Origin of the sequence: Pseudomonas anguilliseptica (assembly GCF_021375795.1) — a bacterium.
In the GTDB taxonomy this organism is placed as follows: domain Bacteria; phylum Pseudomonadota; class Gammaproteobacteria; order Pseudomonadales; family Pseudomonadaceae; genus Aquipseudomonas; species Aquipseudomonas anguilliseptica_A.
In genome coordinates, this window is the sequence record NZ_JAEIOI010000005.1 from 1 (window position 1) to 56410 (window position 56410).

55 protein-coding genes and 1 pseudogene (1 of these 56 cut by a window edge) are annotated in these 56410 nt (G+C 61.0%); 30 read left to right on the top strand and 26 right to left on the bottom strand.

Annotation, left to right across the window (positions count from 1 at the left end; translation table 11 throughout):
* The 5 genes from IOD17_RS15950 to IOD17_RS15970 form a co-directional block, all read left to right on the top strand.
* Window positions 1-157, top strand: a 157-nt coding sequence (locus tag IOD17_RS15950) for an IS3 family transposase (protein ID WP_233686229.1), incomplete at its 5' end; no start/stop codon positions are given.
* 111 nt (window positions 158-268) lie between these two features.
* Window positions 269-601 (top strand): YegP family protein, encoded by a 333-nt coding sequence (locus IOD17_RS15955; protein WP_233686034.1) that lies wholly within the window; start codon window positions 269-271, stop codon window positions 599-601.
* A gap of 115 nt (window positions 602-716) precedes the next feature.
* Window positions 717-1388 (top strand): COG3650 family protein, encoded by a 672-nt coding sequence (locus IOD17_RS15960; RefSeq protein WP_233686035.1) that lies wholly within the window; start codon window positions 717-719, stop codon window positions 1386-1388.
* Window positions 1389-1484: 96 nt separating this feature from the next.
* Entirely contained in the window at window positions 1485-2492 is a 1008-nt protein-coding gene (gene gap / locus IOD17_RS15965) for a type I glyceraldehyde-3-phosphate dehydrogenase (protein WP_233686036.1), read from the top strand.
* A 121-nt stretch (window positions 2493-2613) separates the two neighbouring features.
* Window positions 2614-4230: an NAD(P)/FAD-dependent oxidoreductase gene (locus IOD17_RS15970; protein ID WP_233686037.1), complete on the top strand. Its 1617-nt coding sequence runs from the start codon at window positions 2614-2616 to the stop codon at window positions 4228-4230.
* Between the two features lie 9 nt (window positions 4231-4239).
* Here the strand turns inward: IOD17_RS15970 and IOD17_RS15975 are convergent, their stop codons facing one another.
* The 10 genes from IOD17_RS15975 to IOD17_RS16020 form a co-directional block, all read right to left on the bottom strand.
* Window positions 4240-4635 carry a DUF488 domain-containing protein gene (locus IOD17_RS15975; protein ID WP_233686038.1) on the bottom strand — a complete coding sequence of 132 codons (396 nt, stop codon included), beginning with the start codon at window positions 4633-4635 and terminating at the stop codon, window positions 4240-4242.
* Window positions 4636-4698: 63 nt separating this feature from the next.
* Window positions 4699-5793, bottom strand: coding sequence for a PLP-dependent cysteine synthase family protein (locus tag IOD17_RS15980; RefSeq protein ID WP_233686039.1), 1095 nt, complete (start codon window positions 5791-5793; stop codon window positions 4699-4701).
* A 10-nt stretch (window positions 5794-5803) separates the two neighbouring features.
* Window positions 5804-6709, bottom strand: a complete 906-nt coding sequence (locus IOD17_RS15985) for a DMT family transporter (RefSeq protein ID WP_233686040.1) — start codon at window positions 6707-6709, stop codon at window positions 5804-5806.
* A 151-nt stretch (window positions 6710-6860) separates the two neighbouring features.
* Complete coding sequence (locus tag IOD17_RS15990) at window positions 6861-7193, bottom strand: Na+/H+ antiporter subunit G (RefSeq protein ID WP_233686041.1); 333 nt, start codon at window positions 7191-7193, stop codon at window positions 6861-6863.
* A 162-nt stretch (window positions 7194-7355) separates the two neighbouring features.
* Window positions 7356-7625: a K+/H+ antiporter subunit F gene (locus tag IOD17_RS15995; protein WP_233686042.1), complete on the bottom strand. Its 270-nt coding sequence runs from the start codon at window positions 7623-7625 to the stop codon at window positions 7356-7358.
* Window positions 7610-8113: a Na+/H+ antiporter subunit E gene (locus IOD17_RS16000; protein WP_233686043.1), complete on the bottom strand. Its 504-nt coding sequence runs from the start codon at window positions 8111-8113 to the stop codon at window positions 7610-7612. The genes IOD17_RS15995 and IOD17_RS16000 overlap by 16 nt, the downstream gene beginning before the upstream one ends.
* The gene (locus IOD17_RS16005) at window positions 8110-9615 is read right to left on the bottom strand and encodes a monovalent cation/H+ antiporter subunit D (RefSeq protein ID WP_233686044.1); all 1506 of its coding nucleotides are present in this window, start codon (window positions 9613-9615) and stop codon (window positions 8110-8112) included. Before IOD17_RS16005 ends, IOD17_RS16000 begins: the two co-directional genes overlap by 4 nt.
* Complete coding sequence (locus IOD17_RS16010) at window positions 9612-9941, bottom strand: Na+/H+ antiporter subunit C (RefSeq protein WP_233686045.1); 330 nt, start codon at window positions 9939-9941, stop codon at window positions 9612-9614. The genes IOD17_RS16005 and IOD17_RS16010 overlap by 4 nt, the downstream gene beginning before the upstream one ends.
* A 1-nt stretch (window position 9942) precedes the next feature.
* Entirely contained in the window at window positions 9943-12735 is a 2793-nt protein-coding gene (locus IOD17_RS16015) for a monovalent cation/H+ antiporter subunit A (protein WP_233686046.1), read from the bottom strand.
* A gap of 305 nt (window positions 12736-13040) precedes the next feature.
* Window positions 13041-13502 (bottom strand): glycine zipper domain-containing protein, encoded by a 462-nt coding sequence (locus tag IOD17_RS16020; RefSeq protein WP_233686047.1) that lies wholly within the window; start codon window positions 13500-13502, stop codon window positions 13041-13043.
* Window positions 13503-13677: 175 nt separating this feature from the next.
* Between IOD17_RS16020 and IOD17_RS16025 the strand changes: the two genes are divergently transcribed.
* A complete protein-coding gene (locus IOD17_RS16025; RefSeq protein WP_233686048.1) occupies window positions 13678-13914 on the top strand; it encodes a hypothetical protein in 237 nt (78 codons plus the stop codon).
* A 7-nt stretch (window positions 13915-13921) separates the two neighbouring features.
* On the opposite strand, the gene pdxH is transcribed toward IOD17_RS16025, so the two are convergent.
* From pdxH to dinG, 5 genes are all read right to left on the bottom strand, one after another.
* Complete coding sequence (gene pdxH, locus IOD17_RS16030) at window positions 13922-14569, bottom strand: pyridoxamine 5'-phosphate oxidase (RefSeq protein ID WP_233686049.1); 648 nt, start codon at window positions 14567-14569, stop codon at window positions 13922-13924.
* Between the two features lie 89 nt (window positions 14570-14658).
* The gene (locus tag IOD17_RS16035; RefSeq protein WP_233686050.1) at window positions 14659-15339 is read right to left on the bottom strand and encodes an OmpA family protein; all 681 of its coding nucleotides are present in this window, start codon (window positions 15337-15339) and stop codon (window positions 14659-14661) included.
* Between the two features lie 94 nt (window positions 15340-15433).
* Window positions 15434-16579, bottom strand: a complete 1146-nt coding sequence (locus IOD17_RS16040; protein ID WP_233686230.1) for a serine hydrolase domain-containing protein — start codon at window positions 16577-16579, stop codon at window positions 15434-15436.
* A gap of 114 nt (window positions 16580-16693) precedes the next feature.
* Window positions 16694-18898 (bottom strand): beta-agarase, encoded by a 2205-nt coding sequence (locus IOD17_RS16045; RefSeq protein ID WP_233686051.1) that lies wholly within the window; start codon window positions 18896-18898, stop codon window positions 16694-16696.
* A gap of 136 nt (window positions 18899-19034) precedes the next feature.
* Window positions 19035-21179, bottom strand: coding sequence for an ATP-dependent DNA helicase DinG (gene dinG, locus IOD17_RS16050; RefSeq protein ID WP_233686052.1), 2145 nt, complete (start codon window positions 21177-21179; stop codon window positions 19035-19037).
* A 98-nt stretch (window positions 21180-21277) separates the two neighbouring features.
* Here dinG and IOD17_RS16055 point away from each other — a divergent pair, with 98 nt between their 5' ends.
* The gene (locus IOD17_RS16055; RefSeq protein ID WP_233686053.1) at window positions 21278-21742 is read left to right on the top strand and encodes a CopD family protein; all 465 of its coding nucleotides are present in this window, start codon (window positions 21278-21280) and stop codon (window positions 21740-21742) included.
* Between the two features lie 47 nt (window positions 21743-21789).
* Here IOD17_RS16055 and IOD17_RS16060 read toward each other — a convergent pair whose 3' ends face one another.
* From IOD17_RS16060 to IOD17_RS16075, 4 genes and pseudogenes are all read right to left on the bottom strand, one after another.
* Entirely contained in the window at window positions 21790-22551 is a 762-nt protein-coding gene (locus IOD17_RS16060) for a collagen-like protein (protein WP_233686054.1), read from the bottom strand.
* Window positions 22544-22864, bottom strand: coding sequence for a DUF1145 domain-containing protein (locus IOD17_RS16065; RefSeq protein WP_233686055.1), 321 nt, complete (start codon window positions 22862-22864; stop codon window positions 22544-22546). The genes IOD17_RS16060 and IOD17_RS16065 overlap by 8 nt, the downstream gene beginning before the upstream one ends.
* Before the next feature lie 200 nt (window positions 22865-23064).
* Window positions 23065-23787, bottom strand: coding sequence for an OmpA family protein (locus tag IOD17_RS16070; protein WP_233686056.1), 723 nt, complete (start codon window positions 23785-23787; stop codon window positions 23065-23067).
* Between the two features lie 141 nt (window positions 23788-23928).
* Window positions 23929-24282 (bottom strand): annotated as a pseudogene (locus IOD17_RS16075) (OmpA family protein); the annotation flags it as partial.
* Window positions 24283-24719: 437 nt separating this feature from the next.
* Here IOD17_RS16075 and IOD17_RS16080 point away from each other — a divergent pair.
* Both IOD17_RS16080 and IOD17_RS16085 read left to right on the top strand, forming a co-directional pair.
* On the top strand, window positions 24720-25217 hold the full coding sequence (locus IOD17_RS16080) for a DUF6231 family protein (RefSeq protein ID WP_233686057.1): 498 nt from the start codon (window positions 24720-24722) through the stop codon (window positions 25215-25217).
* A gap of 4 nt (window positions 25218-25221) precedes the next feature.
* Entirely contained in the window at window positions 25222-25692 is a 471-nt protein-coding gene (locus tag IOD17_RS16085) for a YchJ family protein (protein ID WP_233686058.1), read from the top strand.
* 47 nt (window positions 25693-25739) lie between these two features.
* Here the strand turns inward: IOD17_RS16085 and IOD17_RS16090 are convergent, their stop codons facing one another.
* The gene (locus IOD17_RS16090; RefSeq protein WP_233686059.1) at window positions 25740-26306 is read right to left on the bottom strand and encodes a hypothetical protein; all 567 of its coding nucleotides are present in this window, start codon (window positions 26304-26306) and stop codon (window positions 25740-25742) included.
* 112 nt (window positions 26307-26418) lie between these two features.
* Between IOD17_RS16090 and IOD17_RS16095 the strand changes: the two genes are divergently transcribed.
* The 5 genes from IOD17_RS16095 to nadE all read left to right on the top strand — a co-directional run bounded on the left by IOD17_RS16095 (window position 26419) and on the right by nadE (window position 31449).
* Window positions 26419-26910, top strand: a complete 492-nt coding sequence (locus tag IOD17_RS16095; protein ID WP_233686060.1) for an LEA type 2 family protein — start codon at window positions 26419-26421, stop codon at window positions 26908-26910.
* A 5-nt stretch (window positions 26911-26915) separates the two neighbouring features.
* A complete protein-coding gene (locus IOD17_RS16100) occupies window positions 26916-27119 on the top strand; it encodes an SEC-C metal-binding domain-containing protein (RefSeq protein WP_233686061.1) in 204 nt (67 codons plus the stop codon).
* A gap of 7 nt (window positions 27120-27126) precedes the next feature.
* Window positions 27127-27591 carry a DUF2489 domain-containing protein gene (locus tag IOD17_RS16105; protein ID WP_233686062.1) on the top strand — a complete coding sequence of 155 codons (465 nt, stop codon included), beginning with the start codon at window positions 27127-27129 and terminating at the stop codon, window positions 27589-27591.
* Window positions 27592-27741: 150 nt separating this feature from the next.
* Window positions 27742-30255, top strand: a complete 2514-nt coding sequence (locus tag IOD17_RS16110) for a penicillin acylase family protein (protein ID WP_418904288.1) — start codon at window positions 27742-27744, stop codon at window positions 30253-30255.
* 366 nt (window positions 30256-30621) lie between these two features.
* Window positions 30622-31449 carry an ammonia-dependent NAD(+) synthetase gene (gene nadE, locus IOD17_RS16115; protein WP_233686064.1) on the top strand — a complete coding sequence of 276 codons (828 nt, stop codon included), beginning with the start codon at window positions 30622-30624 and terminating at the stop codon, window positions 31447-31449.
* Between the two features lie 58 nt (window positions 31450-31507).
* Here nadE and dcd read toward each other — a convergent pair whose 3' ends face one another.
* Complete coding sequence (dcd, locus tag IOD17_RS16120; RefSeq protein WP_233686065.1) at window positions 31508-32074, bottom strand: dCTP deaminase; 567 nt, start codon at window positions 32072-32074, stop codon at window positions 31508-31510.
* Between the two features lie 327 nt (window positions 32075-32401).
* Here dcd and IOD17_RS16125 point away from each other — a divergent pair, with 327 nt between their 5' ends.
* A complete protein-coding gene (locus IOD17_RS16125; RefSeq protein WP_004423761.1) occupies window positions 32402-32611 on the top strand; it encodes a cold-shock protein in 210 nt (69 codons plus the stop codon).
* 174 nt (window positions 32612-32785) lie between these two features.
* Here IOD17_RS16125 and apbC read toward each other — a convergent pair whose 3' ends face one another.
* Complete coding sequence (gene apbC, locus IOD17_RS16130) at window positions 32786-33877, bottom strand: iron-sulfur cluster carrier protein ApbC (RefSeq protein WP_233686066.1); 1092 nt, start codon at window positions 33875-33877, stop codon at window positions 32786-32788.
* Between the two features lie 156 nt (window positions 33878-34033).
* Here apbC and metG point away from each other — a divergent pair, with 156 nt between their 5' ends.
* From metG to IOD17_RS16175, 9 genes are all read left to right on the top strand, one after another.
* Window positions 34034-36076 carry a methionine--tRNA ligase gene (gene metG, locus IOD17_RS16135; protein ID WP_233686067.1) on the top strand — a complete coding sequence of 681 codons (2043 nt, stop codon included), beginning with the start codon at window positions 34034-34036 and terminating at the stop codon, window positions 36074-36076.
* Between the two features lie 155 nt (window positions 36077-36231).
* Window positions 36232-36816: an electron transport complex subunit RsxA gene (gene rsxA / locus IOD17_RS16140; RefSeq protein ID WP_090252381.1), complete on the top strand. Its 585-nt coding sequence runs from the start codon at window positions 36232-36234 to the stop codon at window positions 36814-36816.
* Window positions 36813-37388: an electron transport complex subunit RsxB gene (gene rsxB, locus IOD17_RS16145; RefSeq protein ID WP_233686068.1), complete on the top strand. Its 576-nt coding sequence runs from the start codon at window positions 36813-36815 to the stop codon at window positions 37386-37388. Before rsxA ends, rsxB begins: the two co-directional genes overlap by 4 nt.
* The gene (gene rsxC, locus IOD17_RS16150) at window positions 37385-39883 is read left to right on the top strand and encodes an electron transport complex subunit RsxC (RefSeq protein WP_233686069.1); all 2499 of its coding nucleotides are present in this window, start codon (window positions 37385-37387) and stop codon (window positions 39881-39883) included. Before rsxB ends, rsxC begins: the two co-directional genes overlap by 4 nt.
* 39 nt (window positions 39884-39922) lie before the next feature.
* Window positions 39923-40954, top strand: a complete 1032-nt coding sequence (locus tag IOD17_RS16155) for an RnfABCDGE type electron transport complex subunit D (RefSeq protein ID WP_233686070.1) — start codon at window positions 39923-39925, stop codon at window positions 40952-40954.
* Window positions 40955-40983: 29 nt separating this feature from the next.
* Window positions 40984-41598, top strand: coding sequence for an electron transport complex subunit RsxG (gene rsxG / locus IOD17_RS16160; protein WP_233686231.1), 615 nt, complete (start codon window positions 40984-40986; stop codon window positions 41596-41598).
* Window positions 41591-42298 (top strand): electron transport complex subunit E, encoded by a 708-nt coding sequence (locus tag IOD17_RS16165; RefSeq protein WP_418904280.1) that lies wholly within the window; start codon window positions 41591-41593, stop codon window positions 42296-42298. Before rsxG ends, IOD17_RS16165 begins: the two co-directional genes overlap by 8 nt.
* A complete protein-coding gene (gene nth, locus IOD17_RS16170; protein ID WP_108486091.1) occupies window positions 42295-42933 on the top strand; it encodes an endonuclease III in 639 nt (212 codons plus the stop codon). Before IOD17_RS16165 ends, nth begins: the two co-directional genes overlap by 4 nt.
* 107 nt (window positions 42934-43040) lie before the next feature.
* Complete coding sequence (locus IOD17_RS16175) at window positions 43041-43220, top strand: PA3496 family putative envelope integrity protein (protein WP_233686071.1); 180 nt, start codon at window positions 43041-43043, stop codon at window positions 43218-43220.
* Between the two features lie 83 nt (window positions 43221-43303).
* On the opposite strand, the gene gloA is transcribed toward IOD17_RS16175, so the two are convergent.
* The 3 genes from gloA to IOD17_RS16190 form a co-directional block, all read right to left on the bottom strand.
* Window positions 43304-43696, bottom strand: a complete 393-nt coding sequence (gene gloA, locus IOD17_RS16180; RefSeq protein WP_233686072.1) for a lactoylglutathione lyase — start codon at window positions 43694-43696, stop codon at window positions 43304-43306.
* Between the two features lie 94 nt (window positions 43697-43790).
* Window positions 43791-45008: an argininosuccinate synthase gene (locus tag IOD17_RS16185; RefSeq protein ID WP_108486094.1), complete on the bottom strand. Its 1218-nt coding sequence runs from the start codon at window positions 45006-45008 to the stop codon at window positions 43791-43793.
* A gap of 131 nt (window positions 45009-45139) precedes the next feature.
* Window positions 45140-46057, bottom strand: coding sequence for a flagellar protein MotY (locus tag IOD17_RS16190; RefSeq protein WP_233686073.1), 918 nt, complete (start codon window positions 46055-46057; stop codon window positions 45140-45142).
* 216 nt (window positions 46058-46273) lie between these two features.
* Here IOD17_RS16190 and pyrC point away from each other — a divergent pair, with 216 nt between their 5' ends.
* Window positions 46274-47320, top strand: a complete 1047-nt coding sequence (pyrC, locus tag IOD17_RS16195) for a dihydroorotase (RefSeq protein WP_233686074.1) — start codon at window positions 46274-46276, stop codon at window positions 47318-47320.
* The gene (rnt, locus tag IOD17_RS16200) at window positions 47317-47991 is read left to right on the top strand and encodes a ribonuclease T (protein ID WP_233686075.1); all 675 of its coding nucleotides are present in this window, start codon (window positions 47317-47319) and stop codon (window positions 47989-47991) included. Before pyrC ends, rnt begins: the two co-directional genes overlap by 4 nt.
* Window positions 47992-48093: 102 nt before the next feature.
* Here rnt and IOD17_RS16205 read toward each other — a convergent pair whose 3' ends face one another.
* The gene (locus tag IOD17_RS16205) at window positions 48094-52938 is read right to left on the bottom strand and encodes an NAD-glutamate dehydrogenase (RefSeq protein ID WP_233686076.1); all 4845 of its coding nucleotides are present in this window, start codon (window positions 52936-52938) and stop codon (window positions 48094-48096) included.
* Between the two features lie 184 nt (window positions 52939-53122).
* On the opposite strand from IOD17_RS16205, the gene IOD17_RS16210 reads away from it, so the two are divergent.
* The 4 genes in view from IOD17_RS16210 to IOD17_RS16225 are tightly spaced (at most 5 nt apart) and all read left to right on the top strand, a layout consistent with a single transcriptional unit that may run on beyond the window.
* Window positions 53123-54082, top strand: a complete 960-nt coding sequence (locus IOD17_RS16210) for an AAA family ATPase (protein WP_233686077.1) — start codon at window positions 53123-53125, stop codon at window positions 54080-54082.
* Window positions 54083-54087: 5 nt separating this feature from the next.
* Complete coding sequence (locus tag IOD17_RS16215; protein ID WP_233686078.1) at window positions 54088-55029, top strand: DUF58 domain-containing protein; 942 nt, start codon at window positions 54088-54090, stop codon at window positions 55027-55029.
* On the top strand, window positions 55026-55520 hold the full coding sequence (locus tag IOD17_RS16220; RefSeq protein WP_233686079.1) for a DUF4381 domain-containing protein: 495 nt from the start codon (window positions 55026-55028) through the stop codon (window positions 55518-55520). Before IOD17_RS16215 ends, IOD17_RS16220 begins: the two co-directional genes overlap by 4 nt.
* Window positions 55513-56410, top strand: the 5' portion of a protein-coding gene (locus tag IOD17_RS16225) for a vWA domain-containing protein (RefSeq protein ID WP_233686080.1). 134 nt of this gene lie beyond the right edge of the window; 898 of the gene's 1032 nt are visible here — the first part of the coding sequence; its start codon is at window positions 55513-55515; the stop codon falls past the right edge of the window. Before IOD17_RS16220 ends, IOD17_RS16225 begins: the two co-directional genes overlap by 8 nt.

The following is a 56410-nucleotide window of genomic DNA, read 5'->3' on the forward strand; positions in this document are numbered from 1 at the left end:
CAAGCGCAAAATCTACGGGAGCCGCGACGAAGCGCGGAGCGATGTATTCGATTACATCGAGATGTTTTACAACCCCAAGCGACGACATGGTTTCGCTGAGAAGCTGTCACCGATAGAGTTCGAACGTCGTTATTTTCTGAGGCAGGATGGTCTCTAGAAAACCGGGGCCTATTCATATGCCCTTGCTATGCTTTGCCTCGTCGCTCACCGCCGGTGGGCGTGTTTGATCGTTGTTCTGCCCCTTCCTTACTACTTGTTGGAGGCCGCCATGGCTGGTTGGTATGAACTGACAAAAAACGATAAAGGCCAGTTCTTTTTCGTGTTGAAAGCGGGTAACGCCGAGATAATTTTGCGCAGTGAACAGTATGAGAGCCGCGCCGCCGCCGAGGGTGGGATTGCCTCGGTGCAGAAGAATGCTGCGGCCGATGAACGTTATGAACGCAAGGATGCCAGCGATGGGCGTTTTTACTTCAACCTCAAGGCGGCCAACCATCAAGTGATCGGCACCAGCCAGATGTACAAGGCGGCGGCCAGCCGCGAGGTCGGCATCGAGTCGGTCAAGAGCAACGGCCCGACCACCAGCATCAAGAGTGACCTGTAAGCCCAGGTGCACGCTGGCTCAGGCTGGCGTGCACCGGCTGCTCAAGCTGATGGGCATGCCCTTGTGATCGATCAGGGGCCTAGGTAACGTGAGCGCACTTTTCAGGAGTGCCACGATGCGTTTCATCCGCCCGTTCTGCTTTGCCTTGCTGCCACTGCTTGCCAGTTGCCAGGTGTTTACCGACAAACCTACTGAAACCGCGCCCACGCAGAGCCGCCTGCAGGGTGAACTCAGCTTGAACGCGGGACAACTGCGCTTTCGCCCCTGCCAGGAGCAGCGCCAGTTTGTGGTTGAGGATGCCGGCGCAAACGGACTGAGCCGCGATGCAGCCGGCCTTCTGGCTGATGGCCATGGCAGCCTGTATGTCGATATGCGTGGGCAGTTGCAAGCCAGCCCCCAGAAGGATGTCGATGGCAAATTTATCCCCAGCCAGGTGTATCGCCTACAAGCCGAAGGGCCTGGCTGTGGTGACATCAACTTCGCCCGTACGCTGCTAAGGGCCAGCGGCCACGAACCGGACTGGAACATTGCTGTAAGCAACCAGGGGCTGGTCCTGCATCGTCCGGGGCAAGAGCCACAGGCACTGCCCTATCTGGAAGAACAACTGCCGGAAGGCCGTCTCAACCTGAGCAGCGAGGCCAATGGCCAGCGGCTTGAGCTCTGGGTGGCCAAGCAACGCTGTGTCGACAGCATGAGTGGTGCCGTCCAGCACCTGAGTGCCGAGTTGCGTCTTAACGATCAGGTCCTGCGCGGCTGCGGTTACCTCGGCGGCGCGCGCAACGACTAACTGAGTCGCAGCAATGCGCAGTGAGCTGAGATAGATCAGCGACCTGCCTGGTGATTGACCTAAACTGACAACGAAGTCAGCCAAAGGAATATCACTATGCTGCGCATTGCCATCAATGGATATGGACGTATTGGCCGCTGCCTGGTGCGTGCCCTGTTCGAACGCGAACTGCACCAGCAGATCCACATCACCGCCATCAACGACCTGGGCGAACAAAGCACCCTCGCCCACCTCACCCGCTTCGACTCGACCTTCGGCCGCTTTCCCGGGCAGATCAACCTGCAAGGCGATGTGCTGCAGGTCAACGGCCAATCCATCCAGCTGCTGCGCGAGCCGGAGGTCAGCAATCTGCCGTGGCGCGCGCACGCATTGGACCTGGTGCTGGAATGCTCAGGCAAGATGAAAAAACGCGCCCAGGTCGAACAGCACCTGAGTGCCGGCGCGCCGCGCGTACTGCTCTCGCACCCGCTGGATAGCGCCGATCTGACGGTGGTTTACGGGGTCAATCATCAGCTGTTGGGTGACCAGCAGATCGTGTCCAATGCCTCCTGCACCACCAACTGCCTGGCGCCGATGGCCAAGGTGTTGCACGAGGCCGTGGGCATTCGTCAGGGCCTGGTCAACACCATCCACTCCTATACCAATGACCAAAACCTGCTGGACAAGACCCACAGCGACCTCTACCGCGCCCGCGCCGCCGCGCTGTCGATGATCCCCACCAGCACCGGTGCGGCCAAAGCCATCGGCCTGGTGATGCCGGAGCTGATCGGCCGTCTGGATGGGTTGTCGATACGCGTACCGACGCCCAACGTGTCGCTGGTCGATCTGACCTTTACCAGCGAACGCCCGACCAGCCGCGAAGCGATCAATGCCGCGCTAAAGGCCGGCGCCTTGCAGTTGCCGCCTGGGGTGATGGAGTGCAACGAGCTAGCACTGGTGTCCAGCGACTTCAACGGCTACCCGGTTTCCTGTGTGGTCGACCTCAGCCACACCCGCGTGCAGGGCGATCTGGTCAAGGTCTTGGCCTGGTATGACAACGAGTGGGCCTTCGCCAACCGCATGCTCGAGGTGATGCTTGCCTGGGTAAAGCCTGAAACACGCTAACACTCAGCATGTCAGGCCGCTGCCCGTGATCGGCGGCGGCCTTTAAGCACCGATCAGGCGTATAATCGCCGCCTTTTAAAAGCAGCCGGGTTGCCTCCGGCCCTGAAAGTGGATCGCCTTCATGCTCCGTATCACTGAACTCAAGCTGCCCCTCGACCATCCCGAAGAAGCCCTGCGCCCGGCCATCGTCCAGCGCTTGGGCATCACCGACAGCGAGCTGCTCGATTTCACCCTGTTCAAGCGCAGCTACGATGCGCGCAAGAAATCCACCGAGCTGCACTTTATCTACACCATCGATTGCCAGGTCAGCGATGAAGCGGCGCTGCTGCACAAGCTCGCCGATGACCGGCATATCAGCATTGCCCCTGACACATCCTACAAGCCGGTTGGCTACGCTCCGCACGACCTCACCGAACGCCCGCTGGTGGTCGGCTTTGGCCCCTGCGGGATTTTCGCCGCGCTGATTCTCGCCCAGGCGGGCCTGAAACCCATCGTGCTGGAGCGCGGCACCGAAGTGCGCCAGCGCACCAAGGACACCTGGGGCCTGTGGCGCAAGAAGGTGCTCAACCCCGAATCCAACGTGCAGTTTGGTGAAGGCGGTGCCGGCACTTTCTCCGACGGCAAGCTGTACAGCCAGATCAAAGACCCCAAGCATTACGGACGCAAGGTGCTGCATGAGTTCGTCAAAGCCGGCGCGCCGGACGAGATTCTCTATGTCAGCAAGCCGCATATCGGCACCTTCCGCCTCACCGGCGTGGTTGCCACGATGCGCGAGGAAATCAAGGCCCTGGGCGGCGAAGTGCGCTTCCAGCAGCGCGTCACTGATGTGCTGATCGAAGACGGCCAGCTCAAGGGCGTGGTGCTCGACAGCGGCGAGCAGATTCTCAGCCGTCAGGTAATCCTGGCCCTGGGCCACAGCTCGCGTGACACCTTCCGCATGCTGCACAAGCGTGAAGTATTTATGGAAGCCAAGCCGTTCTCGGTGGGCTTCCGCATCGAGCACCCGCAGGGCCTGATCGACCGCGCGCGCCTGGGTAAATACGCCGGCCACCCCAAGCTCGGTGCTGCCGATTACAAACTGGTGCACCACGCCAAGAACGGCCGCTCGGTCTACAGCTTCTGCATGTGCCCGGGCGGCACCGTGGTCGCGGCCACCTCGGAGCCGAACCGCGTGGTGACCAACGGCATGAGCCAGTATTCGCGCAACGAGCGTAACGCCAACTCGGGCATCGTCGTTGGCATCACTCCAGAGCAGGATTACCCCGGCGGCCCGCTGGCCGGTGTTGAACTGCAGGAACGTCTGGAGTCTCAGGCCTATCTGCTCGGCGGCAGCAGCTACGAAGCACCGGGGCAACTGGTTGGCGACTTTATCGCCGGCAAGCCGTCTACTGAGCTGGGTAGTGTCGAGCCGTCGTACAAACCAGGCATCAAACTGGGCGACCTGGCCCTGGCATTGCCGGACTTCGCCATCGAGGCGATCCGCGAAGCGCTTCCGGCCTTCGGCAAGCAGATCAAAGGCTTCGATCTGCATGACGCGGTGCTGACCGGCATCGAGACCCGCACCTCTTCGCCACTGCGCATCACTCGTGGCGCGGATATGCAAAGCCTCAACGTGCGCGGCCTGTACCCCGCCGGTGAAGGTGCTGGTTACGCCGGCGGCATTCTCTCCGCCGGGGTGGACGGCATTCGTGTGGCCGAAGCGCTGATTCGCGACATGCTCGGCATTGCTGAAAGCTAATCCAGCACATTACATCCTGTCGGCGTAGCAAACCGGCGAGCTGGGCGGTCCACGTCGCGCCAGCTCGTCCTCGAGAAACTCGGCCAACACCTGGGCATTGTTCAACTGCGTATCACGGGCAGCGAACAGCAGAGTTAATACGCCCTGTTCGGCCAGTTCCAGCAGCCCTTGCCAATATTCAGGGTGGGCCGCCAACTCGATACGATACTGAGCACGGAATGCCTCAAACGCTTGCGGCTCGTGGGCAAACTGCCGGCGTAATTGCGTGGACGGCGCCACCTCCGGCAACCAGGCCTCCAGCTGCAACTTCGTTTTACTTATCCCACGCGGCCAGAGGCGATCAACCAACACTCGCCGACCATCCGTTGCCGAGCTGGCTTCATATACTCGCTTGCACTGGATCATCAGCCCGCCCTCCTTACATGCCCAGGCGCCAGCGTCCCATGGCCACGTCGTTCACCAGCCGCTCTACAGTCCAGCCGTAGCCACTTCAGCTGACAGAACGAGCCCTTGTTCGGCGCAACCGGCCACGGCTGCGATCAGCGGCGCGAGATCAAAGCCCTGTGCCTGCAGCCAGTTCTCGTCGTAATAGGTGGTGGCATAGCGTTCGCCACCATCACAGAGAATTGCCACCACCGAACCGGATTCCCCCGCCGCGACCATGCGTTGCGCCACCAGCAACGCGCCGATCAGATTGGTGCCGCTGGAGCCACCCACCTTACGCCCCAGGCGCTGCGCCAGGTAATGCATGGCCGCCAGCGACAGGGCATCCGGCACCTTGCACATCGCGTCGATCACCGACGGCAGAAAGGACGCCTCGACCCGTGGCCGGCCGATGCCTTCGATCCGCGAGCCACAGTCCAGGCTCAGGCTGGCATCGCCGGTGCGGTAGTAATCGAAAAACACCGAACGCTCAGCATCAGCGCAGAACACCTGAGTGTTGTGGCGGCGATAACGCACATAACGCCCCAGGGTTGCCAGGGTGCCGCCGGTGCCAGGGCTGGACACCAGCCAGCTCGGCTCAGGGAAACGCTCGCTGCGCAGCTGCTGGAAGATCGACTCGGCGATGTTGTTGTTGGCGCGCCAGTCGGTGGCGCGTTCGGCGTAAGTGAACTGATCCATAAAATGCCCGCCGCTCTCACGGGCCAGGCGTTCGGACTCGGCATAGATCTGCGTGGGATCCTGCACCAGATGGCTCTGGCCGCCGTAGAAGGCGATCTGCGCGATCTTCTCCTTCGAAGTGCTGGCCGGCATCACCGCGATAAACGGCAGCCCCAGTAAGCGGGCGAAATAAGCCTCGGAAATCGCCGTGGAGCCGCTGGAGGCCTCAATCACCGGGGCGCCGGGTTTGAGCCAGCCGTTGCATAGCGCATAAAGAAACAGCGAGCGCGCCAGGCGGTGTTTGAGGCTGCCGGTGGGGTGACTGGACTCGTCCTTGAAATACAGCTCGACGCCCGGAAAACCCGGTAGCGCCAGGGGGATCAGGTGGGTGTCGGCGCTGCGCTGAAAATCCGCCTCGATAATACGGATCGCCTCGCGCGCCCAGGTTCTTGAATCACTCATCGCATGCTCCTCAATCCAACACCCCAGCCGGCAGCACAGGTGCCGTACGCCACTGACTCAACAGCACGCCGGTAAACACCAGCGCAGCGGCCAATACCTGCATGCCATTAAGGCTCTCCCCCAATAACAGAATGGCAAACAGCAGCGTGAACACCGGGATCAGGTTGGTAAAACCCGACGCCCGGCTGGCCGGCAAGCGGCTGACACCGAAGTTGTACAACCCATAAGCGCCCACCGTGACCAGAATACCGAGGTAAGCCACAGCGCCCAGGCCCATGGGGCTGATACGGGTGGGCAACGGCTCGGTAACCAGGGCCAGCGGCAGAAAAAACAAGGTGCCGACAAAGGCCACCATGGCGGTCAGTAGAAAGGGCGAATAACGCGCGGACAGGTGCTTGAGCAGCAAGGTGTAACCCATGGCGCAGAGCATCGCCAGCAGCTCGTAGAAGTTGCCGAGAATCGGGTTGCTGGCGTGTTCATCGGCACTGCCGGCCAGGCTCAGCCATACCGCACCAATCACCGCGAGCAGAAAGCCGGCCAACGTCGTGCGGCTGATCCGTTCACCCAGAAAGATAAACGCCCCCACCGCGACCAGCAGCGGCAGCAAGGCCGTCACCATGCCCGCTTGCGCGGCGCTGGTGTGCTGCAGGGCCAGGGCTTCGAAGAGGAAATACAGACAGGGTTCGCAGGCGGCCAGGCCCAGCAGATACTTCCAGTCACCCGCGCGGTAGTGCATCTGCCCACGCCAGCGCCAGGCCAGCAGAAACACCAGGCTGCCAAGGGCCATGCGGCCGAAGATCACCCACAGCGGCGGCAGCTCGGCAAAGGCCAGTTTCAGCGCAATAAAGGAACTGCCCCACAGCGCCATGGCGATCACCAGGCAGATCACCGCGATGCCCCTTCCCTGCTCACGCATACCCAAGCCCCTGACTAAAGGCTGCAGTGTAGAGAGGCTGGCGCGGCGCCGACAGATACAGTCAGCGCCGCGAACTGTGCGGGGTAGTTCGAGACGAGACAACCGTCGCGGCTAAAGTCCCTCCCACAGGAAGCGCGACGCAAGCGGCACCTTATTGTTCCCAGGGTTTACCGCGCGTTTGCTCGTTGATCCGCAACTTCTGCTGCAACGCGGCCTTGGCCAGCATATGGGCGCTGACCGGTGCGGTGATAAACAGAAACAGGGCGATCAGCAGCTCATGCAAGCTGACGCCCTCACCGCGAAAGCTGAAGTAGATCAGCGAGGCGATCACCATGCCGCCCACACCCAGGGTGCTGGCCTTAGTCGGGCCGTGCAGGCGCATAAAAAAGTCCGGCAGGCGGTACAGGCCGATTGCGCCGATCAGTGCGAACAGGCTGCCGATCAGCAGAAACAGCGCCACCAGCCCTTCGATCCAGGTATCCATTCAGCAGTCTCCGTAGAACGTTGAACGTTTTTACGATCTCGCGAGCTAGAGCCATGCAAGGCAAGAACAGGCGAGGATGCGGAGTTTACGAGCTGTAAATGAGCAATCCGAGCCTGTTCTTAACGCAGCAGGGCCGATGCGCAGCAGATCGTAAACTCGTTCTCATTCGATGATGTCGCCGCGCAGCAGGTACTTGGCCACTGCCACCGTGCCGATAAACCCCATCACCGCAATCAGCAGGGCCGCTTCAAAATACAGGTCCGAACTCAGCCAGATGCCGAACAACACCAGCATGGCGATCGCGTTGATATACAGGGTATCCAGGGCGAGGATGCGGTCGGGCAGATCCGGGCCGATGATCAGACGCGCCATGGTCAGTACCAGGGCCGCGCCGATGATCACCAGGCACAGCGGGATCACGTAGGCGAGCATGTGAACACCTCCAGCAGTGGGGCTTCGTAACGCTGTTTGATTTCCGCGACCAAGGCGTCGGCGTCCGGCACGTCCAGGCCGTGCACCAGGAGCATCTTGCGGTCATCGCTGAGGTCAGCAGACACCGTGCCGGGGGTCAGGGAGATGATGCTGGTGAGCATGGTCAGGGCCAGTTCATCTTCCAGCAGCATGGGGATTTCCACGAACGCCGGACGCAGCTTGGTGGTCGGCCCGAGGATCAGCTTGGCCACCTGCAGGTTGGCGGTGACGATATCGCCGAGGATCCGCAGCAGAAACAGGCACAGCTTGAACGGTTTGTGCACCCGTGGCGGGTTGATCCAGAACACCTGGGTCAACAGCGGAATCGCCCAGCCGAGCAGCGCTCCGAGCAGCCAGTGGCCCAGACTCAGATCATTCATCAACAACAGCCAGACCAGCAGCAGGCACAAGCTCAGCAGCGGATGGGGTAACCAGCGACGTGCTTTCATCGTTCAGCTCCCGATTCGATGATTTGCCGGTACAACGCCAGGTCATGCAGCTGGCTGGCGGTGGCCTCGACGTAACTGAGCAGCGGCGCGGCGCCAACCATCAGCAGCAGGCTGAGCAGCAGCAAGCCGGCGCAGGCCAGCAACCGAACGTAATCCAGTTCGGCGCTGTCCAGCTGGCTCAAGCCGACACGCCAGAACAGCATGCTGCCGGCACGGCTCAGGGCCACCAGAGTCAGCAGGCCGCCGCCCAGCACCACGGGCCACAGCATAAGCGCCTGCACACCCGGCTCCACCGAGCGCAGCAGCAACAGTTTGCCGATAAACCCAGACAGCGGCGGCAGGCCGGCCACAGCAATCGCGCCGAAGAAGAACAAACCGCCGAGCAGATGCGGGTTCTGCAACGCCGGGCCTTGCACCAGCAGCCCTTGCTTGTCGCCGCGCTGACGGGCAATCAGATCAGCAAGCAGGAACAGCCCACCGGCCACCCATGTGCTGTGCACCAGGTAATAGAGCGCACCAGCCAAGGCTTGCTCAGTGCCAATGGCAATACCGGCGAGCAAGGTGCCGACCGACACCACCACCAGATAGGCCAACAGCCCCTGCAGGCTGACCGCCGCCAAGGCGCCGATCACACCCAGTGCCAGGGTCAGCAAGGCAATCGGCCAGAGCCAGTCATTGGCCATATTGGCCAGGCTGCCAGCATCGTCACCGAAGATCAGCGTGTATACGCGGATGATCGAATACAGGCCGACCTTGGTCATGATCGCAAACAGCGCAGCGACCGGCGCAGTGGCCGAGGCATAGGCCTTGGGCAGCCAGAAATACAGCGGCAGAAACGCCGCCTTGAGGCCGAACACCACCAGTAGCAACAACCCGGCAGCACCGAGCAGCGCTGCATCATCCGGCCCGGCTGCGGCCACCCGACTGGCCATATCCGCCATGTTCAGGGTACCGGTGATGCCATACAGCACGCCGACCGCAAGCAGGAAGAACGCCGAGCCCACCAGGTTCAGCACCACGTAATGCAAGCCTGCGCGCACCCGCTCTGCCCCGCCGCCATGCACCAGCAGCGCATAGGAGGCGATCAGCAGGATTTCGAAGAACACAAACAGGTTGAACAGGTCCCCGGTGAGAAAGGCGCCATTGATGCCCATCAGCTGGAACTGGAACAGCGCATGGAAACTCTGCCCACGTTCATCGTCGCCACGCATCGCATAGAGCAAGGCAAAGCTGCCGAGTACCGCCGTAACCACCAGCAGCAAAGCGCTCAGCCGATCGAGCAGCAGGATGATGCCGAACGGCGCCGCCCAGTTACCGGCGGCATATACCTGCAGCACGCCCTGGTCAGCCAGCCAGAGCAAATAGCCACTCAATGGCAGCAGCAACAGAGTCGCCACCAACGACAGGCTGCGTTTGACCCGCAGGCTCAGGCCCGCGCCGAGCAACAACAAGCTGCCGGCAAACATCGGCAGCAAAATGGGCAGGATCAAGCCGTGGTTCATTGTGCAGGCTCCTGGCCGTCAACATGGTCGGTCTGGGTTTCGCCGACGCTGCGCAGCGCCAGCACCACGACGAAGGCGGTCATGGCAAAACCGATCACGATGGCGGTCAGCACCAACGCCTGCGGCAGCGGGTCAGCGTACTCGCTGCTCTTGCCGATCACCGTGACCACACCACTCTGCAGGCGGCCCATGGCAAACAGAAACAGGTTGACCGCGTAGGAAATCAGCGTCAGCCCCAGCACCACTGGAAAGGTCCGCGCGCGCAGCAGCAGGTAAACACCGCTGGCGGTGAGAATGCCCAAGGTTGCGGCAAATATGGCTTCCATTTCAAAGCACCTCTTCTACAGCTTTTTCCTGGGTCAACTTGCCCAGGTTGGCGAGAATCAGCAGGGTTGCGCCGACAACCGTCAGGTACACGCCCAGGTCGAACAACATGGCGGTGGCCAACTCGATTTCACCGACCAGCGGGATATGGAAATGCCCGAAGGCCGAGGTCAGGAACGGCCGATCAAACAGCCAGCTGCCCAGGCCGGTCAGCCCGGCGATCATCACGCCGAGGCCGGCCATGCCTTGGTAATTCAGCGGCAGGCGCGATTGTGTCCACTGCACGCCGCTGGCGACGTATTGCAGGATCAGCGCCACGGCCGTCACCAAGCCGGCGATAAAGCCGCCACCCGGCAGGTTGTGCCCGCGCAGGAAGATAAACACCGAGACCAGCAGCGCCATCGGCAACAGCACCCGCGACAGAGTGGCAAGAATCAGCGGATGGCGGTCACGCGCCCAGTTACGGCCCTGCGCATCGACCTTGGGTTGAAACAGGCGCAAACCATCAAGCAACGCAAAGATACCCACGGCCGCAATCGCCAGCACCGTGACTTCACCCAGGGTATCGAAGCCACGGAAGTCCACCAGAATCACGTTGACCACGTTGGTGCCGCCGCCGCCCGGTACGCTGTTCTCCAGGAAGAACGCTGAAATGCTGTCGTACGGCCGCGTCAGTACGGCGAACACCAGCATCGCCACCATCACCCCACTGCCAACCGCCAGGGTGAAATCGCGCAGGCTGCGCAAGCTGCTCGACTCGATGCGCGTCTGCGCCGGAAGGAAGAACAAGGCGAGCATCAACAGGATGATGGTCACCACCTCGACCGAGAGCTGAGTCAGGGCCAGATCCGGCGCCGAATAGCGGGCGAAGGCCAAGGCCACCATCAGACCAACCACGCTAAGCATCAGCAGCGACACCAGGCGCTGGCGATGGAACACCACCGTTACCAACGCAGCAAACGCCATGATGCCCAGCCCCAGAGCAGTGATGCCGTCAATTTCGGTCATCGCCACCGACCCGCTGATCTGCGGCAGGGAACTCAGCCCCTGCGTCACCACCAATAAGGCGGCCGCCAGCAACAGTGCCAGGTAGCGTTGCAGCGAAGCATTCTCCAACCACTGGGTGAACACCGAGCACAGCTTCACCCAGGCCTGCACCGCCTGCTCAAACAGCAGCTTGGCATCAACACTTGGCAATCCTGCATACCAACGGAACAGCGGCTGACGGAACACGTACACCAGGATCCCGCCGAACAGGGCGATAAAGCTCATCAACAACGGCAGGTTAAAGCCATGCCAGATCGCCAGACTGTAAGTCGGCACGTCACCACCCAGGGTGGCAAACACAGCGGTGGCCAGCAGCGGCGCCACGGTATAGGCCGGAACAATTCCCACCAGCAGGCAGAGGAACACCAGAATCTCCACCGGAATCTTCATATAACGCGGCGGCTCATGTGGTGGATACTTCGGCAGATCGACCGGCTCACCATTGAAGAACACGTCATGAATAAAACGCAGCGAATACGCCACTGAGAACACCCCAGCCAGGGTTGCCGCCGCCGGAATTACCCAGTTGAAGCTGCCGAGCAAATGCTGATTGAGCGTCTCGGTAAAGAACATTTCCTTGCTCAGGAAGCCATTGAGCAAAGGCACCCCGGCCATCGCCAAAGCGGCCACCATGGCCAGCAACGCGGTATGTGGCATGTACTTCCACATACCGTTGATTCTGCGCATATCGCGGCTGCCGGTTTCATGGTCGATGATCCCCGCCGCCATAAACAGCGAAGCCTTGAACGTGGCGTGGTTGATGATGTGGAACACTGCCGCCACAGCCGCAAGCCGGGTGTCCAAACCGAACAACAAGGTAATCAGGCCAAGATGGCTGATGGTCGAATAAGCCAGCAGACCTTTGAGGTCATGCTGAAACAACGCCATACAGGCCCCAACCAGCAAGGTCACCAGACCCGTGATGCTGACCAGGTAGAACCACCACTCCGAACCGGCCAAAGCCGGGTACAGGCGCGCCAGCAAAAACACCCCGGCCTTGACCATGGTTGCCGAGTGCAGATAGGCCGACACCGGCGTTGGCGCGGCCATGGCGTGGGGCAACCAGAAATGAAATGGAAACTGCGCCGACTTGGTAAACACCCCCAGCAGCACCAGAATCAGCGCCAGCGGGTACAGGGCGTGGCCACGAATTAACTCACCGGCCGCCAGCACCTCACTGAGTTCAAAGCTACCCACGATATGACCGATCAGCAGAATGCCGGCCAGCAGCGCCAAGCCACCACCGCCGGTAACGGTCAAGGACATACGCGCGCCGCGTCGGGCATCCGAACGCGAACCCCAGAAACCGATCAGCAGGAACGACGACAGGCTGGTCAGCTCCCAGAACATCAGCATCAGCAGCAGGTTTTCCGAAAGTACCACCCCCAGCATGGCACCCATAAACAGCAGCAGAAAGGCAAAGAAACGCCCCATCGGCTCACTTTTCGCCAGGTAGTAGCGGGCGTAGAGAATAACCAGCAGGCCGATGCCAAGAATCAGCAGGGCAAACAGAAAGCCCAGACCATCCAGGCGCAGACTGAGGTTCAGGCCTAGCGCCGGCAGCCATTCAAGACGAGTCACCAGAGGCTCACCGGTAAATACCACTGCCTGCTGGGACAGCAGTAGAGCCAGTGCAATCAGGGGAGCCACGGCAGTTGCCACGGCACAGGCAGAACGCCCAAAACGCTCGGCCAGTAATGGCAGAAGAATGCCGAGAAACGGCAAGGCGATGATCAGCGCAAGCGTCATAGAAAAACCCCTTAGTACGAACCAGGTGCGCGCACCTGGCTGACTGCCAAACCTGCTTACAGGCTGTTCACTACAGGACCTACCCGTAATGCAGCCGGCACTGAAGTATTACACCGCCCAACAGCGGACGCGCAGAACGCAACGCGGTAGCGATTATCCATAACTATCGCCTAACCGTCATGGATAGAATTATTACTAAAAGCTCAACACACCCCACACACGAATCAGACAAAGCACTGAAGAGCCTGATAAACAGCCATAAAAAAACCGGATCAGCCTTGCGACTGACCCGGTTCTTGAACCACTCAGTGAGTGACGCGGCTGGTGCCATTAACGGTCATGATGCGCACACGCTCACCGACACGGAAGATCTGATTTTCTTCCACTGCCTGAACATAGGCGCGCATGCTGCCGTCATCTTCCAGCACAGTGATTTCCACGCCCTGAGTACGGGTCAGGCCTTCTTCGGTCATGGCACCCAGCAGACCACCCGCCACTGCGCCAATCACTGCCGCCACGGCACTGCCGCGACCACCACCCACACCACTGCCGGCGACACCACCGATCACTGCGCCGGCACCCGCGCCGATAGGGGTTTTCGTGCCTTCGATCTTCACCGGACGCAGCGCCTCGATGGTGCCCATGCGCACAGTCTGTACGGTACGCGCCTCGTCGCGTGAATAGGTATCGCCGGTCAGGCTGGAGGCACAACCGCCCAGCAGGGCCAACGCAGCAAACGAGGCAACCAACAGCAAGGGTTTACGCATGATCAGTTCTCCAATTGGGCAGGTATTCATTAGAACGCCTGCGGGGCTTATATGTCACTCGACAATCTGCCGCAAAACTTTACCCCGGCAGCATGCCAGAAGCATGGCGCGACATTGCGCCACGTTCAGGGCTAACCACCGCGTAGCCTAAGCTAGAACCTGGCTTGGGGGACTTATGGATTACTTTATCGTCGTCATCACCAGCGTTGCCGGGCTGTACTTCCACTGGTGGCTGTATGTGCGCATCAAGCGCTGGGTCGACCGTGATCTGGCGCTGTCGCTGGCTGGCAACTCGCCAGCGAAACGCCGTTACATGCTTGAACGCCTGCGTGAAGCCCAAGCGGCCGGTATCAAGCGCAGCGCCCTGCCCGCCTGGCTGGAACAGGCCGCCGCGCAGTATTGCGAAGACTAGAGCAGCATCAAGGCGCCAGCCGTTCACGCAACCAGGCGCCGCTTTGCAAGCGGAAATTCAGACGATCATGCAGACGGCTGGAGCGCCCCTGCCAGAATTCGATGCGCTCTGGCAGCAGGCGATAGCCACCCCAGTGCGGCGGACAATGTGGTGTGCGATCCAGAAAGCGCTGCTCGGTCTGCGCCAGCAGCCCTTCCAGTTCAGCGCGATCGGCAATCACCTGGCTCTGCGGTGAAGCCCAGGCCCCCAGGCGGCTACCCAGTGGGCGTACCTGAAAATAAGCATCGCACTCTGCCGCTGTGACCCGCTCGACACGTCCTTCGATTCGTATCTGCCGTTCCAGGCTGGGCCAGAAGAAGGTCATGGCAGCAAACGGATTGGCGGCCAGGTGTTGGCCTTTGGCGCTGTCATAGTTGCTGAAGAAGGTGAAACCACGCGCATCCAGGCCCTTGAGCAGCAGAACCCGGCAGTGCGGACGGCCTTCAGCATCGACGGTCGCCAAGGTCATGGCATTGGGTTCGACCGGCGGCTGTTCGGTCTTGACTGCATCGGCAAACCATTGCTCGAACAGCGCAAACGGCTCATGCGGTGCTTGTGCTTCGCTCAGGCCATCACGGGTGTAGTCACGGCGCATGTCAGCCAGGGTTTGGGTCATCGGCAAATCCTCTTGAACAGATGCGCTCTAGCTTACCCGCGAGCGCTCTGTTTAGCTTGATCTGCGGCAACACCCCGTTGCGCAGCAGCCTATTGGCTGCTGGCTGGCTTGTCGGCCTTGGCGACGGTTTTGGCGTTCTTGTCGGCAGCCGGCTTGACTGCAGCGACCGCAGCAGCCGGGAGCGGCTGGCTGTATTTGGCGATCAGGGCGTTGAGGGTGTCTTTCGAGGTCAGGAGGATTTCCACCCGACGGTTCAGCGCGCGGCCTTGCTGACTGTCGTTAGCGGCACGCGGCATGTCCGAACCCAGACCCTTGACCATCAGACGGTTCTGCTTGAGACCACTGAGGCGGAAGATCGAGGTGAACGCACGGGCGCGCTGCTGGCTCAGCTCGCGGTTGGCATTCACTTCACCGCTGCTGTCGGCATGGCCGAGAATCAGTACACCGATGGTTTCGTCACTCTCCAGCAGCTTGGCCATGCGGCTCAGCGGGCCGAGGGTGGTTGGCAGCATCATATGGGGACGATCCGGGTTGAACGAACCCAGCACCGGCGCGGTGACCACCAGCAGGTTTTCCCGGCGCTCGAACTCGAAGTGGGTGCCCTTAATGGCTTCGCGCACCTTCGGCTCATACACATCCAACCAGGCCTGAGTGACTGCCGGTGGCGGCATGGCGACGACTTTCGGTGCAGGTTTTTCGGACTTTTCGAACAGGCTGCAGCCGCTGATCAGGACACACAGGGCAATGGCGAGAGTTCTGTTGGCGAGCATCGGGAATCCACATCGTGATAAACAAAAAGAAGCCGGCGATGGCCTGCACGAACAGCAGACCATGCAATGTTGCGCCGCAGTTTAGCCGAGCTGGCTATAAACAATCAGCCAATAGACGCGCAAGTTTCTGCGCACGGGGGTCCATCAAGACGAACGGTCCCAGGTTATTGGTGACAAAGCCGAAGGCCACATCCCGCTCCGGGTCGGCAAAGCCAATGGAGCCGCCGGCTCCAGGGTGGCCAAAGGCGCGCGGGCCCATGCCGTAGGTGGCGTTGGCGACCTCGGGCTGGTCGAGCATGCAACCCAGACCAAAGCGGGTGCGGGTCAGCAGGGTCTTGTCGTCGCCCACGGCGTGCTCGCGGGTCAGCTCGGCCAGCAACTCGCTTTCCAATAGCTGGCCATCCAGCAGGCCGCTGTAGAAGCCAGCCAGGCTGCGCGCATTACCGTGACCATTCGCCGCCGGCTGCTGCATGCGCCGCCATTCGGGCTTGTTGGTACTGGTCATGATCGACGGCGGGTTGGTGAAGGCCCGCGTACTCATGGCAGCAGGCTCGCTCATCATGGTTTTGAGCAAGCGCTGGGCTGCCGCATCGCCAAAATTGCCCTTGCCGCGGGAAATGATCGCCACCCGGTCGAACTCCTCGTCCGCCAGGCCGACGTGGAAGTCCAGCCCCAGCGGCTTGGCAATGCGCGCAACAATCGACTCACCCGGCCCACGCCCTTCAACCCGGCGCAGCACTTCACCCACCAGCCAGCCGTAGGTAATCGGCGCATAGCCATGCCCCTCACCCAAGGCCCACCAGGGCTGTTCGGCGGCCAGTGCGGTGGTCATGGTCTGCCAGTCGTACAGGGCTTCGGCCGGCAGCATCTGACGCAGGGCCGGCAGCCCGGCCTGGTGGCTAAGCAAGTGACGCAGGGTGATCTTCTCTTTGCCAGCTGCAGCAAACTCCGGCCAGTAGCGCGCCACGGGCGCATCCAGCTCCAGCTTGCCTTCGGCGACCAGTTGCAGCGCAGTCACCGCAGTAAAGGTTTTGGTGCAGGAAAACAGGTTGAGAATGGTGTCGCTGTGCCAGGGCTGATGGCCGTCCTTGTCGGCCACACCGGCCCACAGATCGACCACGGTTTCACCGCCCACCTGCACACAAAGTGCCATGCCACGCTCTTGCGGCTCATCAAACAGCGCCGCAAAGCCATCGCGCAGCGCCTCGAACTTGAGGTCGAAATAACCCTGTATCTGCACCACCCTCTCCTCGTTCATGTTTGGCTTAATACCTGCGGATTGTTCCAGCTCCGGCGCCGGCGGTGAACCCGGCGCAAGATTGGCAACCCCATTATCAGCCTGGCGAATAGCTCGTTACGGCTTCTCAGGCGCACTGGCCGGGATGGGCTTGAGCAGCCTGTTCGGCACGTTCAGGTTGGCTTTGCGCACCGCTTTGACAAAGCCCTGCCAAGGACGGTCGGTGATGGCCACCAGGCCCAAGTGGCCATTTTCACCATCCAGCAGGCGACCGGTAACCGGCTGATCGAGGTACTGGAACCAGTGCACACCGACAATCTGTGGTTCTTCCAGAGCCTTGCTGAGGAAGTGGGCATAGGCCGGGCCACGCTCTTCTTCCTTGTAAACCTCAGCCACGCCGCCCCAGAAAGGCCCGCGATCACGCGAGCCGAAGTGGAATTCACTGACCATCACTGGCTTGTCCAGCTGCCGCAATGCTGCAAAGTCATAACCTTGCTGCGGTTCACGGGTGTAGAGATTGAAACTCAGCACATCACAGAAGCGTGCGCAGGCACTCACCGCCTCGGGGATGCTGCTGGCAAAACGGCCGCCCAGCAGCAAGTGGTTGGGCGCATGCCAGTCAAGCGAGTCGGCAATGGTCTTGAAGTAGGTTTCCGCGTACAGGCGCAGGAAGGCCTGCATGTCCTGCTCAATGGCTGGAAACTCGGCGCTCGGCAACGGTGCCTGGAACCCTGGATCTTCCATCAGCTCCCAAGCTTGCAGCTCGATACCCCAGGCGCGGGACAGGCCATTGTGATTCCGGTACTTGTCGCGTAACTGTTTGAGGAAAGCCCGCTTGGCCGGCACATCGGTGGTCAGGCGCAACGTGGCGTAAGCCAGGGCATATCGACCATTGGGGTCATTCGCCGGGCCGGCCCAGGCCAGCTCGTTGTCGGCGAAGTAACCCAGCAGCCAGGGATTGTCGCGATGGTCACGCGCGGCAATCGCCACCGCACGCTCGGTGGCCATGGCAAAACGCGGATCAAACGGATCCGGCATTGCGCCCCACCAATCGACACCGGTGCTGATGGTGGCATAATCGCCACGGATCGACAGCGAGAGGGTAAACGGCATCCGGGCATCGCCAGCAAAAGTCGGCTCACTCCAGCCCCCCAGGGTGTTGAAGCCCCAGGCCTGCAGGCGGTCCTGACTGCGCGAGCGCCAGGCGGTGGGGTCAAACTGACCGTAGCTGCGGTGCACGTTGGCCTTGTAGAAGTCGAACCAGCGCCCGCTGGCGTAAGCCCGGCCCTGATTGGCGCCGGTATCACTGCGGCTATCGGCAGTGCCGGAGTAAGCGGCCAGCGCGTCGCCCGTTTGTGGCAGCGCGCTGAACATGGCCTCACGTCCCTCAACATAGGTCGCGCTCTGCTGGGTGGTCACGGCGTTCACGCCCAGCGAGTAGAACGGGTTGCCCTCGGGCGTCACCAGGTACCAACGACCGTCACGCTTTTCCGTACGGAAAAAACCGCTGGCCTCGAACGGCTGACCGCCCTGCCAGCCGGCGAACTTGTCCTGCGCTGGACGCTCGGCCAACCAGCCTTGCAGCTGCTTCTGCTCCTGGCCGATGGCCTGCTGCAGCTGCTCATCGTTATTGACCTTGCCCGGCCAGTCGGCACGGGTGAACTGGCCATAAGTGTCGACGATGCCGGCATAGGCTGCCGCCGACAGCTGCTCGCTGCTCACCGCAAACTGGCTGATCAGGATATGTTGCGCCGCTTTTGGCTGCGGAATCGACACGGTCACGGCGCTGACCTTGCTCAGGTCCAACGCACCACTGACGGTGTCCGCCAGCAATAGACGCTGGCCCTTGTGTGTCCAGGGCATCGGCACACCAGCACGCATACCCTGATCGCGCGGCGAAGTGGCCTTGAGCGGAATCAGCAGGGTTTGCGCCGGGCCAGCCGGTAGGGCGATACGCGCGCTCAGGCGCTGACCATCGCTGCTCTCAACCAATACATCCAGGGTCAGCGCCCAGTCCATGGCATTTTGCAGCCGCAGGCTGACCAACGTCTGCTGCGACCAATCCCAACTGCCGCTTTGCGGCGTCAGGCGCAGGCTCGGTTGCGCCGCCGGATGGAAGGTTACCCGGCGCAATACTTCGCCCTGCGGGGTCGGTTCGCCAATGCGATTGGGCAGTTCGGCGTCCTGCGTGGTCACTTGTACGGCGTCTAGCGGCCGGACAAAGTTGAACAGCTCCTGTCGCTCCGTGGCCAAGGCTGCACTGCAAAAACCCAATAACGCTGATACTAGAACGCCCGCCTGCAGCCTGCGCTTAACCTTCACGAACCTCACTCCTCGACTTACAACATGATCACGACCACTGCGGGTAGAGCGCCCGCAGTGGTAACTTGGCTTGGTTGTACAGCATGGCCATTGTGGTGTGGCGTTCAGACGTTAGCCAGCACGACAGGTTCATCTCTCAACTGATTTCCCGGCGAAAAGGCGGCAAAGCATTGAGAATCGACTTGCCATAACGCTGAGTCACCACCCGCCTGTCGAGCAAGGTAATGATGCCGCGATCCGCTTCGGTACGCAGCAAGCGTCCGCAGGCCTGCACCAGGCGCAGCGAGGCATCTGGTACGGCAATTTCCATGAACGGGTTGCCACCACGCGCTTCGATCCATTCGGCCAACGCGGCCTCGACCGGATCATCTGGTACGGCAAAGGGAATTTTGGCAATTACCACGTGTTCGCAATAGGCCCCCGGCAGGTCGACGCCTTCGGCAAAACTGGCCAGGCCAAACAGCACGCTTTCCTCGCCGGAATCCACCCGTGCCTTGTGCTTGTTCAGGGTTTCCTGCTTGGACAGATTGCCCTGAATAAACACCCGTTTGCGCCAATCGCGCTCCAGGCCATCGAACACGTCCTGCATCTGCTTACGCGAAGAGAACAGCACCAGGGTACCGCGCGAACCTTCGACCAGCCCCGGCAGTTCGCGAATGATCGCCGCCGTATGCGCCACCGCATCGCGCGGATCGGCATTCAAATTGGGCACCCGCAGCACACCGGCATCGGCGTGGTGGAACGGGCTTGGTACCACGGCAGTAACCGCGACCTTGGGCAACCCGGCGCGCATACGATAACGCTCGAAGGTGCCCAGTGCGGTCAGCGTGGCCGAGGTTACCAGCGCACCATAGGCAACGTTCCACAGGTTACGCCGCAGGGTTTCCGCAGCGAGAATCGGGCTGGCATTGACTTCGATGTCGAACAACGCGCCGCTTTCCGCCAGCGTCAGCCAACGCGCCATGGGCGGGCTTTCCTCCGGGTCTTCCGTGGTGAAAGCCAGCCAAAGCTCCCAGTTGCCCTGGGCGCGCGCCAGCAGGCTGCCGAACAACGGGTACCACTCCTCCGCCTGGTGGCTGGCGATACCGACCGTGGCTTCGCCATCCATGGCCTCCTTAAGCTGCTCAGTCACCCCGGTGAACAGGTCAGTTAGCTTGGAAAAGCCCTTTTTCAACTCGGTGCCCAGCTCGATCAGGTGGGGCGGTACCAGGCCGCCAACAAAGCGGTGACGAGGGCGCTCGCGGCCTTCCATATCTTCACCGGGTTTGAACTCGGCGATCTGCTCGCAGGCGGCGAACATGAACTGCTGCTGGGTTTTGATCTCCCGCGCCAATTCTGGCACCTGCTCAATCAAGCGCCCCAGATCACCGGGCAAGGGGTGCTGGGCCAGTAGTTTGGTAAGGTTCTTGGCGGTCTGCTCCAGCCAGTCGGCGGTCGAACGCAGGCGGGTGAAATGAGCGAAATGACCGATGGCTTTGTCCGGCAGGTGGTGACCTTCGTCGAACACATACAGGGTGTCGCGCGGGTCCGGCAGTACTGCACCGCCGCCCAACGCCAGGTCAGCCAGCACCATGTCGTGGTTGGTGACAATCACATCAACCTTGCCCATGCCTTCCCGTGCTTTGTAGAAGGCGCATTGCTGAAAGTTCGGGCAATGCCGGTTGGTGCATTGGCTGTGATCGGTGGTCAGCTGCGACCAGCGCGTGTCTTCAAGTTCTTCCGGCCAGCTGTCACGGTCACCATCCCATTTGTTGCCGGCCAGTTTCTCAATCATCGCAGTGAACAGTTTCTGGCTTTGCTCATCGACATCGATCTTGAAGCCTTCTTCTTCGAACAACTGCGCGGTGGCACTCTGCGCCTGGCCTTCCTGCAGCAGGATATCCAGCTTGGACAGGCATAGATAACGGCCTCGGCCCTTGGCCAGGGCAAAACTGAAATTCAGCCCACTGTTGCGCATCAGGTCGGGCAGGTCCTTATGCACGATCTGCTCTTGCAGGGCCACGGTCGCTGTGGCAATCACCAGGCGCTTGCCCGCCGCCTTGGCTGTAGGAATGGCCGCCAGGCTGTAGGCCACGGTCTTGCCCGTACCGGTCCCAGCCTCGACCGCCACCACCGCTGGCTCACCAAGGCGACGGCCTTCATCGTCCGTGGTGATCGCGCCCAGCACCTTGGCAATTTCGGCAATCATCAGACGCTGGCCATAGCGCGGCTTGAGCGACTTGGCTTCGAGAAAACGCGAATAGGCGCCCTGGATCTGGGTCTTGAGTTCAGTACTGAGCATGGGGTCTTGGCGAGAAAGGCTGGATAAATTTTCAGTGTTTGCAATCGGCGGCTATCATAGCGCGCTAATTGATCCAGCGCTCTGATAGGAGTACCCGCATGACCCCCTATGCCTTTGTCTACAGCCTGCATCTGCTTGCCGCCCTGGTCTGGGTCGGCGGGATGTTCTTCGCCTGGATGGTCCTGCGTCCGGCGGCGGTCGCCGCGCTGGAGGTGCCTGCCCGACTGAAACTCTGGCTGGAGGTGTTTCCACGTTTCTTCTACTGGGTCTGGGCGGCGGTGCTGGTATTGCCGGTCACCGGCGTTGGCATGCTGCATCTGCGTTTTAGCGGCTTCGACAGCGCGCCGCGCTATGTGCACATCATGATGGGGCTGTATATCGCCATGCTGGCGTTGTTTCTGCGCATCCAGGCCCTGCAGCTGCCGGAACTGCGCCGCGCAGTGGAAGCGCAAGACTGGCCAAATGGCGGCGCCGTACTGGGCCGCATTCGGCGACTGGTGGGATTGAATCTGCTGCTCGGTCTGCTGTTGGTCAGTATCGCTGCTGCGCGTCCGAGCTTCTGAATGGCAGCAACCGCTGCCCCAAGGCAGCGGTTGCTGATCGAGCCGGCTTAAAAACGCACAACGTTCAGCGCACCGGTCGGCCCTGCTTCGCCAGCACGCCCGGCCTGCCCCGGTTTGCCATCGCCGGCACCCGCCGTGCTGTAGAGCCAGCAGCCCCTGCTGACACCCCCTTGACCGCCCGCCCCTGGGGTACCAGGCAGACCACCTGCGCCACCCTCGACCCGCACCTGCAGCGACTCAACCGGGAATTCCTGCGGCACTTCCAGACGGACCTGAGCCCCCGCAGCCCCAGGCTGTCCATCACCACCATCCAGACCGTCATGGCCACGGCTGGCCTCGCCCCAGGTGCAACCGCCGGACTTGCCGTCCGCACCAGCCAAACCGGCATATCCAGGCGCACCATTACCGCCACGGGCATCAACCAGCAGACTTTCGACGGTGACGACTTGCAGCCGCAGGCTCAGGTTACGCCCCGGCAATGCTGGTTGTTTACTGCTGCCCTGAGCGCCACGGGCGCTGATCTGCGCACCACTGGCAATATCTGCCGTCGCAGCTTCCAGGCGCAGCTCGCGCTCGCTGGGCGCCACCGACAGACGCGCCTCGCGCCCCAGACGCAATTGGGCCACACGCAGTTCAGTCACCCCCGCCGGAATCAGCAGCGTGCCGTGATCGGCAATATCCAGACGATCCAGTAACAGCACGCTGGTATTGCCGGGCAGGCGCATAAAGGAATTGGATTCAACTTCGATAACTGCTTCAGCCATAACCAACGGGCTGACCAGCGCAGCAAGGACAAGCCAGTTACGCATTTTCAGCCTCCAGCTGCAGTTCTTCCTGAGTGTGCTCCACAACGTGCTGCGGCGCATTCGGCTCATCTGGCAACCCCAGCAACTGGAACACACCGAACAACATGACCTGTACGCGCTCCTGAGCCGGCTTGGCGCTGGTCGCAATGCGCTTATCGAAAAGCCACAGCTCCAGCCCATGCACCAGCAGAATTAACGCGCCGGCTGCATGCAGCAGCAGAGCAAAGGGCTGCGCGAAAGGTTGCAGTAGATTGGCCAGTACGACACCCCAGAACAATGCCGTCAGCACTTTCCCCAGCAGTAAAAATGTCTTCATACCCGCCCCAAGCAGTTTTTATTTCGCTGCACCTTAACTGCTTTGGGAGAGTGCTGCTAGAAGGCCAGTAAAAACCATAACGGGCAAACGCCCGCACAGCTTTTACTGGTGAATGGAAGCCCTGCCACTGACAAGCTATTGAGAACCTACGGACGCACAGATCAGGAAATTCTCAACAGCTTGCCAGTGCAGCAGCAGCTTTAAGGTTGCGCCTCGACCTCGGCCTCCACACGGCGGTTGATGGCACGCCCAGACTCGCTGTCATTGTCCGCAACCGGCCGCGACTCACCATAACCAACGGAAGACACCCTACTGCTGTCGATACCATGCTGATTGACCAGCACATCGCGCACAGCATTGGCCCGACGCTCGGACAGTGCCTGGTTGTAGGCATCACTGCCCACAGCATCGGTATGCCCTTCAACGGTCGTGGTGGTTTGCGGGTATTGCTTCATGAAATCAGCCAAGCTCTTGATATCCGCCTGACTGTCTTCTTTGACATCGGATTTGTTGAAGTCGAATTTGACATCCAGCTCCACACGAACCGACTCGACAACCTCTATGGGTTCTGCGGCAGGCTCAGCCGGCGCGCTTGCATATTCCTTGAGGGGGCAACCGTTGTGGTGCACAGGCGTATTAGGAGGAGTACCGGGGCAACGGTCACGACGGTCAAATACACCGTCATCGTCTTCATCACCGTCCTGGGCATAACAAATCAGCGTGCCGATGACCGCACCGGCCACTGCACCACCTGCTGCCCATGTTGAACTTTCGATTGCGCCCAGACCTGCACCGGTCAGACCGCCAATTGCACTGCACAGGGGCCAGTTCCCTTGGTTGAGCGGCGCATCTCCCGTACTGGAAGTTGTGACGCAACCTGAAAGAACACTGCTGACCAAGAGAATGGGGGCTACCCCCATCATGGATCTAACTCTCATGGTAGAAATCTCCTGTTGTACCGGCTACTGCCGGTAACTTAGGAGTAAAGACCCACCCTTTGAGCTGTACAAGCCGGACCCTCGCGGGTCCGGCCTGTTTTCTTCAGAAAGCCTGGATTCAGGCAATCAAGGACGTGCTTCTACTTCTGCTTCTACACGACGGTTGACGGCGCGGCCATCAGCGCTGGTGTTGTCCGCAACCGGACGAGTCTCACCATAACCCACAGCGTTCACACGATCAGCGCCTACGCCATACTGGTTGACCAGCACGTCACGCACGGCATTGGCACGGCGCTCGGAGAGTTTCTGGTTATACGCATCGCTGCCCACGGAGTCAGTGTGGCCTTCAACCACAGTGGTGGTTTGTGGGTACTGGGTGAGGAAATCCGCCAGGTTCTTGATATCGCCGTAGCTTTCAGGCTTGACCTGCGCTTTGTCGAAATCGAACTTGACGTCCAGTTCAACGCGTACAGCTTCAGCCGGCTCAGCCACAGCCACTTCTTCGACCACTTCCTCAACCACAACAACCTGCTCTTCGCTGGCACCGTGCACCCAGCAATAGGCGGCCGCCAGACCTGCGCCGGCTACAGCGCCGCCGCCCGCCCAGCTGGAGCTCTCAATTGCGCCCAGAGCAGCACCGCCCACACCGCCGATCGCGGCGCAGGTTGGCCAATCCGTTTTTTGCAGCCCGGCACAACCGGTCAAAAAGCTACTCGCGACAATCAGGGGTAATGCTTTCCTGGTGATGCTCATATATCCGTCTCCTATTGGTAAATCGGTAAAAACCGATACTGACGAAGTAAAGACGCCAGTAACAAAATATGCCAGAGAATATGCAAAGACATTAGTAGCACGATCCGCACTAGGCCGCATTGCACTGGCACGTTAGTCTTTATGCACCTGAGCGAGGACTTTTCATGCCTGCAACCCTGTCATCCCGAACACCCCAACAAGCCCTTGCTGCCCTGCTGGCCCGTTATACACCGCAACGTCTGTTGGTCATTGGCAGCCGCGAACTACCGGCGATTGACGCCTTTCTCGCCGCTCATCCGAACTGCCAGATCGCCCACGCCCCGGCTGCGGCCCTGCCGGAGCAACTGGCGGCGCAACGCTTTGACCTGGCTCTGGTAGTCGATTGCCTTGAACATATCGAGAAACGTATTGCCCTGCAGTTGCTAGGCGGGGTTCGCAACCTGAACGCCAGCCGTATCGCCGTACTGGTCGATCTGGACGCCTGCGAGTGGCAAGAAACCGACTTTTTCGCCCTGGCACTGCAGGCCAGTGAACGTTTCCAGCGGGATGGGCAAACCCTCAACCTGTTTACCTACGACCTACTCGATTACAAGCAGGTGCCGGACTGGCTGAACGCTAAGTTCTGGGCCAACCCGGAAAACTTCGGCAAGTACTGGTGGTAAAGCCATGAGCAGCACACTCTGCCCATGCGGCAGTGAACAGTCACTGGCGCAATGCTGCGGCCTTTATCACGCAGGCACACCCGCCCCCAGCGCCGAAGCCTTGATGCGCTCGCGCTACAGCGCCTATGCCTTGGGCCTGATTGACTACTTGGTACGCAGCACATTACCCACACAGCAAAATGGCCTTGACCAACAGGCCATCCGCAGCTGGAGCCAAAGCAGCACCTGGCTGCGACTTGAGGTAGAAAAAGCAGAAGATATCGCGGGTGAGCCCGCGCACGCCTATGTCACCTTCACCGCCCACTGGCGAGACAGCGAAGGCGAGCATAGCCACCGCGAACGCTCGGCCTTTGTTACACATGCTGGCAACTGGTACTTCATCGACCCGACAGTCGAACTGAAAACCGGCCGCAATGACGCCTGCCCCTGCGCCAGCGGGCTGAAATTCAAGAAGTGTTGCTCAGCCTACTTCTAGTTCAATGGCGGCAGAACACTACGCTGCAGCGCCCTGCCGCCTGCGAACTAGTCCTGCAGTTTCAAGTGTGAGATATCCGGTGGCGGCCCTGCCGGGGCCTTTTTCAGCTCACCCATATCACTCCCGGCAGGAGCCAGGCTGAACTGCGACAAATCCAGGGAAGGTGCAGGAGCCGTCGGCTTGTTGTCTTGCAGGTCGCCACCCAGCGGGGCAATACCGAAATCCGGGGCATCCACCTCGGAAAATGCGGCCATGTATTCGTCACGCGGAGCCACCTTCAAGCGCCCTGCCGGACTACTGGCTGCCTGTGGTTGTGCTGCCGCCACGGCTGCAGGAGCAGGAAAAGCAGCTGGCGGTGGGGCCAGCTCGATCTCTTCAATGACCTCATCCATGTCGGCCACTTCGACCACAGCACCAGCACGTTCCAGGGTCGAGCGGTACTTCTCGGCCCCGGCCTCGTCCAGGTTACTCTTGATCACGATACGCCGCCCAGAAAACAACAGCGCCAGACGCTGCTCATCGGCCTGAAACAGCTTGGCAACGTTGGCTTTTACCAGCTCCAACTGAGCCCCCGGGACCAACTGCGCACTGAAGGCAATTTCGTAGCGAGCCATGGTCATACTCCTGTCCTAATCGTTGCTCAGTATGGCGCAGGTTTTTTTACCGTCACAACAGGTTGCAGCCAAGCACTTGCTTGTTACACTGATGCGTCACTCGGAGTATGCAATGTTTTATCAGGCGCAAACGATAAGAATTCTCAGCCTATTGATGTTTTTTGGCCTCCTGTCGGGCCTTGGCGGTTGTTCCTCTCCAGGTGATCTGAAATCCCCGGAAGTGCGTCTCGTTAAAGTCGACGTAGTAAAAGCCAAATTGCTGGAGCAGCATTTCACGCTGCGCTTTCGCATCGATAACCCCAACAATTTCAGCCTGCCGGTGCGCGGGATGGATTACATCGTGCATCTGAACCAGGTGAAACTGGCAGAAGGCGAGTCCAACGTATCCTTCACCGTGCCTGCCCACGGCCACCACAATTTCTCCATACCAGTGCGCACCAACCTCTGGCGTCACCTGCGGCAGATCGTCAAAGCCCTTGAAAAGCCTGACCAACCCATCCCCTATCGCCTGCAAGGTGCAGTAAAAACCGGCTGGTTGTTCGGACAGAGCGTGCACATGTCGCGCAATGGCGAGATAATTCCCGGCGATTACATCCCGGAGTAACCCGCATGACCCAGCAAGAACACGTCCACGGCCCTGACTGCAACCACGACCACGACCACGCTCACAGCCATGACCATGGTCACGTGCACGGCCCCCACTGCAATCATGGCCATCAGGAGCCCGTGCGCAACGCCCTGAAGGATGTTGGTCGCAATGACCCCTGCCCATGCGGCAGCGAGAAGAAATTCAAAAAATGCCACGGCGCATAAGTCGCCAATGAGCAATCTCAGCCTGCTTCTACTGAGCGCTGGCGGCGTGTTAGTCCTCACGCTCAGCCTGTATGCCCTGCATCTGTGGCAGCGGGTCTGGAGTCAGGAAAAAGCCCGCAACGCCGCGCTCAGCGCCCAGCGCACGCGCCTTGCGGGTGACCTGCAGATTCTTGCCAGCAGCCTGCTCGATGGCCAGTTACCGCTGATCGAAGGGGCGATTCGCATCAAGGTACTGCTGGATAACTGCGACAGCGCCCTCAGCCAGGACCCTCGCTGCGCCGTCTTCCATCAACTGTTTGCGGCTACCGCGGAAGTGCCCACCCACGCCGACTGGAAGGCCCTGGATAAAAGCGTGCGGCGCCAGCATGAGCAGCGTTTCAGTGAACTGGAGCTGCAGCACAAAGCCGCCGCTCGCGCCACCGCCCGCTGGTTGCTCGACGAGGCCTTGCCGCCGTTGCGGCAAAGCGCCTGATTTGCCCTGCGCTCGCCTTGTCAGTTGCATGGCCGCTGGCTAACGTACTACCTCCGCACCGCACTGCCACGACGCTGAAAAGCGCACACCCCACTTGAGCATTTCTACCCGCAAGGAGCCTGCTGCATGCTAGCGCGCGCGTTACGCCCCATGAGCCACTTCAGCCGCGCTGCCCTACTCACGGCCATGGTCGTGCTCACGGGCTGCCAATCTTTGCTGAACAGCCGTTACAGCGACAGCGTGCACCCGGACCAGGGCATCGTACGGGTCAAAGGGCTGGCGCAAAGCGTGGTGATTCGCCGCAACCCGCTGGGCATGCCACTGATCGAAACCACCACCTTCCACGACGCACTATTCGCCCTGGGCTATGTACACGCCAGCGACCGCCTCAGCCAGATGGTCGGCCTGCGCCTGATGGCAGAAGGTCGACTGGCTGAAATGGCCGGCCCCGGCGTGCTGGAAATGGACCGTTTCATGCGCGCGGTCAACCTGAAGAAAAGCGCCGAGGTGCTCTATAGCAATGCCTCGCCGCGGATCAAGAAGTTCTTCGAAGTCTATGCCCGCGGGGTCAACGCCTACCTGTTCCGCTACCGCGACAAACTGCCGATGGACCTGGCTGAATCCGGCTATCGCCCGGCCTACTGGAAAGCCGAAGATTCGGTGTTGGTGTTCTGCCTGCTGAATTTCGGTCTGGCGGTCAATCTGCAGGAGGAAATCGCCTCTTTGGTACTGGCGCAGAAGGTCGGGAGCGAGCAGCTTGCCTGGCTGCTACCTACCTACCCAGACGAGCCGTTGCCATTTGACGAGGCCGACAAACTCAAAGGCCTCGATCTCAAGGGCCAACTGGCCGGCCTGAACGCGGTTAGTTCCGCCGTCAGCCAATTCGCCGACGCCCATATGCTCGGCGTAGCGGCGTCCAACAACTGGGCCTTTGCGCCGCAACGAACCCGCAGCGGCAAAAGCCTGCTGGCCAACGACACCCACCTGCCGCTGTCGATGCCATCGGTGTGGAATTTTGTGCAGATCCGCTCGCCGAAATACCAGGCCGCAGGCGTATCGATTGCCGGCGTACCGGCGGTAGTGGCCGGCTTCAACGGCAAACTGGGCTGGGGCATGACCATGGTCATGGGCGACAATCAGGATCTGTTCCTTGAGCAGGTCAAGCAGCAAGGCGGCCGCCTGCACTACCTGGCCGACGGCAAATGGCTGCCCGCACTGGAGCGCCAGGAAACCTTTTTCATCAAAGGTCAGCGGCCGATCCGCGAAACCATTTTCGAAACCCGCCACGGCCCCTTGCTGAACTCGGTACTGGGCGAGCGTAAACACATGCTGCAGCCCATGCAGCTGAGCAGTCGCTACGGTCTGGCCCTGAAAACCACCCAGTTCGAAGCCGACAAGACCCTGGACGCCTTCTTCGACCTGTCGCGCGCGCAATCGGTTGAACAGGCCTTCGAGGCCACCCGCGAAGTGCGCGCCATGCCATTGAACATTGTCTTCGCCGATGCGCAGCATATCGGCTGGCAAGTGACCGGGCGCTTCCCCAACCGCCGCGCCGGCCTGGGCCTGATGCCCTCGCCGGGCTGGGACAGCCAGTACGCCTGGGACGGCTTCGCCGACCCGATGCTACACCCCTACGATCAGGACCCGCCGCAAGGCTGGCTGGGCACCGCCAACCACCGCACCGTTCCACGCGGCTACGGCATGCAACTGTCCAACTCCTGGTTCTACCCGGAGCGTGCCGAACGCATTGCCGAACTCGCAGCCACCGGCCGACATGACACGCAAAGCATGATTGCCATGCAGTACGACCAAACCTCGCCCTTCGTGGCCAAACTGCAGAATATGTTCAGCGCACCCGGCATGGCTGAAGGCCTGAAAGCGGCTATCGATGCCCTGCCAGTAGCCGAACGCAACAAAGCCCGCGAGGCTTATGCCCGCCTGATGAAATTCGACGGCAAGATGGCTGCCAGCTCGGCGGACGCCGCACTGTACAGTGCCTTCCTCTACCAAAGCGCGCGGGACACCTTCCTCGACGAACTGGGCCCGGAAAGCAGCCCGGCCTGGAAGGCGCTGGTCGATACCGCCAACAACTCCTATTCGGCCCAGGCCGACCATCTGCTGGGCCGTGAAGACAGCCCATTCTGGAATGACACCCGCACCGCGCAACGCGAAGACAAACCCGTGATCCTCGCGCGCAGCCTGGCCGGCGCAGTGACTCTGCTGGAGAGCAAACTGGGCAGTGAGCGCAGCGCCTGGCAGTGGGGCAAACTGCACACCTACAACTGGACCACAGAGACCACTCAACTGGCGCAGTACATGAGCGCCAGCCAACGCACCAGCATCAACGCCATCAAGGGCTATCTCGACCGTGGCCCCTACCCGGCCGGCGGCGATCACGGCACGCTGAACGTTGCGGCCTACAAATGGGGGGAGAACTTCGATACCTGGCTGATCCCTGCCATGCGCATCGTCGTCGACTTCGGCCGCGAAGAACCACTGATCGGCCTGAACAGCTCCGGGCAATCCGGCAACCCGGCCAGCAAACACTACGCCGACGGCATCAATGCCTGGCTCAAGGGCAGCTACATGAGCTTCCCCTTCCAGTCACAGAACCTCAACAAGGTCTACGGCAACAAACGCCTGCTGCTGATGCCCGGAAACTGATTCAGAAGCGTAAGCAAATCGACCGTTCGTCGGTAATCGCTGAACCAATTCAGCGATTACCGCTCAGAGAAAGTGGACTTACTCCACACATCATCGTTTTAGGGCGCCTCTGGCGCCCTTTCTTTTATGTCTGCCATGTATGGCAGCCACCCTGTAGACCGTCGCTACGCGACGTCAAAATTGCCCTAGGTAATTTTGCCCCACAACTCCCCCTTCCTCACAAAGGCATACAGCTCTAGCGTGCACTTTGCCGCCAGTTCAACGTAAGCTTTGCGTCTTGTTCCAACGCTTGCTGCCATACCCGCCCATTGCCTGCCGCGCGGTTACACAAGCCACGTGTTCTGCTCCCTGTGAGGACTTTGAAAGATGAACAACCGCCAAGCCGAAATCGCCGCCGCCCTCAACGTGGTGCCGCCGTTCGCCGACACCGCCGCACTGGTCGCGCAGATCGAAAAACGTAAGGCCTTTATCAAGCAATGTCTGCGTAATTCCGGACTGAAAGTGCTGGTGCTGGGCATTAGCGGCGGGGTCGACTCAACCACTGCTGGGCGCCTGGCTCAGTTGGCCGTCGAGGAGCTGCGCGCCGAAACGGGCGATGCGGCCTACCGCTTTATTGCCGTGCGTCTGCCCTACAATACCCAGCACGATGAGGCGGATGCACAGACGTCGCTGCGCTTTATCCGCGCCGATGAAGAAGACACGGTAAATATCGCCGATAGCGTGCGTGGCCTTGGCGAACAGGTGACCCACCTGCAAAAGCTCAGCGACGCCCGCCGCGACTTCGTCACCGGCAATATCAAGGCCCGTATCCGCATGGTCGCCCAGTTCGCCATCGCCAACGCCAACAACGGCCTGGTGATCGGCACTGACCATGCTGCCGAAGCGGTGATGGGCTTTTTCACCAAGTTCGGCGACGGTGCCTGCGACCTCGCGCCACTGTCGGGCCTGGTCAAAGGCCAGGTACGCGCCATCGCCCAACACCTGGGCGCACCGGAAAACCTGGTGTTCAAGGTGCCAACAGCGGATTTGGAAGAACTGCGCCCCGGCAAGCCAGACGAAGAAGCCCATGGCGTAAGCTACGCGGAAATCGATGCCTTCCTCCACGGCCAGCAAGTACGCGAAGAGGCCTATGCCATCATCGTGCGCACCTATGACGCCACTCGCCATAAACGCGAACTGCCGCTGGTTCCCTGAATTTCTGAAGCCCATGAAAAAGCCGGGCATTGCCCGGCTTTTTTATTACAGCGGTCGATCAAGCCCTGGGCAGAGTCACGCCCAGCTGGCCCTGGTACTTGCCACCGCGATCCTTATAAGACACTTCGCACGCCTCATCGGACTGCAGGAACAGCATCTGCGCCACACCCTCGTTGGCGTAGATCTTCGCCGGCAAGGTGGTGGTGTTGGAGAATTCCAGGGTCACATGACCTTCCCACTCAGGCTCCAGCGGCGTGACGTTGACGATGATGCCGCAGCGCGCGTAGGTGCTCTTGCCCAGGCAGATGGTCAGCACGTCACGCGGGATACGAAAGAACTCCACGGTGCGCGCCAGGGCGAAGGAGTTCGGTGGAATGATGCACACATCGCTTTTCACATCGACAAAGCTCTTCTCATCGAAGTTCTTTGGGTCGACGGTCGCCGAATTGATATTGGTGAACACCTTGAATTCATCGGCGCAGCGCACGTCATAGCCGTAGCTGGAAACCCCGTAGGAGATCAGCCGATCCGCCCCTTCGTTGCGCACCTGGCGCTCGACGAAAGGCTCGATCATGCCGTGCTCTTGGGCCATGCGGCGAATCCACTTATCCGATTTGATGCTCATGGCGGGTGTCCTGCTGTAGGCGAGATGATGAAAAAGTGAGCGCATCTTACCGGGGCTGACGACAGGGTTCAAAGGCTGTTGCGCCAGCCCGCGCGCACAGCGGAAAAACCACCTATTGATCGGTAAATAACAGAAAGATGCACAGAGCATTCGCGCTTAGCGCTAAAAGCGGGTATGGTGAGCCCACTGTGCTGCATGTGTCACCGCGAATCGCTACCTGATGCCTAGATTTCGATCCAAACATCGTCCGACTCCTAGTACTCGTTGCACTCAGTCCCGGCCTGGGCTTTTCCAGGGCTGTTATTACTTTTGTTAGGAGACATTCACATGTCCAATCGTCAAACTGGCACCGTTAAGTGGTTCAACGATGAGAAAGGCTACGGCTTCATCACTCCGCAATCCGGTGACGATCTGTTCGTACACTTCAAAGCTATCCAGAGCGATGGCTTCAAGAGCCTGAAAGAAGGCCAACAAGTGACTTTCGTGGCCACCCGTGGTCAGAAAGGCATGCAAGCTGAGGAAGTTCAGGTTGTCTAACCTGCGCTAACCCGCTTGAGAAAAAGCCCCGCCTAGTGCGGGGCTTTTTTATGTTCAGCACATCCATGTGCTTCACCCCTTCGGGGCTTGCGCGCAAAAATGCTCCCGGCATTTTTGTGGGCGCTGGTTTGTCTGTGCACGAGATATGGCGCACTGGCGTGCGCCATAGCCGAATCAGTCTTCACTGATCACGATAGAGGGCATCGCCTGCTGCGCACCACCCTGGGCAATCCGCGCACCGACGTTGCGTGCAGTTTCCTGATAGATCATCGCGATCTGGCTTTCCGGATCGGCAATGGTTGTGGGCTTGCCGCCATCAGACTGCATGCGGATGGCCATCGACAGCGGCAGCGACGCCAGCAGATCGACGCCAAACTGCGCAGCCAGCTTCTCGCCACCACCCTCACCGAACAGATGCTCGGCATGCCCGCAGTTCGAGCAGATGTGCACGGCCATGTTTTCCACCACGCCGAGAACCGGGATATTCACCTTGCGGAACATCTCCACGCCTTTCTTGGCATCCAGCAGTGCCAGATCCTGCGGGGTGGTGACGATCACCGCGCCAGCCACCGGCACCTTCTGCGCCAGGGTCAGCTGGATATCGCCAGTGCCCGGCGGCATATCCACCACCAGGTAATCCAGATCATCCCAAGCGGTCTGGGTGATCAGCTGGATCAGCGCACCAGAGACCATCGGCCCGCGCCACACCACCGGGGTGTTCTCGTCGGTGAGAAAGGCCATGGACATCACTTCCACGCCATGGGCCTTGAGCGGCACAAACCATTTCTGGTCTTTCACCTGCGGCCGCGTGCCTTCCGCGATACCGAACATGATGCCCTGGCTCGGCCCATAGATATCCGCATCGAGGATGCCGACCTTGGCCCCTTCACGGGCCAGCGCCAACGCCAGGTTGGCCGCCGTAGTGGACTTGCCCACACCGCCTTTGCCGGAGGCCACAGCGATCACATTCTTCACATTGGCCAGCGCCGGCACCTGATCCTGCGCCTTGTGCGCTTCGATCACGCAATCGATCTGCACCTGAGCCCGTTCAACGCCATCCAGGTTTTCCAGGGCCATCTGCAGCATCTGCGCCCAGCCGCTCTTGAACAACCCGGCGGCGTAGCCCAATTCCAGGCGCACCTTAACCTGCCCGCCCTGGATATCTACCTCGCGCAGGCAACCGGCGCTGACCGGGTCCTGATTCAGGTGCGGATCGGTGTATTGGGACAGGGCGGCTTCTACCGCTGCGCGGGTAACGACACTCATGGAAGGCTCCGAAAGGCTGAGTAAAGCAGGCGGGCATCTTACCCCAGGCCAACCGCATCAGGTCACACCGACAGGCATTGCCCGCGCAAGGATGAAAAATATCCGCTGCCCCTATATAGTTGCCGGCTTCCTAGAGTTACCAGTGCAGCCGATCCCATGAGCCAAGCCCGCAAGATTCTCGTCACCAGTGCCCTGCCCTACGCCAACGGTTCGATCCACCTTGGCCATATGCTCGAGTACATCCAGACCGACATGTGGGTGCGTTTCCAGAAGCTGCGCGGCAACCAGGCTATCTACGTCTGCGCCGACGATGCGCATGGCTCGGCGATCATGCTGCGCGCCGAAAAAGAAGGCATCACCCCGGAACAGCTGATCGCCAACGTGCAAGCCGAACACACCGCCGACTTTGCCGATTTTGGCGTGGCGTTCGACAACTACCATTCGACACACTCGGAAGAGAACCGCGAGCTGGCGTCCTCGATTTACCTCGCCCTGCGCGACAAAGGCCATATCGCCACCCGCTCGGTGACCCAGTATTTCGACCCTGAAAAGGGCATGTTCCTCGCCGACCGCTTTATCAAAGGCACCTGCCCCAAGTGTGCGGCCGAAGATCAATACGGCGACAACTGTGAAAAATGCGGCGCGACCTACGAGCCGACCGAGCTGAAGAACCCGCGCTCCGCCATCTCCGGCGCCGTACCTGAACTACGCGACTCCAAGCACTTCTTCTTCAAGCTGCCGGACTTCGAGGCCATGCTCAAGCAATGGACGCGCAGCGGCGCCCTGCAGGACGCAGTAGCCAACAAGATCGCCGAGTGGCTGGATTCCGGCCTGCAGGAATGGGACATCAGCCGCGACGCGCCGTACTTCGGCTTTGAAATCCCCGACGAGCCGGGTAAGTACTTCTACGTCTGGCTGGACGCGCCGATCGGCTACATGGCCAGTTTCAAGAACCTCTGTGCCAAGCGCCCGGAGCTGGATTTTGATGCGTTCTGGGGCAAAGACTCCAGCGCCGAGCTGTACCACTTTATCGGCAAGGACATCGTCAACTTCCACACCCTGTTCTGGCCGGCCATGCTCGAAGGCGCGGGTTACCGCAAGCCTACCGCCGTCGCCGTTCACGGTTACCTGACCGTCAACGGGCAGAAGATGTCCAAGTCGCGCGGCACCTTTATCAAGGCGCGCACCTATCTGGATCATCTGAACCCGGAGTACCTGCGCTACTACTACGCAGCCAAGCTCGGCCGTGGCGTGGATGACCTCGACCTGAACTTGGAAGACTTTGTGCAGAAGGTCAATTCCGACCTGGTCGGCAAAGTGGTGAATATCGCCAGCCGCTGCGCCGGCTTTATCCATAAGGGCAACAACGGCCTGCTGGTGGCCGGCAATGCCGCGCCCGAACTGACTGAGGCCTTCCAGGCCGCTGCCCCGAGCATCGCTGAAGCTTATGAAGCGCGCGATTTTGCCCGCGCCATGCGTGAAATTATGGCCCTGGCTGATCGCGCCAACGCCTGGATCGCCGACAAAGCACCCTGGTCGCTGGCCAAACAGGACGGCAAGCAGGACGAAGTACAGGCCATCTGCGCACTGGGCGTAAACCTGTTCCGCCAGTTGGTGATTTTCCTCAAGCCGGTGCTGCCAAAGCTGGCCAGCGATGCTGAAGCGTTCCTTAATGTCGCGCCGTTGACCTGGAATGACCACCAAACGCTGCTGGCCAACCACCAACTGAACCCGTTCAGCGCCCTGCTGACCCGTATCGAGCCTGCGAAAATCGACGCCATGATCGAAGCCTCCAAAGAAGACCTGGCCGCCAGCGAAGCCGCCCCCGCTGCCTCTGGCAATGGCGAGCTGACGAAAGACCCGCTGGCCGCCGAGATCACTTTCGATGCGTTCGCCGCCGTGGATCTGCGTATTGCCCTGATCGAGAAGTGCGAGTTCGTTGAAGGCGCCGACAAGCTGCTGCGCCTGACCCTGGATATCGGCGATGCCAAGCGCAACGTGTTCAGCGGCATCAAGAGCGCCTACCCTGATCCAAGCAAGCTGAAAGGCCGCCTGACCCTGTACGTCGCCAATCTGGCGGCGCGCAAGATGAAGTTCGGCATCAGCGAAGGCATGGTCCTGGCGGCCGGCCCTGGCGGTGAAGAAATCTACCTGCTCAGCCCGGACAGCGGTGCCAAGCCGGGCCAGCGGGTCAAATAACCCTGCAGCCCACTAGCGCAGCCGGCAGAGCTTGGCTGCGCTAGCCTTATGGCAGCACCTCAGGGAGGCTGATCCGGCTTGTATGGCTGGTTCGGCTTACCGATAATAGCCACCCTTTTCCTGCGGCCTTTGCCCGTCCATCAATGGAACCCGCAATGACCGAACTCGCCTTGATCATGGTCAGCGCCATCCTGGTCAACAACTTCGTGTTGGTCCAGTTCCTTGGCCTATGCCCCTTTATGGGCGTCTCGAAGAAGATCGAGACGGCTATCGGCCTGTCATTGGCCACCACTTTCGTGCTGACCCTGGCCGCCATGTGCAGCTACCTGGTGCAGCAATACGTATTGAAGCCGCTGGATATCGAATACCTGCGCACCATCAGCTTTATTCTGGTGATCGCGGTGGTGGTGCAGTTCACCGAAATGGTGGTCAACAAGACCAGTCCGCTGCTGTACCGCGTGCTCGGCATCTTCCTGCCGCTGATCACCACCAACTGCATCGTCCTCGGCGTAGCCCTGCTCAACGCCAACAAGGCCGAATTCACTTTTATCACCGCCACTGCCAACGGTTTTGCCGCCGGCCTCGGCTTCTCCCTGGTGCTGGTGCTGTTCGCCGCCATGCGTGAGCGCATCGCCATTGCCGACGTGCCGAAATCCTTCCAGGGCGCGGCCATCGGCATGATCACCGCCGGGCTGATGTCTCTGGCGTTTATGGGCTTTACCGGGTTGATCAAGCTATGAGCCTCGTGCTGATTGCGGTTCTCGCCCTGCTCGCCCTGTGCCTGGTGGCCGGCGCCATCCTCGGTTTCGCTGCCGTGCGCTTCAAGGTCGAAGGCAATCCGATTGCCGAACAGATCAACGCCCTGTTGCCGCAAACCCAGTGTGGTCAGTGCGGTTATCCGGGCTGCAAGCCCTACGCCGAGGCGATTGCCGGTGGCGACAAGATCAACAAGTGCCCGCCCGGCGGCGAAGCCACCATTCAAGCCCTGGCCGACCTGCTCGACGTTGAAGCCGAGCCGCTGGACGCCGTGGAAGGCGAAAAACCGCAAATGGTTGCCTATATCCGCGAGGCCGAGTGCATCGGCTGTACCAAATGCATCCAGGCCTGCCCGGTGGACGCCATCGTCGGCGCGGCCAAGCAGATGCACACGGTGATCGTCAGCGAATGCACCGGCTGCGACCTGTGCGTCGAACCCTGCCCGGTGGACTGCATCGACATGATCGAAGTGGGCAGCACCGTGCAAAGCTGGAAATGGGAAAAACCCTTGCCCCCCGGCCAATTGATTGCCAGTGACCGGGAGCAGGCAGCATGAGCGCATTGCACAAAGCTGAAGCATTGATCTGGGATATCCACGGCGGCATTCACCCAGCCGAGCGCAAGGAGCTGTCCAACCGCACGCCGATCCAACCGGCGCCGCTGCCGGGGCGCCTGACACTGCCGCTTAACCAGCATATCGGCGCGCCTGCAGAACCGGTGGTCGCCGTGGGTGAGCGTGTACTGAAAGGCCAGCTGATCGCCGCTGCCAATGGTTTTGTCAGCGTGCCCGTGCATGCGCCGACCTCTGGCACAGTGAGTTTTATCGGCCCGCAGCCTTACCCGCACGTATCCGGCATGCTTGCCCCGGCCATCGTCATCGACAGCGATGGGCTGGAGGAATGGATCGAGCTGACGCCACAGCCTGACTATCGTCACCTGGAAAGCAGCACCCTGGTTGAGCTGATTCGTCAGGCGGGGATCAGCGGCCTGGGCGGCGCGGGCTTCCCCACCGCAGTCAAACTCAACGCGCGGCCGACGCAGAAGATCCACACGCTGATCATCAACGGCACCGAGTGCGAGCCCTATATCAGCGCCGACGATCTGCTGATGCGCGAGCGCGCCAACGAACTGATCAGCGGCATCGACATTCTGGTGCAGTTGATTCAGCCGGATCAGGTGCTGATCGGCATCGAAGATAACAAGCCCGAAGCCATCGCCGCCGTGCGCAGCGCGCTGAACGAGCGCAGCTATCAGCTCAAGGTATTCCCCACCAAGTACCCCTCCGGTGGCGAAAAGCAGCTGATCCAGATTCTTACTGGCGTGGAAGTGCCCAGCGGCGGCCTGCCGGCGGATATCGGCATGCTCTGCCAGAACGTCGGCACCTGCGTGGCCATCCACGATGCCGTGTTGCTGGGCAAACCGCTGATCTCGCGCATCACCACCCTGACCGGCGAAGCCCTGGCCCGACCGATGAACGTCGAGGTGCTGCTCGGCACCCCGGTGGGTGAGTTGCTGGAGTTTGCCGGCCTCGACCGCAGCAAGCTGAATCGCCTGATCATGGGCGGGCCGATGATGGGCTTTACCCTGCCCGACTTTGCCGTACCCGTGATCAAGACCACCAACTGCCTGCTGGCCTCGACCACCGCCGAGCTGCCAGCGCCGCCACCGGCCATGCCGTGCATCCGATGTGGCGAATGCGCCGAAGCCTGCCCGGCCAGCCTGCTGCCGCAACAGCTGCACTTCTTCGCCATCGGCCAGGAACACGAGCAGCTCAGGGCGCACAACCTGTTCGACTGCATCGAGTGCGGCGCCTGCGCCTATGTCTGCCCGTCAAGCATTCCGCTGGTGCAGTACTACCGCGCCGCCAAGGGCGAGATTCGCGAGCTGGAACAAAAGCAGCTCAAAGCCGAACAGTCGAAACAGCGCTTCGAACTGCGCCAGGAACGCCTGCGCCGCGCCGAAGAGCAGAAAGAAGCCGAACGCCAGGCCCGCGCTGCCAAAGCGGCGCAAGCCAAAGCGGCCCAGGCACAAACCGCACCGGCGGCAGCGGACAGCGCTGTGCCACCGGCGAAACCCGGCCTGAGTGACGAGCAGAAGAAACTCAAGATCGAAGCCAGCATGGCCCAGGTCGCCCTGAAGAAAGCCGAGAAGCAGCTGGCCACCCATGCCAGCCCCGAGCTGCAGGCCCAGGTCGACGAACTACGCAGCGCTGCAGCCATCGCCCAGCAAGCACTCGACAGCGCCATGGCCGCCAACCCGCCAGCCTCGGCCGCAGCGCCAGCAGTCGACGATGGCGCACTGAAAAAGGCCAAGATCGACGCTGCAATGCTGCGCGCCCAGGTGCGCAAGCTGGAAAAGCTCGAAGCACCGAGTGATGAGCAGCAAAGCGAATTGCAACAACTGCGCAGCCAGCTGGAAGCGGCAGAGAAGCTGCTGGCCAGCCTGGAATTTCAAGCGCCAGCGCCTGCCGCCAAACCCGCTGCCGACGATGGCGCACTGAAAAAAGCCAAGATCGACGCTGCCATGCTGCGTGCCCAGGTGCGCAAGCTGGAAAAACTCGAAGCCCCCAGCGACGAGCAACACAGCGAACTGCAACAACTGCGCAGCCAGCTGGAAGCAGCCGAAAAAATCCTGGCCAACCTGGAAGCCCAGGCACCAGCCGCTGCTGCGAAAGCGCCTGATGCAGACACCCCCGACCCGCTGAAAAAAGCCAAGATCGAACTGGCGATGAAACGTGCCGAGCTGAAGAAGGCCGAGAAAGCCGGCAGCGATGAAGCCACGCTTGGCAGCTTGCGCGAAGCATTGAGCGCCGCCGAGCAGGCGCTGCACCAGGCCGAGGATGCATCCGGCAAGCCGGCTCCCGAGCTGGTGCGCACTGACAAAAAGCCGATCGACGAAACCACCCGCGCGCTGAAGACCGAAGTGGCCTTTGCCCGCGCCGATCTGCGCAAGCTGGAACGTGATGACAACAGTGCAGCTGAGGCCCTGGCCGCCGCACGTCAACGCCTGGCCGACGCCGAACGCCAATTACAGGAACACGCAGGCAGCTAACCACAACCCTGCGTAGCCAACTCAATGACCGGAGCGCCAATGGCCCTGCCCCGTATCACATCGCCCCACGCCAAGGGCAGCAACCGCACCCAGCAAGTGATGCTGCAGGTGCTGCTGGCTACGGTGCCGGGAATTCTCGCCCTGACCTGGCTGTTCGGCGCCGGCACCCTGATCAACCTGCTGTGGGCCAGCGCCTGCGCACTGGGTTTTGAAGCGGCTATCCTGGCCCTGCGTAAACGCCCGGTGCTGTTCTTCCTCAAGGACTACAGCGTGCTGGTCACCGCTGTGCTGCTGGCCCTGGCGCTGCCGCCCTATTCGCCCTGGTGGCTAACCCTGGTGGCCACCGGTTTTGCCGTGGTGTTCGGCAAGCAGCTGTATGGCGGCCTCGGACAAAACCCGTTCAACCCGGCCATGCTTGGCTATGTAGTGGTGCTGATTTCCTTCCCGGTGGAAATGACCAGTTGGCCAACACCGCATGGGATCGGTCTGCTTGAGGGTCTGCAGCAGATTCTCGGTATCGCCAACCTGCCCGATGGCTGGGCCCAGGCCACTGCCCTGGATGTACTGAAAATTAATAAAAGCCTGACCATCGACGAGTTGTGGGCACAAAACCCCGCATTCGGGCATATCGGCGGTTCAGCCAGTGAACTGGTCAATTTAGCCTTCCTCGCCGGCGGCCTGTATCTGCTGCACAAGCGCCTGCTCACCTGGCATGCACCGGTGGGCATGCTCGCCGCCCTGGCCGTGATGAGCCTGCTGTTCTGGAATGGTTCAGGCTCGGACTCCAATGGTTCGCCACTGTTTCATCTACTGACTGGCGCGACCATGCTCGGTGCCTTCTTTATCGTCACCGACCCGGTCAGTGGCGCCACCAGTAACCTGGGCCGGCTGATTTTCGGCATCGGCGTTGGCGTGCTGGTCTATGTGATTCGCACCTGGGGCGGCTACCCAGATGGTGTGGCGTTCGCCGTGCTGCTGATGAACCTAGCAGCCCCGACCATCGACTATTACACGCGGCCGCGCACCTACGGCCATCGCAAGCCGACGCGCGGCTTCAAGTTGGGAGAGTGACTGTGGCCCTGCCTGAAATCAGCCGTTCGATGCTGAAAAACAGCCTGGTTCTGGGGGCGTTCGCCATCCTGACCGTAGGTATCGTCGCCACGACGCAACTGGGTACGGCCAAGCGCATTGAGGCAGCCCAGCGTGAAGCCAAGGTTCAGGCTCTAGCGCAGATTCTGCCCGCCAACAGCTATGACAATCACCTGCTGGACAACGCCCGCAACGTCAATGACCCACTGCTGGGCAACAAGGGCCCGACGCCTGCCTACCTGGCTACTCGCAACGGCGAACCCAGTGCGGTGATCCTGCAAGTCACAGCACCGGACGGTTACAGCGGCAGCATCAACCTGCTGATCGGCATCTTCGCCGACGGCCGCCTGGCCGGCGTGCGGGTGATCAGCCACAAGGAAACGCCAGGCCTGGGCGACAAGATTGAGTTGGCCAAGAGCAATTGGATCAACAGTTTCGTGGGCACCTCATTGCAGCGCCCGGATGAGTCCGGCTGGGCAGTGAAGAAAGACGGTGGCCAGTTCGATCAGTTCGCCGGTGCCACCATCACCCCACGCGCCGTGGTCAAAGCGGTGCACAAGGCGCTGCAGTATTTCGATACGCACCGGGCAGAACTGCTCACGCCCCAGGAGTCTGGCAATGGCTAGTTATCGCGAAATCACCGTCAACAGCCTGTGGAAGAACAACCCTGGGCTGGTCCAGCTGCTTGGCTTGTGCCCCCTGCTGGGCGTTAGCAACTCGGTAGTCAATGCCCTGGGCATGGGCTTGGCCACCGCCCTGGTGCTGGCCTGTTCGAATGCTGCAGTGTCGCTGATCCGCAGTGCGGTCACCGATGCCGTGCGCTTGCCAGCCTTCGTCATGATCATCGCGGCGCTGACCACCTGCACCGAGTTGCTGATGCAGGCCTTCACCTACGAGCTGTATCAGATACTCGGCATCTTCATCCCGCTGATCACCACCAACTGCATCATCCTCGGCCGCGCCGAAGCCTTTGCCGCCAAGAACAAGGTCAGCCATGCCAGCTTTGACGGCCTGATGATGGGCATCGGTTTTGGTCTGGTGATGGTGGTCATTGGGGCTGTACGTGAACTACTCGGCACCGGCGCACTGTTCGCCAATATGCAGTTGCTGTTCGGCCCAGTTGCCACCAACTGGCAGCTGACCCTGTTCAGTGACTACAAGGGCTTCCTCCTGGCAATCCTGCCGCCGGGGGCGTTTCTGGTGCTGGGCCTGCTGGTGGCAGGCAAAAACCGCATTGATGAACACCTCGCGGCCAAAGCCAAGGCGCAGGAACCAGAAGCCCTCGTGCAGAGTCGGCGTGTACGGGTCACCGGGGTAATCGAGTGAACGCCGCCAAACGCTACGAAATCTTCCGGCGCCTGCACGAAGACAACCCCGAGCCGAAGACCGAACTGGCCTACAGCACGCCCTTCGAGCTGCTGGTGGCGGTCACACTATCGGCCCAGGCCACCGATGTCAGCGTCAACAAAGCCACCGCCAAGCTGTTCCCTGTGGCCAATACGCCCGAGGCAATTTACGCACTCGGCGTTGAGGGACTGAGCGAATACATCAAGACCATCGGCCTGTACAACAGCAAGGCGAAGAACGTCATCGAAGCCTGCCGCATCCTGATCGAGAAACACGGCAGTCAGGTGCCGGATAACCGTGAAGACCTCGAAGCCCTGCCCGGCGTCGGCCGCAAGACCGCCAACGTGGTGCTCAACACGGCGTTTCGTCAGTTGGCGATGGCGGTAGACACGCATATCTTCCGCGTCAGCAACCGCACTGGCATTGCTCCCGGCAAGAACGTGCTGGAGGTGGAAAAGAAGCTGATGAAATTCGTGCCCAAGGAATTTCTCCTCGATTCGCACCACTGGCTAATCCTCCACGGCCGCTACGTGTGTCAGGCGCGCAAGCCACGCTGTGGCAGCTGCCGCATCGAAGACCTGTGCGAATACAAACAGAAAACTTCCGACGATTGAGCCGCTATTCACCTGCTCAATAAGCTGATTGAAAAAATCTTTTTTACCCGCTCAGGTTTTGCCGTTATAAGGTGCGCAAATGGCCCTTGTAGCCTGGAGTGAGACACATGAGCACTGATAAAGAAGATCTTGAGCTCGACGAAGATTTTGTTGCCGAAGAAGCTGATGAATCCGATGCACCGGTAGAGGTGGCCAAAACCAACCTGACCAAGCGCCGCATCATCGACAACTTTCTCGAAGAGCGACGCTTGCACAAGCAGTTGGCCGAATACGACTTCGACCTCTAAGCCCGCCAGTAACAAAAAGCCCCGCGATATGGCGGGGTTTTTTATGGAGCAACGCTGGGCTGATTCGCGTCCAGCAGCGCCCGTCAGTCGGTTCGCGACGGCGACAGCAACTCGATCTTGTAACCGTCCGGGTCTTCAACAAACGCCAGAATGCTGGTGCCGTGTTTCATCGGACCCGGTTCGCGGGTGATCTTGCCGCCGCGAGTACGGATGTCTTCGCAGGCCTTGTACACATCCGCGACTTCCAGAGCGATATGGCCATAGCCGGTGCCCAATTCGTAGCTTTCCACACCCCAGTTGTGGGTCAGTTCGATCACGCTGTTATGCGCCTCGTCACCGTAGCCAACGAAAGCCAGGGTGAACTGCCCTTCCGGGTAGTCTTTGCGACGCAGCAGGGTCATGCCCAGCACTTCGGTGTAGAACGCGATGGATTTATCCAGATCGCCGACGCGCAGCATGGTGTGCAGCAGTCTCATCAAGTGTCTCCTCATCAATGCCCGGCTTTGAGGGCTTATAAATGCAAACCCCGGCTTATGGCCGGGGTTTGGTGTGGCTCAGGCGCTCAGTCTATCAGAGCATCTTGCGCCCTTTGCCCGCCGCGATGCGCATGCGCAGGGCGTTGAGTTTGATGAAACCACCGGCGTCAGCCTGATTGTACGCGCCGCCGTCTTCTTCGAAGGTGGCGATATTGGCGTCGAACAGCGAGTCGTCAGACTTGCGACCGGTAATGATCACGTTGCCCTTGTACAGTTTCATGCGTACCACGCCGTTCACGTTGGCCTGGGAGGCGTCGATCATCTGTTGCAGCATCAGGCGCTCAGGGCTCCACCAGAAACCGTTGTAGATCAGGCTGGCGTATTTCGGCATCAGCTCGTCTTTCAGGTGAGCCACTTCACGATCCAGGGTGATCGACTCGATGGCGCGGTGGCCCTTGAGCATGATGGTGCCACCAGGCGTCTCGTAGCAGCCACGGGACTTCATGCCGACGAAGCGGTTCTCGACGATATCCAGACGGCCGATGCCGTTCTCACCGCCGATACGGTTCAGCTCAGCCAGCACGGTGGCCGGGCTCATTTCCTTGCCGTCGATGGCAACGATGTCGCCCTTGCGGTAGGTCAGCTCGATATAGGTCGGGGTGTCCGGCGCAGCTTCTGGCGACTTGGTCCAGCGCCACATGTCTTCTTCGTGCTCGGTCCAGGTGTCTTCCAGCACGCCGCCTTCATAGGAGATGTGCAGCAGGTTGGCGTCCATGGAGTACGGCGACTTCTTCTTGCCGTGGCGCTCGATCGGGATGGCGTGCTTCTCGGCGTAGTCCATCAGCTTCTCGCGTGACAGCAGGTCCCACTCGCGCCACGGGGCAATCACTTTCACACCCGGCTTCAGCGCATAGGCGCCCAGTTCGAAACGCACCTGATCGTTGCCTTTGCCGGTAGCACCGTGGGAGATGGCGTCGGCGCCGGTTTCGTTGGCGATTTCGATCAGGCGCTTGGCGATCAGCGGACGGGCGATGGAAGTACCCAGCAGGTACTCGCCTTCGTAGACGGTATTGGCGCGGAACATCGGGTAGACGAAATCGCGCACGAATTCTTCGCGCAGGTCATCGATATAGATTTCCTTGACGCCCATGGCCTGAGCTTTGGCGCGGGCTGGCTCGACTTCCTCACCTTGGCCGAGGTCAGCGGTGAAGGTCACCACTTCGCAGTTATAGGTATCTTGCAGCCACTTGAGGATCACGGAAGTGTCCAGGCCACCGGAATATGCCAGGACTACCTTGTTTACGTCGGCCATGCCATCAACTCCACGGGGTTGTGCGGGAAAACTGACGATTCTACTGCCCATGCCGCCTGATTTACAGAGGCGCGACAGCTTGTGACGACCAAGCGACGGTTAATTGTTGGACAACGGACGAATAGCAGGCCTCAGGAGGTGGCCGCAGGCTCCGCAGCAGTGGGCGCAGGCGCTGCTTCGGGCGGCACTGCCGCCTCAGGTACACGGTCAAGCAGGATGGTCACCCGGCGGTTCTTCGCTCGATTGGCCTCACTGGTATTGGGCACCACCGGATAACGCTCGCCGTGAAAGCGCATGGTGATCTGCTCAGCCGGAATGCCATTGGCCTTGAGGTATTCCATCACCGCCAGCGCGCGGCGACGCGACAAGTCACGGTTGGTCAGGCGATTGCCGCCATTGTCAGCATGGCCATCGAGCTGAATGCGATTGACGCTGGGGTCAGCCTTGAGAAAGCTCAGAATGATGTCCAGCTTGGCCTGAGCCAGCGGCTCCAATGCCACCCCACCGCCAGGAAAGCCGACCTGGCTCTTGCGCACCTGATCGAAGTTCACCGGTAGCAGCTTGGCGGTGCAATCCAGATAATCGTGATAAGCCTTGTTGAACTTGACCGGCAGCAGCCGGACCTCGATACGCTCTCTACCCATCGCCGTGCGGTGCCGCACCACGGGGCTGCGCCCTTCCAGCAGCCCCGTCAGCAGGCGCGTGCCCTGCTCCTGGGAGCTGTTGAACAGCACCTCGGCAGGCTCCACGCTGACCGAGCCCAGATTGATGTCACCTCGCCCCGGCTGCCAAGGCGCTGCTGCCGCCAGCAAGGTGGCATTACCCGCCCCCAGCCAGCGCTCGCGGGCCTTGAGGCTGAACGTCACCTGCTCCCCTGCTCGTCGCACGAACACCCCGGCACCGAAGTCGGTAATGGGCTGCGACAAACGACACTCGAACTGATCACCCTCGACCTTCCATTCGATCTTCTCCAGACGGGTCTGGAAACTAATGGCAAGGACCGACTGGCTTGCCAGCAGGCAAAGCACCGCGAGTGGGTAGGGTCGCACGACAGACTCCTGGGAATACGGCTTACCTTCTGTCTATCGGTGCCGTAACGGAAAACTTGAGCACGCCGTAACACCCTTACGCTGCCATCCCGATAACCCGTCAGGCGATGACTGCGGGCATCCGTCCGCGTTTGTCCGACACACCTGCTTTCAACGTGCTGCCAAAGGCCTTTTCCGGTAGCATTCCCGCCACGTTTTGCCCGCCTGGAAGCTTCCATGACTGACCGCCTTACCCTGCTGCGTCCCGACGACTGGCACATCCACCTGCGTGACGGCGGTGTGCTGCCGCATACCGTTGCCGATGTAGCCCGCACCTTTGGCCGCGCCATCATCATGCCCAATTTGGTACCGCCGGTGCGCAACGCCAGCGAAGCCGACGCCTATCGCCAGCGCATTCTCAGCGCCCGCCCTGCCGGCAGCCGCTTCGAGCCGTTGATGGTGCTGTATCTCACTGACCTGACTCAGCCTGACGATGTGCGCACCGCCAAAGCCTCGGGCTTTGTGCATGCAGCTAAGCTCTACCCGGCTGGCGCGACCACCAACTCCGACTCCGGCGTGACCAGCATCGACAAAATCTTCCCGGTGCTCGAAGCCATGGCCGAAGTCGGCCTGCCGCTGCTGGTACACGGCGAAGTGACGCGCAGCGAGATCGACGTATTCGATCGTGAGAAGATCTTTATCGGTGAGCACCTGAGCCGGGTGGTCGAGCGTTTCCCGACCCTGAAAGTGGTGTTCGAGCACATCACCACCCGCGATGCGGTGGAATTCGTGCAAGGCGCGTCGGCCAACGTCGGCGCGACCATCACCGCCCACCACCTGCTGTACAACCGCAACCACATGCTGGTCGGCGGTATTCGCCCGCACTTCTATTGCCTGCCGATCCTCAAGCGCAACACACACCAGGATGCCCTGCTGGATGCGGCCACCAGTGGCAACGCCAAGTTCTTCCTCGGCACCGACTCGGCGCCGCACGCCAAGCATGCCAAGGAAGCCGCCTGCGGCTGCGCCGGTTGCTACACCGCCTATGCGGCCATCGAGCTGTATGCCGAAGCCTTCGAGCAGCGTAATGCGCTGGATAAACTGGAAGCCTTCGCCAGCCTTAATGGCCCGGATTTTTACGGCCTGCCGCGCAACACCGACCGCATCACCCTGGTGCGTGAAGACTGGACCGCACCGGCCAGCCTGCCGCTCGGCGAGCAAACCGTTATCCCCCTGCGCGCCGGTGAAACCCTGCGCTGGCGTCTGCTGGAGAACCACGCGTGAGCGAAGACCTGTACGACGACGAACTCGAGAGCAGCAGCCACTCCGGCCCGCGCCACCCGATGGCGGCGCGCTTTCGTGGCTATCTGCCGGTAGTCGTGGACGTGGAAACCGGCGGCTTCAACTGCGCCACCGACGCCCTGCTGGAAATTGCCGCCACCACCATCGGCATGGATGAAAGCGGTTTTCTCTATCCGGAGCACACCCACTTCTTCCGCATCGAGCCGTTTGAAGGCGCGAATATCGAGCAGGCAGCGCTGGACTTCACCGGTATCAAACTTGATCACCCATTGCGCATGGCGGTGAGTGAAGAACATGCCCTCGGCGAGATCTTCAAGGGCCTGCGCAAGTCGCTGAAAGCCAACAGCTGCAAACGAGCAATTCTGGTCGGGCATAACAGCAGCTTCGACCTGGGTTTCCTCAATGCGGCTGTGGCGCGCTGCGGTATCAAACGCAACCCGTTCCACCCCTTCTCCAGCTTCGACACCGCCACCCTGGCGGGTCTGGCTTACGGCCAGACCGTACTGGCCAAAGCCTGCCAAGCCGCCGGCATCGATTTCGACGGTAAGGAAGCGCACTCGGCCCGTTACGACACCGAGAAGACGGCTGAACTGTTCTGCGGCATCGTCAACCGCTGGAAGGAGATGGGCGGCTGGATGGATTTCGACGATTGATAACCGCATTCGTCGCATAATCATCGCCCAACAAAAAGCCCCGCTATCGCGGGGCTTTTTGTTGGGGCAGGGGTGGCGCAGGCCAGGCCTGCGCCGTTTCCTTTAGGCGCTTTGCGCCAGGTCCATCAACTCCCGATTGGCCACCGCGTACATGGCGTAATCGGTGGTGGTTGCCGCACGCAGCTCACCGAGCATGACTTTCCAGCGGTCTACCAGGCGACGGTGCTGATCCAGCCACACCCCAACCCGCTCTTCGACATCCGCCGGCCCTTCGGCCATTTGCAATACCGAGACGGTAATGGCGCGCTGCTGCCAGTCCAGGTCATCACGGAAGGCTTCACGGGCCAGCGCTTGCCAGTTGTTTTCCACCGGCAGGCTGGTGATCTGCTGCAAGTACCAGGACAGCTCCAGCGCCCCACCAGTGGCAAAGTAGGCGGTGGCCACCTCGCCGGCGTCCTTGCCGGTGACATCCGCGGCTTCGATGATCGGCAGCAGCGTGTACAGGTGACTGGTTCCGGCCACCACACGCGCCAGTTCTTCCGGCACGCCCGCTTCGACATAGCCCTGGAAGCGCGCCAACCATTGTTCACGGGCCGGGCCTTCAAGCAACTCATCAAGTCGACCTATCAGTGCCTCGATGCGCGGCGCGAAATGCGCCACATCGCGGGCTGCATCCAGTTCGTTGCGACGGCTGCGCAGGAACCAGCGGGTAGCCCGACGCCCCAGACGCATCAACTCGTCCATCAGTTGCAGTTGCAGCTCAGCCGGTACCTGGTAGTCCAGGGCCTCGATCTGTTTCCACCAATGCGGCAAGCGGAACAGGTCACGCACGATCACATAGGCGCCAGCCACATTCGCCGCGCTCATGCCGGTGGACTCCTTCAGGCGCTGCACAAAGGTGATGCCCATGTGGTTGACCAGATCGTTGGCAATCTGCGTGCTGACAATTTCGCGCTTGAGGCGATGACGGCGCATCGGCTCACAGAACTTCTTCGCCAGCAGCGGCGGGAAGGCGGTTTCCATCTCGCGCGCCAGGTACTCGTCGTCCGGCACCAGGGATTTCAGCAGCGACTCCTTGAGGTCGATCTTGCTGTAGGAAATCAGCACCGACAGCTCCGGACGGGTCAGACCCAGGCCGTTGGCGGCGCGCTCATTGAGCTCGTCGTCGGTGGGCAGGAACTCCAGCGCGCGGTCCAGCTTGCCGGCCGTTTCCAGGGCACTCATCAGCCGCTTGTATTCACCGACCCGCTCACGGGCACGGCGTTCAGCCAGCGACAACGCCTGGGTCTGCTTGTAGTTGTTGCCCAGCACCAGACCGCCAACTGCATCAGTCATTTCCACCAACAGCTTGTTGCGCTGCTTGCCGGTCATGTCGCCCGCACCAACGATTTCGCCGAGCAGGATCTTGATGTTCACTTCGTGGTCGGAGCAGTCCACACCACCGGCGTTGTCGATAAAGTCGGTGTTGCTCTTGCCACCATTGAGGCCGTACTCGACGCGACCCAGCTGAGTCATGCCGAGGTTACCGCCCTCGCCCACCACCTTGGCGCGCAGTTCGCGGCCATCCACGCGCAGCAGGTCGTTGGCCTTGTCGCCGACATCGGCGTGACTTTCCTTGCTGGATTTGACGTAGGTACCGATACCGCCGTTCCACAGCAGGTCCACCGGTGCCTTGAGCAGCGCATTGAGCAACTCGGTCGGTGCCAGCTTGTCGGCGCTGATGTCGAAGCGCTCTTTCATCTGCGGGCTGATGGCGATGCTCTTGGCGCTGCGCAGGAAAATCCCGCCGCCCGCCGAGATCAGCTTGGCGTCATAGTCGGCCCAACTCGAGCGTGGCAGGTCGAACAGGCGCTGACGCTCGACAAAGCTCTTCGCCGCATCCGGGTTCGGGTCAATAAAGATGTGCATGTGGTTGAAGGCCGCGACCAGTTGCAGGCTTTGCGACAGCAGCAGGCCGTTGCCGAACACGTCGCCGGCCATGTCGCCGATACCGATTACGGTGACGTTGTCCTTCTGCACGTCGATGCCGCGCTCGCGGAAATGGCGCTGCACCGAAACCCAGCCGCCCTTGGCGGTGATGCCCATGCCCTTGTGGTCGTAGCCGGCGGAGCCGCCCGAGGCGAACGCATCGTCCAGCCAGAAGCCGTAGTCCTGGGCGATACCGTTGGCTATATCGGAGAAGGTCGCGGTGCCCTTGTCGGCCGCCACCACCAGATAAGGGTCATCGGCATCGTGACGCACGACGTTTTGCGGCGGCACCACGGCGCCGTCTTTCAAGTTATCGGTGATGTCCAGCAGGCCACTGATAAAAATCCGGTAGCAGGCGATGCCTTCGGCCAACACCTCATCACGGGTGCCGCCAATTGGCAGGCGTCGTGGGATAAAGCCGCCCTTGGCCCCCATCGGTACGATGACCGCGTTCTTCACCTGCTGCGCCTTGACCAGGCCCAGCACCTCGGTGCGGAAGTCTTCCTCGCGGTCCGACCAGCGCAGACCGCCGCGTGCCACGTCGCCGAAGCGCAGGTGCACACCTTCGACACGCGGTGAGTAGACGAAAATTTCAAACTTCGGCGTCGGCCGTGGAATTTCCGGAATTGCTCGTGGGTTGAGCTTGAAGCTGAAGTAGGCCTTGTTCTGACCGGCCGCATCGGTCTGGTAGAAGTTGGTGCGCAGGGTGGCTTTGATCAGGTCCAGGTAGCGGCGCAGGATGCGGTCTTCGTTGAGCACCGCCACGTTGTCCAGCGCAGCGAGAATCGCTTGTTCGAGCTTCTGCTGCTTGTCTTCCAGGTCATCGTTGGCGAGTTTGCGCGCCAGGTAGAAGCGCGTTTTGAACAGGCGCACCAGCTCCTTGGCGATATCGGCGTGGTTGACCAGGGTGCTGGCGATATAGCTGAGGTCGAAGCCCAGGCGAATCTGCTTGAGGTAACGGGCGTAGGCACGCAGCAACGCCACATCACGCCACGGCATGGCGGCCATCAGCACCAGACGGTTGAAGCCGTCGTTCTCCGCCGCCCCGCCGACAATATTGACGAAGGCATCCTGCAGGGTGTCGTTAAGCTGCTGGATATCGACATCCAGGCCTTCGGCATAGGTAAAGGCAAAGTCGTGAATCCAGAACTCGCGGCCATCGGCGCGGCGCAGTTTGTAAGGGAACTCACCCAGCACACGCAGGCCGAGGTTTTCCAGAATCGGCAGCACATCCGACAGCGGCAGCGGCGTATCGGCGTGGTACAGCTTGCAATGCAGCTGCTGCTCACCGCCCTGGGTCAGCGGCTGATAGAAGCTCATCACCAACTGACGCTGGCTGTTGAGGCTGAGCAGGTGCTGCATGTCCACCACTGCCGAGTGCGGGGCGAAACGCTCGCGGTAACCGGCCGGGAAACCGACGGGGAATTCGCTGAGCACTTCGGTGCCCTGGGCTTCGCCAAGGCTTTCGACGATCAGGCTGGTGTAATCGTCCTTCCACGAACGGCAGGCCTGGATAACTTCCTTCTCCAGACGCAGCGGGTCGATTTGTACCCGCTTCGACGGGTCGACTTTGAGGATGAATTGCACCCGCGCCAGCACCGACTCGGAGAAGAAGGTCCAGAACTCGCAATCGGTAGCCTGCAGGCGCTCCATCAGCACCTGCTGAATTTTCATACGGGTTTCGGTGGAGTACACATCGCGCGGCACATAGGCCAGGCAGTAGCAGAAACGGCCATACGGATCGCGGCGCAGGAATACGCGAATCTTGTTGCGTTCCTGAATCTGCACGATCGCCATGGTGGTGTTGAACAGTTCGTCCACCGGGGTCTGAAACAGGTCGTCACGCGGCAGCACTTCCAGTACCTGAGCCAGCTCCTTACCCAGGTGTGCGCTGCTGACGAAACCGGAACGCTGCTTAATCACCGCCACCTTGCGGCGGATAAACGGAATGTTCCACACACTCTCGGCATACACCGCCGAGGTGTACAGGCCCATAAAGCGGCATTCCTTGACCACTTTGCCCTTGGCATCCAGCTCGCGGATCGACACCAGATCCGGGTAGGCCGGGCGATGCACCCGGCTCGGCACCGCAGCCTTGGCGAAGGACAGCAGCTGCGGCTCGCGCAGGTAGGCCACTGCCTCCGGCTCGATATGCAGCTCATCGGCCTTAAGCCCAGCGCGCAAACGTTTGGACAGGCCCAGCAAGGATTTCTCGTCGTACACCAGGTTGCCGCCATTGGCGCTGTCAACGACGGTGAACTCTTCATAACCGAGGAAGGTGAAGTGGTCGTCGAGCAGCCAGCTCATGAACACCTTGATCTCTTCCAGCTCCGCGCCTTCAACCTTGAGTTTGGCCTTGTCCAACCAGGCCAGCAGTTCCTTGGCCTTGGCTTTCATCGGCTGGAAGTCCGCCACGCTCAGGCGTACATCGCTGAACACCTCGTGCAGGTCTTTTTCCAGGGTTTTCAACTCACCGACATTGGAGCAGCGGTCGATCTCCAGGAACATCAGCGCTTCCTGCTTCACATCCTTGCCTTGCGCGCCCTTGGGCAGAATCTCCAGCAGCTCGCCGGCCTTGTTACGGCGCACGCTGAACACGCTGTTCTGCAAGGTGTGGATGCTGTAACCGCGACGGTTCAGCTCCATGCGCACCGAGTCGACCAGAAATGGGATGTCGCTGTGCAGAATTTCCACGGCGGTGTGGGTCGATTGCCAGCCGTGTTTTTCGTAATCGGGGTTGAACACCCGCACTTCGGGCTTGGCCGGGACAAAACGCTCCAGCACCCGCCAGGACGACAAGGTGCAGCCCACCAGATCGGAAAGGCGCCGCTGGGTCAGCTCTTCGAGAGCGATGATGCCGAAGAATTGTTCGGCGAAGAGGGCTACTTGTGGCAGAACCTGATCGCTGACGTGCTGCGCCAGGGCCGTTTGCAGTTGATGCTGAAAATCGGCTTTGCTGGCCGCCGTAAAGAACGCCATGGTGTGCTCCATTTGGCTTGTTGTTCGACTGGTGACTTGATCGGGGCCGTCGCGAGAAAGGACCTTCGCCACAACCTTGTTGTTCAACGTTAGTCTAGGAGGCAGCGATTGCATTAAAGTGGCTGCCACTTAACTCTGGCGAGGTTCGAGACTCGCCGGTCACATTTGCCGGATGAGCTTAACGATGGAACACCGTGAAGCGCTTATCGCGCTGCGACATTTTCTTTCAGCACAGATCCTCGGCCAGGAAAAACTCATCGAAAGGCTGCTGATTGCCTTGCTTGCCGATGGCCACATGCTGGTCGAAGGCGCCCCTGGCCTGGCCAAGACCAAGGCCATCAAGGAGCTGGCGGAAGGCATCGAAGCCGAGTTTCACCGCATCCAGTTCACTCCCGACCTGCTCCCGGCGGATATCACCGGTACCGAGATCTATCGCCCGGAAACCGGCAGTTTCGTATTCCAGCAGGGGCCGATCTTCCACAACCTGGTGCTGGCTGATGAAATCAACCGCGCCCCGGCCAAGGTGCAATCGGCGTTGCTCGAAGCCATGGCCGAACGCCAGGTCAGTGTCGGGCGCAGCACTTATCACCTGTCGCCGCTGTTTCTGGTGATGGCCACGCAGAACCCGATCGAGCAGGAAGGCACCTACCCGCTGCCTGAAGCCCAGCTCGACCGCTTTCTGATGCACGTGAAGATCGGCTTTCCCGACGCCAGTGTGGAACGCAAGATCCTCGCTCAGGCCCGTGGTGAAGCGCTCAACGGCGAAACCAAGCCCGAGCATCTGGTCAGTCAGCAGGCGATCTTTGCCGCACGCCAGGAAATCCTCGGCCTGTACATGGCCGACGCGGTGGAGGAATACCTGGTGCAGCTGGTGATGGCCTCGCGCACCCCGGCCAAGTTCGACCCGGAACTGGCCGAGTGGATTGCCTATGGCGCCAGCCCGCGCGGCTCGATTGCTTTGGATCGTTGCGCGCGTGCGCACGCCTGGCTGGCCGGACGCGATTTTGTCAGCCCGGAAGATATCCAGGCGGTGCTGTTCGATGTGCTGCGGCATCGCATCATTCTGTCGTTCGAGGCAGAAGCCGCCGGTATCGACCAGGACCGCGTGGTGCAGCGCATTCTCGACGTCGTGGCGGTCGCCTAAACACCATGCACGACCAGCCCGCGCAGCCCGGTATTCGCGTCAGCCTCGGTGAACTGATCGAGATGCGCCACCGTGTGCGTGAGGTGCAGCTGTTCTCCACCCCGGCACGGCGCAGCCCGTTGATTGGTCTGCACCATTCCAAGCTGCGTGGGCGCGGCGTGGACTTTGATCAGGTGCGCGTGTACCAGGCCGGCGACGACGTGCGCACCATCGACTGGCGGGTGACTGCACGCACCCAGGAGCCGCACACCAAGCTGTTCCATGAAGAGCGCGAGCGGCCGATCTACATCATGGTCGAGCAGAGCAAGCGGCTGTTCTTCGGCTCCGGGCTGATGTTCAAGTCGGTGCTCGCCGCCCAGGCCGCCAGCCTTATCGGGTGGGCCGCGCTGGGCCACAACGACCGCATCGGCGGCCTGGTCTTTGGCGACCTGGAACACCATGAAATCAAGCCACGACGCAGCAAACAAAGCCTGCTGCAACTGCTCAGCCGCCTGGCCAAGGCCAACCAGGCCCTGAGCAGCGACAGCCAGGGCAGCCGCGACAGCTTCGGCCTGGCCCTGCGCCGCGCCCGTGAAGTGCTGCGGCCCGGCAGCCTGGTGGTGATTCTGTGCGATGAACGCACCTTGAGTGACAGCAGCGAACAGCAGTTGCTGCTACTTGCCCGGCACACCGACTTACTGTTGCTACCGCTGTCCGACCCACTCGACCACGCCCTGCCCAATGCCGGCCTGCTGCGTTTTACCGAGCATGGCGCCCAGCTGGAGCTGGACACCCAGGACGCAGAGCTGCGCCAGGCTTACCGCAGCCTCGCCGATGCCCGTCAGGCACGCTGGCAGCGCCTGGCGCAGAAGCTCGGCGTACCGCTGCTGGCGCTGAACACCCAGAGCGAGATGATCGAGCAACTGCGCGAACACCTGAACGCCCAGCGACCGAGGAAAGCCCTGTGAACCCGCTGGACCAACTCGAACCGCTGATCGCCCCTACACCGATCAGTTGGTGGCCGCCGGCGCCGGGCTGGTGGTTGCTCGCTTTACTCCTGCCCGTGCTGCTGTGGGGCACCTTCAAGTTGCTGCAACGGCTGCCGCGTAAAGCCAGCACGCAAACCGCCGATGCGCCCCTCGATCCGCTGCGCCAGGCTGCGTTGAACGAACTCGAACGCCTCAGCAAACCCTATGACGGCGTCGACGCGGGACCCTGGCTGCAGCAACTCAACGCCATCCTCAAACGCCTGTGCCGCGAGCGCTACCCGCAAAGCCACAGCCACACCCTGAGCAGCCGCGCCTGGCTGGCCTTTCTCGACAGCCGTTGTCCGGCGGCCGGCCTGACGCGCTGGATGATTCTGGTGGAAGGTGCTTACCGCCCGCATTGCAGCCTGGATGACAAAGCCATCGCCGGGCTCAGCCAGGCGGTGTCGATCTGGATTCGCAAGCATGTTTGAATTTGCCTGGGCGTGGATCTTTCTGCTCGCGCCCCTGCCCTGGTTGCTACGTGCCTGGCTGCCACCGGCAGACAGCGGTGAGGCGGCGCTGAAAATCAGCTTCCTGGCGGAACTCGAAGGCCTGAGCGGGCGCCGTGCGCGGGTGCGACTGCCCGCCCTGCGACAACAAGCGCCCTTTGCCCTGATCTGGCTGTTGCTGTTGCTCGCCTGCGCCCGCCCACAGTGGCTGGGTGAGCCGCTGCCCTTGCCGGCCAGCGGCCGCGACCTGCTGCTGGCGGTGGATGTGTCCGGCTCCATGGATTACGCCGACATGCTCTGGGAGGACCAGGAAGTCAGCCGCCTGACCCTGGTCAAACACCTGCTCGGCGAGTTTATCGACGGCCGCCAGGGTGACCGGGTCGGCCTGATCCTGTTCGGCAGCCGCGCTTATCTGCAATCGCCGCTGACCTTCGACCGGCAGACCGTGCACACCTGGCTGGATGAAGCGCAGAAGAACATCGCCGGGCCGCAGACCGCCATCGGCGACGCCATCGGCCTGGCGGTCAAGCGCCTGCGCGAACGCCCGGCAAAAAGCCGCGTGCTAGTCCTGGTTACCGATGGCGCCAACAATGGTGGGGAAATCGACCCGCTGACCGCCGCGCGCCTGGCCGCCGAAGAAGGCATCACCATCTACCCGATTGGCATCGGTGCCGACCCGGAACAAGGCGGCGTGCTCGGCATGCTCGGCTTCAACCCCGGTATCGACCTGGACGAACCGAGCCTGCGGGCGATTGCCGAGGCCACCGGTGGTGAATACTTCCGCGCCCGTGACAGTCAAGAGTTGCAGGCCATCGAAGCCACCCTCGACCGTCTGGAGCCGGTGGCGCAGAAACCGACCCTGGCGCGGCCCA

Coding starts and splice junctions, on each gene's coding strand:
- IOD17_RS15955 (WP_233686034.1), top strand. CDS start 269: ATGGCTGGTTGGTATGAACTGACAAAAAACGATAAAGGCCAGTTCTTT.
- IOD17_RS15960 (WP_233686035.1), top strand. CDS start 717: ATGCGTTTCATCCGCCCGTTCTGCTTTGCCTTGCTGCCACTGCTTGCC.
- gap (WP_233686036.1), top strand. CDS start 1,485: ATGCTGCGCATTGCCATCAATGGATATGGACGTATTGGCCGCTGCCTG.
- IOD17_RS15970 (WP_233686037.1), top strand. CDS start 2,614: ATGCTCCGTATCACTGAACTCAAGCTGCCCCTCGACCATCCCGAAGAA.
- IOD17_RS15975 (WP_233686038.1), bottom strand. CDS start 4,635: ATGATCCAGTGCAAGCGAGTATATGAAGCCAGCTCGGCAACGGATGGT.
- IOD17_RS15980 (WP_233686039.1), bottom strand. CDS start 5,793: ATGAGTGATTCAAGAACCTGGGCGCGCGAGGCGATCCGTATTATCGAG.
- IOD17_RS15985 (WP_233686040.1), bottom strand. CDS start 6,709: ATGCGTGAGCAGGGAAGGGGCATCGCGGTGATCTGCCTGGTGATCGCC.
- IOD17_RS15990 (WP_233686041.1), bottom strand. CDS start 7,193: ATGGATACCTGGATCGAAGGGCTGGTGGCGCTGTTTCTGCTGATCGGC.
- IOD17_RS15995 (WP_233686042.1), bottom strand. CDS start 7,625: ATGCTCGCCTACGTGATCCCGCTGTGCCTGGTGATCATCGGCGCGGCC.
- IOD17_RS16000 (WP_233686043.1), bottom strand. CDS start 8,113: ATGAAAGCACGTCGCTGGTTACCCCATCCGCTGCTGAGCTTGTGCCTG.
- IOD17_RS16005 (WP_233686044.1), bottom strand. CDS start 9,615: ATGAACCACGGCTTGATCCTGCCCATTTTGCTGCCGATGTTTGCCGGC.
- IOD17_RS16010 (WP_233686045.1), bottom strand. CDS start 9,941: ATGGAAGCCATATTTGCCGCAACCTTGGGCATTCTCACCGCCAGCGGT.
- IOD17_RS16015 (WP_233686046.1), bottom strand. CDS start 12,735: ATGACGCTTGCGCTGATCATCGCCTTGCCGTTTCTCGGCATTCTTCTG.
- IOD17_RS16020 (WP_233686047.1), bottom strand. CDS start 13,502: ATGCGTAAACCCTTGCTGTTGGTTGCCTCGTTTGCTGCGTTGGCCCTG.
- IOD17_RS16025 (WP_233686048.1), top strand. CDS start 13,678: ATGGATTACTTTATCGTCGTCATCACCAGCGTTGCCGGGCTGTACTTC.
- pdxH (WP_233686049.1), bottom strand. CDS start 14,569: ATGACCCAAACCCTGGCTGACATGCGCCGTGACTACACCCGTGATGGC.
- IOD17_RS16035 (WP_233686050.1), bottom strand. CDS start 15,339: ATGCTCGCCAACAGAACTCTCGCCATTGCCCTGTGTGTCCTGATCAGC.
- dinG (WP_233686052.1), bottom strand. CDS start 21,179: ATGCTCAGTACTGAACTCAAGACCCAGATCCAGGGCGCCTATTCGCGT.
- IOD17_RS16055 (WP_233686053.1), top strand. CDS start 21,278: ATGACCCCCTATGCCTTTGTCTACAGCCTGCATCTGCTTGCCGCCCTG.
- IOD17_RS16060 (WP_233686054.1), bottom strand. CDS start 22,551: ATGCGTAACTGGCTTGTCCTTGCTGCGCTGGTCAGCCCGTTGGTTATG.
- IOD17_RS16065 (WP_233686055.1), bottom strand. CDS start 22,864: ATGAAGACATTTTTACTGCTGGGGAAAGTGCTGACGGCATTGTTCTGG.
- IOD17_RS16070 (WP_233686056.1), bottom strand. CDS start 23,787: ATGATGGGGGTAGCCCCCATTCTCTTGGTCAGCAGTGTTCTTTCAGGT.
- IOD17_RS16080 (WP_233686057.1), top strand. CDS start 24,720: ATGCCTGCAACCCTGTCATCCCGAACACCCCAACAAGCCCTTGCTGCC.
- IOD17_RS16085 (WP_233686058.1), top strand. CDS start 25,222: ATGAGCAGCACACTCTGCCCATGCGGCAGTGAACAGTCACTGGCGCAA.
- IOD17_RS16090 (WP_233686059.1), bottom strand. CDS start 26,306: ATGGCTCGCTACGAAATTGCCTTCAGTGCGCAGTTGGTCCCGGGGGCT.
- IOD17_RS16095 (WP_233686060.1), top strand. CDS start 26,419: ATGTTTTATCAGGCGCAAACGATAAGAATTCTCAGCCTATTGATGTTT.
- IOD17_RS16100 (WP_233686061.1), top strand. CDS start 26,916: ATGACCCAGCAAGAACACGTCCACGGCCCTGACTGCAACCACGACCAC.
- IOD17_RS16105 (WP_233686062.1), top strand. CDS start 27,127: ATGAGCAATCTCAGCCTGCTTCTACTGAGCGCTGGCGGCGTGTTAGTC.
- IOD17_RS16110 (WP_418904288.1), top strand. CDS start 27,742: ATGAGCCACTTCAGCCGCGCTGCCCTACTCACGGCCATGGTCGTGCTC.
- nadE (WP_233686064.1), top strand. CDS start 30,622: ATGAACAACCGCCAAGCCGAAATCGCCGCCGCCCTCAACGTGGTGCCG.
- dcd (WP_233686065.1), bottom strand. CDS start 32,074: ATGAGCATCAAATCGGATAAGTGGATTCGCCGCATGGCCCAAGAGCAC.
- IOD17_RS16125 (WP_004423761.1), top strand. CDS start 32,402: ATGTCCAATCGTCAAACTGGCACCGTTAAGTGGTTCAACGATGAGAAA.
- apbC (WP_233686066.1), bottom strand. CDS start 33,877: ATGAGTGTCGTTACCCGCGCAGCGGTAGAAGCCGCCCTGTCCCAATAC.
- metG (WP_233686067.1), top strand. CDS start 34,034: ATGAGCCAAGCCCGCAAGATTCTCGTCACCAGTGCCCTGCCCTACGCC.
- rsxA (WP_090252381.1), top strand. CDS start 36,232: ATGACCGAACTCGCCTTGATCATGGTCAGCGCCATCCTGGTCAACAAC.
- rsxB (WP_233686068.1), top strand. CDS start 36,813: ATGAGCCTCGTGCTGATTGCGGTTCTCGCCCTGCTCGCCCTGTGCCTG.
- rsxC (WP_233686069.1), top strand. CDS start 37,385: ATGAGCGCATTGCACAAAGCTGAAGCATTGATCTGGGATATCCACGGC.
- IOD17_RS16155 (WP_233686070.1), top strand. CDS start 39,923: ATGGCCCTGCCCCGTATCACATCGCCCCACGCCAAGGGCAGCAACCGC.
- rsxG (WP_233686231.1), top strand. CDS start 40,984: ATGCTGAAAAACAGCCTGGTTCTGGGGGCGTTCGCCATCCTGACCGTA.
- IOD17_RS16165 (WP_418904280.1), top strand. CDS start 41,591: ATGGCTAGTTATCGCGAAATCACCGTCAACAGCCTGTGGAAGAACAAC.
- IOD17_RS16175 (WP_233686071.1), top strand. CDS start 43,041: ATGAGCACTGATAAAGAAGATCTTGAGCTCGACGAAGATTTTGTTGCC.
- gloA (WP_233686072.1), bottom strand. CDS start 43,696: ATGAGACTGCTGCACACCATGCTGCGCGTCGGCGATCTGGATAAATCC.
- IOD17_RS16185 (WP_108486094.1), bottom strand. CDS start 45,008: ATGGCCGACGTAAACAAGGTAGTCCTGGCATATTCCGGTGGCCTGGAC.
- pyrC (WP_233686074.1), top strand. CDS start 46,274: ATGACTGACCGCCTTACCCTGCTGCGTCCCGACGACTGGCACATCCAC.
- IOD17_RS16205 (WP_233686076.1), bottom strand. CDS start 52,938: ATGGCGTTCTTTACGGCGGCCAGCAAAGCCGATTTTCAGCATCAACTG.
- IOD17_RS16210 (WP_233686077.1), top strand. CDS start 53,123: ATGGAACACCGTGAAGCGCTTATCGCGCTGCGACATTTTCTTTCAGCA.
- IOD17_RS16215 (WP_233686078.1), top strand. CDS start 54,088: ATGCACGACCAGCCCGCGCAGCCCGGTATTCGCGTCAGCCTCGGTGAA.